Source organism: Hymenobacter amundsenii (genome assembly GCF_002204745.1).
Classification (GTDB): domain Bacteria; phylum Bacteroidota; class Bacteroidia; order Cytophagales; family Hymenobacteraceae; genus Hymenobacter; species Hymenobacter amundsenii.
Map to the genome: position 1 here is coordinate 1 of NZ_NIRR01000034.1, position 41566 is coordinate 41566.

34 protein-coding genes are annotated in these 41566 nt (G+C 61.8%); 20 read left to right on the forward strand and 14 right to left on the reverse strand.

Going from position 1 to position 41566, the window contains the following annotated elements:
* Positions 1 to 132: 132 nt before the first annotated feature.
* The gene (locus CDA63_RS16140) at positions 133 to 579 is read left to right on the forward strand and encodes a type II 3-dehydroquinate dehydratase (protein ID WP_088465494.1); all 447 of its coding nucleotides are present in this window, start codon (positions 133 to 135) and stop codon (positions 577 to 579) included.
* A gap of 113 nt (positions 580 to 692) precedes the next feature.
* Here CDA63_RS16140 and CDA63_RS16145 read toward each other — a convergent pair whose 3' ends face one another.
* Positions 693 to 1094 (reverse strand): carboxypeptidase-like regulatory domain-containing protein, encoded by a 402-nt coding sequence (locus CDA63_RS16145; RefSeq protein WP_088465495.1) that lies wholly within the window; start codon positions 1092 to 1094, stop codon positions 693 to 695.
* A 368-nt stretch (positions 1095 to 1462) separates the two neighbouring features.
* Between CDA63_RS16145 and CDA63_RS16150 the strand changes: the two genes are divergently transcribed.
* Positions 1463 to 2530: an aminotransferase class V-fold PLP-dependent enzyme gene (locus CDA63_RS16150; RefSeq protein ID WP_088465496.1), complete on the forward strand. Its 1068-nt coding sequence runs from the start codon at positions 1463 to 1465 to the stop codon at positions 2528 to 2530.
* Between the two features lie 179 nt (positions 2531 to 2709).
* Complete coding sequence (locus CDA63_RS16155; RefSeq protein ID WP_088465497.1) at positions 2710 to 3270, forward strand: MarC family protein; 561 nt, start codon at positions 2710 to 2712, stop codon at positions 3268 to 3270.
* 128 nt (positions 3271 to 3398) lie between these two features.
* On the opposite strand, the gene CDA63_RS16160 is transcribed toward CDA63_RS16155, so the two are convergent.
* On the reverse strand, positions 3399 to 4586 hold the full coding sequence (locus CDA63_RS16160; protein WP_088465498.1) for a cation:proton antiporter: 1188 nt from the start codon (positions 4584 to 4586) through the stop codon (positions 3399 to 3401).
* Between the two features lie 169 nt (positions 4587 to 4755).
* Between CDA63_RS16160 and CDA63_RS16165 the strand changes: the two genes are divergently transcribed.
* Positions 4756 to 5991 carry a BaiN/RdsA family NAD(P)/FAD-dependent oxidoreductase gene (locus CDA63_RS16165; protein ID WP_088465499.1) on the forward strand — a complete coding sequence of 412 codons (1236 nt, stop codon included), beginning with the start codon at positions 4756 to 4758 and terminating at the stop codon, positions 5989 to 5991.
* 17 nt (positions 5992 to 6008) lie between these two features.
* Here the strand turns inward: CDA63_RS16165 and CDA63_RS16170 are convergent, their stop codons facing one another.
* Complete coding sequence (locus tag CDA63_RS16170) at positions 6009 to 6275, reverse strand: hypothetical protein (RefSeq protein WP_088465500.1); 267 nt, start codon at positions 6273 to 6275, stop codon at positions 6009 to 6011.
* 220 nt (positions 6276 to 6495) lie between these two features.
* On the opposite strand from CDA63_RS16170, the gene CDA63_RS16175 reads away from it, so the two are divergent.
* Positions 6496 to 7950, forward strand: coding sequence for a DNA integrity scanning protein DisA nucleotide-binding domain protein (locus tag CDA63_RS16175; RefSeq protein WP_088465501.1), 1455 nt, complete (start codon positions 6496 to 6498; stop codon positions 7948 to 7950).
* Between the two features lie 169 nt (positions 7951 to 8119).
* On the opposite strand, the gene CDA63_RS16180 is transcribed toward CDA63_RS16175, so the two are convergent.
* The gene (locus CDA63_RS16180; protein ID WP_088465502.1) at positions 8120 to 9109 is read right to left on the reverse strand and encodes an aldo/keto reductase; all 990 of its coding nucleotides are present in this window, start codon (positions 9107 to 9109) and stop codon (positions 8120 to 8122) included.
* Positions 9110 to 9236: 127 nt separating this feature from the next.
* Between CDA63_RS16180 and CDA63_RS16185 the strand changes: the two genes are divergently transcribed.
* From CDA63_RS16185 to CDA63_RS16205, 5 genes are all read left to right on the forward strand, one after another.
* Complete coding sequence (locus CDA63_RS16185) at positions 9237 to 9734, forward strand: DUF4112 domain-containing protein (RefSeq protein WP_088465503.1); 498 nt, start codon at positions 9237 to 9239, stop codon at positions 9732 to 9734.
* A 168-nt stretch (positions 9735 to 9902) separates the two neighbouring features.
* Entirely contained in the window at positions 9903 to 10247 is a 345-nt protein-coding gene (locus CDA63_RS16190; RefSeq protein ID WP_088465504.1) for a hypothetical protein, read from the forward strand.
* Positions 10247 to 10945 carry an SCO family protein gene (locus CDA63_RS16195; RefSeq protein ID WP_088465505.1) on the forward strand — a complete coding sequence of 233 codons (699 nt, stop codon included), beginning with the start codon at positions 10247 to 10249 and terminating at the stop codon, positions 10943 to 10945. Before CDA63_RS16190 ends, CDA63_RS16195 begins: the two co-directional genes overlap by 1 nt.
* A complete protein-coding gene (locus CDA63_RS16200; protein ID WP_242434708.1) occupies positions 10945 to 11370 on the forward strand; it encodes a c-type cytochrome in 426 nt (141 codons plus the stop codon). The genes CDA63_RS16195 and CDA63_RS16200 overlap by 1 nt, the downstream gene beginning before the upstream one ends.
* Before the next feature lie 201 nt (positions 11371 to 11571).
* Positions 11572 to 12567, forward strand: a complete 996-nt coding sequence (locus CDA63_RS16205) for an enhanced serine sensitivity protein SseB (protein WP_088465506.1) — start codon at positions 11572 to 11574, stop codon at positions 12565 to 12567.
* A 151-nt stretch (positions 12568 to 12718) separates the two neighbouring features.
* Here the strand turns inward: CDA63_RS16205 and CDA63_RS16210 are convergent, their stop codons facing one another.
* Positions 12719 to 13231 carry a DUF2062 domain-containing protein gene (locus CDA63_RS16210; protein ID WP_088465507.1) on the reverse strand — a complete coding sequence of 171 codons (513 nt, stop codon included), beginning with the start codon at positions 13229 to 13231 and terminating at the stop codon, positions 12719 to 12721.
* Positions 13232 to 13423: 192 nt separating this feature from the next.
* Here CDA63_RS16210 and CDA63_RS16215 point away from each other — a divergent pair, with 192 nt between their 5' ends.
* The 6 genes from CDA63_RS16215 to CDA63_RS16240 all read left to right on the forward strand — a co-directional run bounded on the left by CDA63_RS16215 (position 13424) and on the right by CDA63_RS16240 (position 23110).
* A complete protein-coding gene (locus CDA63_RS16215) occupies positions 13424 to 14374 on the forward strand; it encodes a YihY/virulence factor BrkB family protein (protein WP_088465508.1) in 951 nt (316 codons plus the stop codon).
* Between the two features lie 225 nt (positions 14375 to 14599).
* Positions 14600 to 15997 carry a DEAD/DEAH box helicase gene (locus tag CDA63_RS16220; RefSeq protein WP_165768343.1) on the forward strand — a complete coding sequence of 466 codons (1398 nt, stop codon included), beginning with the start codon at positions 14600 to 14602 and terminating at the stop codon, positions 15995 to 15997.
* Between the two features lie 463 nt (positions 15998 to 16460).
* The gene (locus tag CDA63_RS16225; RefSeq protein WP_088465510.1) at positions 16461 to 17741 is read left to right on the forward strand and encodes a sugar MFS transporter; all 1281 of its coding nucleotides are present in this window, start codon (positions 16461 to 16463) and stop codon (positions 17739 to 17741) included.
* 108 nt (positions 17742 to 17849) lie between these two features.
* Entirely contained in the window at positions 17850 to 19280 is a 1431-nt protein-coding gene (locus tag CDA63_RS16230; protein WP_088465511.1) for a glycoside hydrolase family 30 protein, read from the forward strand.
* An 85-nt stretch (positions 19281 to 19365) separates the two neighbouring features.
* Positions 19366 to 21501, forward strand: coding sequence for an RICIN domain-containing protein (locus tag CDA63_RS16235; protein ID WP_165768344.1), 2136 nt, complete (start codon positions 19366 to 19368; stop codon positions 21499 to 21501).
* A 145-nt stretch (positions 21502 to 21646) separates the two neighbouring features.
* Positions 21647 to 23110, forward strand: coding sequence for a glycoside hydrolase family 30 protein (locus tag CDA63_RS16240; protein WP_088465513.1), 1464 nt, complete (start codon positions 21647 to 21649; stop codon positions 23108 to 23110).
* A gap of 129 nt (positions 23111 to 23239) precedes the next feature.
* On the opposite strand, the gene bglX is transcribed toward CDA63_RS16240, so the two are convergent.
* The 6 genes from bglX to CDA63_RS16270 all read right to left on the reverse strand — a co-directional run bounded on the left by bglX (position 23240) and on the right by CDA63_RS16270 (position 34283).
* Positions 23240 to 25567 carry a beta-glucosidase BglX gene (gene bglX, locus CDA63_RS16245; protein ID WP_088465514.1) on the reverse strand — a complete coding sequence of 776 codons (2328 nt, stop codon included), beginning with the start codon at positions 25565 to 25567 and terminating at the stop codon, positions 23240 to 23242.
* A gap of 95 nt (positions 25568 to 25662) precedes the next feature.
* Positions 25663 to 27048 (reverse strand): glucoamylase family protein, encoded by a 1386-nt coding sequence (locus CDA63_RS16250; RefSeq protein ID WP_088465515.1) that lies wholly within the window; start codon positions 27046 to 27048, stop codon positions 25663 to 25665.
* A 279-nt stretch (positions 27049 to 27327) separates the two neighbouring features.
* Complete coding sequence (locus CDA63_RS16255) at positions 27328 to 28869, reverse strand: RagB/SusD family nutrient uptake outer membrane protein (RefSeq protein WP_088465516.1); 1542 nt, start codon at positions 28867 to 28869, stop codon at positions 27328 to 27330.
* Between the two features lie 12 nt (positions 28870 to 28881).
* On the reverse strand, positions 28882 to 32166 hold the full coding sequence (locus CDA63_RS16260; RefSeq protein WP_088465517.1) for a SusC/RagA family TonB-linked outer membrane protein: 3285 nt from the start codon (positions 32164 to 32166) through the stop codon (positions 28882 to 28884).
* A 208-nt stretch (positions 32167 to 32374) separates the two neighbouring features.
* Positions 32375 to 33400: a FecR family protein gene (locus CDA63_RS16265; protein WP_088465518.1), complete on the reverse strand. Its 1026-nt coding sequence runs from the start codon at positions 33398 to 33400 to the stop codon at positions 32375 to 32377.
* Positions 33401 to 33668: 268 nt separating this feature from the next.
* Positions 33669 to 34283: an RNA polymerase sigma factor gene (locus CDA63_RS16270; RefSeq protein WP_088465519.1), complete on the reverse strand. Its 615-nt coding sequence runs from the start codon at positions 34281 to 34283 to the stop codon at positions 33669 to 33671.
* A 227-nt stretch (positions 34284 to 34510) separates the two neighbouring features.
* Here CDA63_RS16270 and CDA63_RS16275 point away from each other — a divergent pair, with 227 nt between their 5' ends.
* The 4 genes from CDA63_RS16275 (at position 34511) to CDA63_RS16290 (ending at position 38683) form a co-directional block, all read left to right on the forward strand.
* Positions 34511 to 34867, forward strand: a complete 357-nt coding sequence (locus CDA63_RS16275; RefSeq protein ID WP_088465520.1) for a low molecular weight protein tyrosine phosphatase family protein — start codon at positions 34511 to 34513, stop codon at positions 34865 to 34867.
* A 29-nt stretch (positions 34868 to 34896) separates the two neighbouring features.
* Entirely contained in the window at positions 34897 to 35841 is a 945-nt protein-coding gene (locus tag CDA63_RS16280; protein WP_088465521.1) for a M90 family metallopeptidase, read from the forward strand.
* Positions 35842 to 35915: 74 nt separating this feature from the next.
* Positions 35916 to 37760 carry a M2 family metallopeptidase gene (locus CDA63_RS16285; RefSeq protein WP_088465522.1) on the forward strand — a complete coding sequence of 615 codons (1845 nt, stop codon included), beginning with the start codon at positions 35916 to 35918 and terminating at the stop codon, positions 37758 to 37760.
* A 41-nt stretch (positions 37761 to 37801) separates the two neighbouring features.
* Entirely contained in the window at positions 37802 to 38683 is an 882-nt protein-coding gene (locus CDA63_RS16290; protein WP_242434709.1) for an alpha/beta hydrolase, read from the forward strand.
* Positions 38684 to 38822: 139 nt separating this feature from the next.
* Here CDA63_RS16290 and CDA63_RS16295 read toward each other — a convergent pair whose 3' ends face one another.
* From CDA63_RS16295 to CDA63_RS16305, 3 genes are all read right to left on the reverse strand, one after another.
* Positions 38823 to 39542 carry a GAF domain-containing protein gene (locus tag CDA63_RS16295; protein WP_088465524.1) on the reverse strand — a complete coding sequence of 240 codons (720 nt, stop codon included), beginning with the start codon at positions 39540 to 39542 and terminating at the stop codon, positions 38823 to 38825.
* Between the two features lie 9 nt (positions 39543 to 39551).
* Entirely contained in the window at positions 39552 to 40271 is a 720-nt protein-coding gene (locus CDA63_RS16300) for a pirin family protein (RefSeq protein ID WP_088465525.1), read from the reverse strand.
* A 220-nt stretch (positions 40272 to 40491) separates the two neighbouring features.
* Entirely contained in the window at positions 40492 to 41304 is an 813-nt protein-coding gene (locus tag CDA63_RS16305; protein ID WP_088465526.1) for a helix-turn-helix domain-containing protein, read from the reverse strand.
* Positions 41305 to 41566 lie beyond the last annotated feature (262 nt).

Consider the following 41566-nt stretch of genomic DNA (forward strand, 5'->3'; position numbering starts at 1 on the left):
AGGGCGAGTAGCAGCGTAACTTTTTTCATGTTGGATAGCGAATGAAATGGTTGTTGAATCGAGGGCGCAAGTAGTGAATAATCCTATTGCTCCCCAAATCCCCCCTCAACCAAGCTTCCACTCCCCTACCCCATGAAAATCCTTATCCTTAATGGCCCCAACCTGAACCTGCTGGGGCGGCGCGAGCCGGGCATCTATGGCACCCGCTCGTTCGACGACTACCTGCCCGAGCTGGTGGAGGCCTTTCCGCAGTTCGAGCTGGAGTATTTTCAGAGCAACCACGAGGGCGTCCTCCTCGATAAGCTCCACGAAGTAGGCTTTAGCTACCACGGCATCGTGCTCAACGCCGGCGGCTTCACCCATACCAGCGTGGCGCTGGCCGACGCCGTGGCCGCCATTGGGGCGCCCGTGGTGGAGGTACACCTGAGCAACCTGCATGCCCGCGAGGAGTTTCGCCAGCGCAGCCTGCTGGGCCGCAACTGCGTGGGCAGCATCAGCGGCTTCAAACTCGACAGCTACAAGCTGGCCCTGCACTACTTCGACGGCCAGCGCCCCAAGCGCATGGGCTTCCGGGTATGAGAAAGTGAGGTGAACCCATTTCAGACCGTGCGAATAACTGGCTGGAAGTAACGTCAATCAGAGTATTCCGCGCATCAAGCGGTAGCTGGTCCCCCAAACGAGTTTCTGTTGCTCTAGGGCGTGAGGTTGCCGAGGCTGCGGTTGAGCGTGGGCACGCTCTGGATGGCCTCGCGGCCCAGGTAAAAGGCCTGCCCGTTTTTGTCGGCCGAAAACGGGTCGCTCTGGTTGCCCACCACGGTTACTTCGCCCAAGGCCGTAGCGGCGGCTACCAGCCTAAAGGTCTGGCGGGCCACTTTGCCCAGGTTCGGGTACAGCCCTGCCTGGGTTTGGGTAGTGTAGCCTACAAACCTCATCTGCAAGGCGTAAGGACCGATGGGGCGCAGCTTGTTGAGCAGAAACTTACCGCTGGCATCGGTCTGGGTACCGGTGGGCACGCGGGTAAGCACGATAATGGTGCCCGAAATAGCTGACCCGGCCGGATCGGCCACGAAGCCCTCGAATGCGCTGGTGGTCATCCGGGCCTGCTCAGCTAAAAACAACAGGCAGAGCCATAGTAGTAAGTAGTGTTTAAAGATACACGATTAGGCAAGCAGGTTATACCTGCTGGTAGGAGGGAACGTATAAGTGGGAGGAACAGCATGGCGTAAGCTGCCCGAAACGCAACAAACGGCCGACGTACGGACTGTAAAATCAGCCGGATTTAGCGGCGGATCAATTCCCCGAATCTGTCACCGGGGGTGTCTTCATCGCATGGGCGCCGCTAAGGTAGGCGGCAGACCAGATACGTGGTGCATTCCGGCTTTCAGGCCAAGGAAAACCGGCCCGCCAGCCTTCCCATTCCCCATTTCCTACCTTTGTAGCTCCACCCCTAATCTTTCTATTGATGTATACTTTCAATCCCGGACCATCGCAGGTGTACCCCCAGGTACGTCAATATTTGCAGGACGCTTTTGACGAGGGCTGGCTCTCGGCGCCTCACCGTGGCGAGCGGTTTGTACAGCTTGTGCGCCAGACCGTGCAGGAGCTTAAAACCAAGCTCAACATTCCGCAGGACTATACCGTGTTCTTCATGAGCTCGGCCACCGAGAGCTGGGAAGTGCTGGCCCAGAGCCTAACACCCACCAAGAGCTTCCACCTCTACAACGGCGCCTTTGGCCAGAAGTGGTACGAGGCTGCTAAGTCCCTGCGCCCGGCCTCCGTGGGCCATAAGTTCGGCATCGATGAGGTGCCCGACGTGGATAAGCTGCCCGGCCTCGACGACCAGACCGACTTGGTCTGCATCACCCAAAACGAAACCGGCACCACCACCCAGCTGCGCGACGGTGTGGTGCTCAACATGTATAACCGCTTGCCCAGCCGGGCCTTGCTGGCCGTCGATGCCACGTCCTCGATGGCTGGCATCCAGCTCAAATTCATTAAGGGCGACATCTGGTTTTCGTCGGTGCAGAAGTGCTTCGGGCTGCCCGCGGGCCTCTCGGTAATGGTGCTCTCGCCGAGGGCCGTGGAGCGGCTGCGCAAAATCAATGAGCGCAGCCACTACAACTCGCTGCCCGACCAGTACGACAAGATGCTCAACTTCCAGACCACCCACACGCCCAACGTGCTGGGCATCTACCTGCTGAGCCGCTCCATCCACGACAACCCACCGATCAAAACCACCCACCAGCACGTAGTCGAGCGGGCTACCAAGCTCTACGATTACTTCGACCAGGCCACCCAGCTCCGGCCGCTGGTAACCAACCCCGAGACTCGCTCGCACACCGTAATTGGCCTGAAAGGCACACCCGCCCTCATCGATGAAGTGAAGCGCCGGGCCCTGGCTCAAGATCTGTTTATCGGCAGTGGCTACGGCGACCTGAAGCCCACCAGCGTGCGCATCGCCAACTTCCCCGCCATCCCCGATGCCGCCTTCGAACAGCTCGTGCAGTTCTTCGCCCGCGAGTTCTCCTAAATCACAGATGTTGCTGATGTTGCTGATGGCACAGATTCGTTCTAGTAGCGGATTCGTTCTGGCGGCGGATCTGTTCAATCGGCCCCATCACCCACTCATCAGAACGAATCCACCACCCGAACGGATCTGCCGCCAGAACGGATCTGCGCTATCAGCAACATCAGCAACATTTGTGATTCATGTTTAGCCTCAAAGAAATAGCCTCCGTCACGCTTACGCTGTTTGCCATCATCGATATTCTGGGCTCAGTGCCCATTATTATTCAGATTCGGCAGCGGGAAGGGGGCGTGAATGCCGAGAAAGCTACGCTGGTGGCCGGCATCCTCATGGTGAGCTTTTTGTTCGTGGGCCAGAGCATTCTCTCGCTCTTTGGAGTTGATTTCCAATCTTTTGCCCTAGCCGGCGCCATTATCATCTTCCTCATCGGCATGGAGATGATTCTGGGCATCGAGCTGTTCCGCCACGACCCGGCGGCCGGCACGGGCTCCATCGTGCCGCTAGCCTTCCCGCTTATCGTGGGGGCCGGCACCATGACCACCCTGCTTTCGTTGCGGGCCGCTTACGAGCTGCCCAACGTGCTGGCCGGTGTGCTCGTGAACCTGGTGTTCGTGTACCTGGTCATCAAAAGCTCGGCCTGGATCGAGCGCAAGCTTGGCAAGGCCGGCGAAGACATCCTGCGCCGCGTGTTCGGCGTCATCCTGCTGGCCATCGCCATCAAGCTGTTCAAAACGAATTTTTAGAAGTGAGATAAGTGAGATAGTAGAAGTGAGAGGGGAGACTTTCATGCTGACGCCCAATTCATTTAGGCTGGCAGCACGAAGGTCTCCCCTCTCACTTCTACTATCTCACTTATCTCACTTCTAAAAACTCAGTATTCCCCTATTTCCGGCTCCTCGCGGCTCATGAGCAGGCCAACCATCATGAGTACGCCGGTGAGCAGGATAACCAGGAAAAGGATATTTTCGGAGACTTCGCCGATGAGGTGTTTTTGCGGAATACTATAGAAAAGCAATACCGTAATCAGGCCTTTGGGGGCGATAAACAGCTCGGGGATGAGGTCGGTTTTGGCGATGTAGCGCAGGTAGAAGTAGCGGATGGCCGTGAGGGCTGACACAATGAGCACACCCTGAATCAGGAGCTGGGGGCTGAGCAACTTGCCCAGCGTGATGCTGAAACCGAACAGCAGAAAGAAAAACGTGCGAATCAGGAAGGCCGACTCGGCCGTGATGCTGCGCAACTGGTGCAGCTCCTCGGTGAGGCGTTCGGGGTTGAACCACCGTTTCAGGGGCCCCACCATGAACTGATCGGCATTATTGACGGCCAGCCCGAACACGAGCACCAGAATCAGGGAGGAGAGGTGCAGGTTTTTGGCCACGCTGTAAAGCAGAATCAAGAAGGCCAGGATCAGGAAGAACTTGACGTGCAGCCGAATCCGGTCGAGCAGAAACACCAGGGCCGCCGTGCTGACCACGGCCACCAGCAACACCGATACCACATCGACCCCGAAGGTAACGACTGACATGCCCTGGGCGAAGTTGTCCTGGAGGGCGAAGTTGAAGAGCATGATGCCCAGAATGTCGGAAAATGTACTCTCGTAGATGATGAATTCCTGCTTTTCGCCCGTCAGGCCGGCCACGCTCGGGATGGCAATGGCCGAACTGATAACGGCCAGCGGAATAGCATTGACGAGGCAACTCTGAAAGTTAACGTGCAGCCAGAAGTGCAGAATCAGGGCAATAACCACCGACTGCACCACTAGCATGAGCACCGCCGCAAAGAAGGAACGCCGGATAAGGGGAGCTTTTTCGCGGGTTATCTTGAGGTCGAGTGCCCCTTCCAACACAATCATAATCAGACCAATAATACCGAATATTTCCAGTATTACTTTGGGTGTAGTGAAGGTAAAGTCGAAGTAGTCGGCCCCCTGACGCAAGGCAATGCCTGAGAGTAGCAACATCAGCACCGACGGCACTTTGGTGGCGCGGGCAATCAGGTCGAAGAGGTAAGACAGAATCACGGCCAGGCTCAGGCCGATGAGGATGGAATAAGAACCCATAGAAACAGTAGAAGGTAGCCCGGTTGTGGCCTCGGCTATACGCGCCGCAACGGCGGATAGCTGAGACCCGGGGAAGGCGAAGATACAGTTTCGGCGGGCTTGGAGCGGAATTAGGGCAGCTTTGGCGGAAAAACTGGGGCTGGCCGGTGCGGGGCCGTACCTTTGCCCGATGCATAATTCGTTGGGTTTTGAGGTGGCCGTGGTGGGCGGCGGGCCAGCCGGGCTACTGGCTGCCCAGCGTCTGGCCGAAGCCGGCTGCCGGGTGCGCCTCTACGAGGCCCAGGCCACGGTGGGCCGCAAGTTTCTGGTGGCCGGGCACGGGGGCTTCAACCTAAGCAACGCCGAAGACGCGGCCCCTTTTGCGGCCCGATACGCCGCCCGCCAGCCCGAATTCGCCCGCTACCTGGCCCACTTCTCCCCCACCGAGCTGCGGACTTGGGCCACCGACCTGGGCATTGGCACCTTCGTGGGTACCAGCGGCCGGGTGTTTCCTGAGCCCCAGCACAAACCCGCCGAACTGCTCCGGGCCTGGGTGGCCCGGCTGCGGGCGCTAGGCGTAGAGCTGCACCTGCGCCACCGTTGGCTGGGCTTTGCCGCCAACGGTGGCCTGCGCCTGCGCGACGAAGCCACCGGCCAGGAAATGAGCACCCGGCCCGCCGCCACGCTGCTGGCGTTGGGCGGGGCCAGCTGGGCCAAAACCGGCTCCGACGGCCGCTGGCTGCCCGAGTTGGTGCGGGCGGGCGTACCCGTTGAGCCCTTCGCACCCAGCAACTGCGGGGCCGAGGTGGCATGGTCGTCGTTTTTCCGCGAGAAAGTGGGCCGGCAGCCGCTCAAGAATGTGGCCTTGAGCTGCGGCCCGGTTACGGTGCGGGGCGAAATCATGCTCACCGATTACGGCCTCGAAGGCACGCCCGTGTATGCCCTCACGCCCCAGCTGCGGGAAGCGCTGGCCAGCGGCGGCCCGGCCCTGCTCCACCTCCACCTCAAGCCCGACCTCAGCCCCAGCCAGCTGCTGGCCAAGCTCGGGCGCCGCCGCCCGGGCAAATCGGTGGCCTCGTTTCTGGCGGACGCCCTGCGCCTAACGGCCCCGGTGCCTACGCTGCTTCGGGAGCTGCCCCCCCTCAGTTTTCCAGTCGAACCAGCCGCCGCAGTAGCCCTGCTTAGTGCCCTGCCCATTCCCGTTAGCGGTCTGCGGCCTCTCGACGAAGCCATCAGTACGGCCGGTGGGGTGGCTTGGGCGGGCCTCGATGAGCACCTGATGCTACGCGCCCACCCCGGCACGTTCGTGGCCGGCGAAATGCTCGATTGGGAAGCGCCTACCGGCGGCTACCTGCTGCAAGGCTGCCTGAGCACCGGCGCCTGGGCCGCCCACGGGATGTTGCAATGGCTGTCCGCAAAAAGGTGAGCGAGTGGATGGTTCACTCACTCACCGAGTCGCTCATTCACGGCCCGTTCGGCGGCTTCGGCTTCGGCGAGCAGGGTTTTGGCCTCGTTGAGCAGGCGCTGGCCATGGTCGAGCTGCTGGCGCAGGATGAGGGCAAACAGGATGAAGTAAGAAACAATGGGCAGCAGGAAGCCCAGCGCGAACCAAAGCCAGAACGAGCGGCCATAGCTATAAGCGCAGTAACCCGTCGTGAACGGCAGCAGCGAAATGGCAAACAGGCCAGCTATAACTAAATCGACGAACATGACGCGGGGGCTGAACGGAAATCTTGCGGAAGATACACCAGCGGGGGCGGGTGCGCAAATGTGAGGGACTGGGGACTGCTGCTTATAACCCCTGGCCCGGCCCAAGGTTGGCCCCGAGGCGCATTATGTGCCCGGGGGCTTCGCCTTTCGGCGAAGTTTTTGCGTACCTCTCCCTTTCCGCCCTCCTCATCCTGCCCTCCACGCTCTGCCTGCCGCCCCTATGTGGGAAAACCAAAGCCTGTTCCGCGTATCCGTCCAGCTTTTTGCTGATGGCGTTTTTAACCTGCTCGACCGGGCCTTAAAACCGGAAGTATTCCTGTTGGGCGTGGCCTCGGCCCGCGAAACCGACGAACCCGAGGCCGTGGTCGTGGAGCCCCAGTCGCACCGTTACGGGCCCGCCGATTTTGCGGCCGTTAAGATGCATGCTGCCGCCCTCGAACCCGATGGCCCCCGCGAAGTGGTGTACCACCTTCACCCGCTCGACCACGACCGTTACGAAAAGCAGCATTGGTACGAGCTGTTGCGCCGGGCCACCGAACAGACGTTGCAGGAATTGGTCAGCCAGCGCCAGGAAGACCGCGTGAGCTTCTGCTCCCTGCCCATCGGCACGGGCGGTTACCAGGTTATCGTGGTGCTTCAGCTTTGTGGCGAGGCTTACCAGAACTACTATGCCCTGCCCGGCGCCGACGAGCCTAACCGGCCGCCCTCGCTACTGGCCGCCACCGTGCAGGAGTTCCTGCAGGATGCTGCCCGGGCTCTGCGCGAATCGGACCACGACGACGACGACCGGCTGGTGCTCAACCGCGACTATAACGAGGTGCTGCGTGCCGCTGGCCGCCGCTTCATGTTGCGGGCCGCCGCCGGAACCCACGGCCTCTACGATGCCTGCAACGGCGTGGCCGCCCTGCGCCACGAGGGCGACGAGGGCGTGGGCACGATGCTGGTTTCGCGCCGCCACCACCCGGCCGTAGTACCTGTCCTCACCCTCGAATCGCCGATTCCGTTGCGCGACCACCGCCGCGTCCGGAAGTTGCTGGAGCTGAGTGAGGGCCGCAACGCCCTTATAACGGATGCCACCGACGTATTTGGATTGGGCTACCTCGTGGAGCCCGACAATGCCCAGTACGAGCCCGTATTCACGGTGCATTTCACCAAGCACTACAGCTGGGAGCTGAGCCACGACGCGCATCTGATGATGAAAGTGGTATCGAACACGCCGCGCCTGCCCCAGGGCACCATCGACGAGGACAACTTCACGCGGGCTGTGAATCGAGTGTTTCCGGCCGTTGATGGTGCCGGAGTGGCCTACCTCTGGGAGCTTACGCTCAAGGCCACCAAACAAACCCACGGCACTATTCTGGTTATTTCGGAAGGCGCGGCCCAGGAAGCAGCCCGCCTCACCCGGCAGTGTTTCCGGGTGGCCCCGCGCCTGATGACGCCCTCCGTGCTCCGCTTGGTCACGAACATCGACGGGGCCGTGCTCATCGACCCGGCCGGCGTCTGCCACGCCATCGGAGCCATCCTCGACGGTTTGGCTACCGAAAAAGGCGATTCCAGCCGCGGCTCGCGCTACAACTCGGCCCTGCGTTACGTGGAAAGCAGCCGCTACCCCGTGCTGGCCATCGTCGTCAGCGAAGACGGCTGGATTGATTTGCTCCCGCCGGTACGGCGGTAGGTTAGTGAGGTTTTTCAGGTTTTAAGACTGCGTAAAAAAGAAACGTCATGCTGAGCCGGAGTCGAAGCATCGCTACCGCAATAGTAATCCTGACGTTGGATTTACCATTGCGGTAGCGATGCTTCGATTCCGGCTCAGCATGACGTTCTTTCCCTAATTTCCCTAAAACCTACCCATTCACGCTCTTCATCATGGCTTCGGGGTAGCGTGAGCCGGCGGCGGCGTGCCGGGGGGCTATTTCGTCGATGCGGGCCAAGTCCTGGGGCGTGAGGAGGAGGTCGGCGGCGGCCACGTTTTCTTCGAGGTAGCTTACGCGCTTGGTGCCAGGAATGGGCACGATATCGTCGCCCTGAGCCAGTACCCAGGCCAGGGCCAGCTGGCCGGGGGTGCAGTCTTTCTCAGTGGCTATTTCCTTGATGCGGGCTACCAAATCGAGGTTTTTCTGGAAGTTCCCGCCTTGGAAACGGGGCGTATGGCGGCGGTAGTCGTCGGCGTCGAGATCTTCGAATTTCTTGATCTGCCCCGTGAGGAAGCCCCGGCCCAGGGGCGAGTAGGGCACGAAGCCAATGCCCAGCTCGCGGCAGGTAGGCAGAATTTCGTCTTCGGGCTCGCGGCTCCAAAGCGAGTACTCAGTTTGCAACGCCGTAATCGGGTGGACCTCGCAGGCCCGGCGCAAGGTATCGGGGGCGGCTTCGCTCAGGCCCAGGAAACGCACCTTGCCTTCTTCCACCAGCCGGCTCATGGCCCCCACCGTTTCCTCAATGGGCGTACTAGGGTCGACGCGATGTTGGTAGTACAGGTCGATGTGGTCGGTGCCAAGGCGCTTAAGGCTGGCCTCGCAGGCCGAGCGCACGTACTCGGGCCGGCCATTGATACCGCGCTTCTCGGGATTATCGGGGTCGCGCTGGATGCCGAATTTGGTGGCGATGATGGCCTCCTTACGGCGGCCTTTCAGGGCCCGGCCCAGTAATTCTTCGTTGGTGAAGGGGCCGTACATGTCGGCCGTATCGAAGAACGTAACGCCCAGCTCCAGCGCCCGGTGCAGGGTGCGGATACTCTGCTCGTCGTCGCGCTGACCGTAAAAATCGGACATGCCCATGCAGCCTAAGCCCAGGGCGGAAACGGAAAGGCCGGCGCGGCCTAGTTGGCGAGTTTTCATAGTGCGGTATGGTTTAGGTGAGGGGATGAATAGCCAGAACGGCCCCGGCGGCCAGAAGTTTGCCCGCCGCCCCAACCTCCAGGTTTCCCCTGCGTTTCTTCGCTGAAACCCTTTTCCTGCCTCCCCCATGCCCACTCCAACTCCAACTTTCGACCAAGACAACCGCCTGCTGTGGGTGGAACGCATTTCACGCCTGCTCGACAGCCAGTTCAAAGTACCCGGCACCACCTGGCGCTTCGGCCTCGACCCCATTATGGGCCTGATTCCGGTGGTCGGCGGCCTGCCTTCGCTGGCTATTTCCGGTATCCTGATCATGACCATGTTGCGCCACGGGGCCAGCGGCAGCCTGGTGGTCCGGATGGTGTTCAATGTCGTGCTCGATGCCCTGATCGGGGCTATTCCGATAGTGGGCAGCATCTTCGACTTCGCCTACAAAGCCAACGACCGCAACGTGGCGCTGCTGCGCGCCCACTACGCCGAGGGCAAGTACCAGGGCAGCGGCAAGGGCCTGTTGCTGTTTATCATCCTGACGCTGCTGGTATTCGGTGGCCTACTGGCTTGGGGCACCTGGACGCTGGGCGCATTGCTCTGGCACTGGGCCACGGCCGGGCACAACCCGGGCTGATAAGGGCTGAATAGGCTGGTAACAGCTGCTGGCGGGGGCATCACGGCACGTTAGTCTACACCGGGCGCTCATCTTCCGTGCGTACCTTTGCCCCATGAAAATGCTCCGATTGACGCCGTTGCTACTGCTGCTGGCGGCCTGCCAGGCCCAGCCTGATGCCGAGCACAGGTGGCTACCGCCGAAAAAACCGTGCTGGCCCACCACGACTCGCTCATGGCCCAGATGGACCAGCTGTACGAGTTGCGCCAGCAGCTAACCAAACTACCGGCCGCCGATACCGCCGCCACCGGCCGTAGTCGCCGGGCGCTGCTGGGGGCCGAAAACGGGATGATGTTCTGGATGCACAACTACCGTCGGCCAGCCGACTCGGCCACTGCCGCCCGCCGCCTCGCCTACTATGCCGGCCAACAGGAACGCATCGATTCGGTGAGTCGTTTGTTTCTAAGCAGCCAGGACTCGGCCCGCCAGCTGGTAGGAGCCGCCCCGGCCGCCAATCCATCATCTGCTCAATAATGACGACTTTGTTTTCGAACCGCTTCGGCCATTTGCTGGCTGCTACCGTTACCGGCCTGGGCCTGCTGCTCGGCGGCTGCTCGCCTTCCGCCTCCGATAACGCGGCTACCCAACCCGACCGCCTGCCCGTGCTGGGTTTTAAAACGGCCGAGCCTACTTCCCCCGCCGACACCCTGCCCGACCGCATCCCGGCCTTTCGCCTCACCAACCAGGACAACCAGGTAATTACCAACCAGACGTTTGCCGGCAAGGTCTACGTCACGGATTTCTTCTTCGCCACCTGCCCCAGCATCTGCCCCAAAATGCAGAGCGAGTTGCTGCGGGTGTACAAGGCCTTCGACCAGAACCCCAACGTGCTGTTCCTGAGCCACACCATCGACCCGGCCCACGACTCCATTCCGGTGCTGCGCGACTACGCCGAGCGGCTGGGCATTCAGGATGCCGCGCGCTGGCACTTCGCCACGGCTCCCCACGACACCATTTTCGCCCTGGCCCGAGCCTATATGACCGGGGCCGAAGTCGACCGCACTGTGCAGGGCGGGTTTGCCCACAGCGGCACGTTCGCTCTCGTAGATTCCCAGCGCCGGGTGCGGGGCGTGTACGATGGTATGGTGCCGGCCGAAGTAGACCGCCTCATCCAGGATATTCCGGTGCTGCTGAAGGAAGAAGCGGCCGGCCGCCAAACCGCTACCCGCTAATGCGGGCGGCCAGTATTTTGCGGGCAGCAGCAGTGGGGGCAGCGCTGCTCACGGTGGGCCTGAGCGGGTGCTTTACGGAGCGCCAGAACGAGGGCGCCAAGCTCTACGCCAACCACTGCGCCAGCTGCCACGGCGACCAGGGCCAGGGCCTGGAGCGCCTGATTCCGGGCGTAGCCGCCGCCGACTACGTGGCCCTGCACCGGGCCGAGCTACCCTGCCTTGTACGCAAGGGCATGAAAGGTCCGCTGGTGGTCAACGGCATCGAGTACAACCAAGTGATGCCCGGCCACGAGGACCTGACCGACTCGCAGATTACCAACCTGCTCAACTTCGTGCAAACCACCTGGGGCAACCACAACCAGCCCTACACCATCCGCGAAACCTCGGAGCTGCTCGGCCGCTGCAACGGCTCGGACGGGCAGTAAAGAGGTGAAGGAAGCCGCCGATGTGCGTGATTGAGCCTGCTGGGTGAGCTGCTTATCGGGCGGCCGGGCGGCGGCTATGAGTAGTAACCGGGTCGTTCGCTGACCCATTGGGAAAGCAGGTCCGGAGAGATTGGTCGCATATTTTGGTGTGCATCTTCGCCCAAACCTGCTTAGCTTGCACTTTCATCTCTTTGTTTTGATATGGGTCTGTTTGACTTTCTGAAAAAGAAGCCCGAAGACGGCGCTTCAGCTCCTACCCCCGCTGCTCCCTCCTCCCCTGCCGCCGACTCCGGCGCAGCGGCCCAACCCACTGCCCCGGCCGAGCTTACCGGCCCGCGCTACAAGGGCGCCAACTACACCATGCCGGCCGAAGAAGCACCGGCGCCAATGCCCTTCATTCCGCCTGCCCCGCCCATTCCGATGCCCGGCAACCAGGGCGGGATGATGCCGGAGCAAGTTGATTTCCAACCCCTCAACATTCTGGAGCATCTGCTGATGCAGGCCGCCCAGGACCCGCAGTTCCGGACGCCTTTTTACCAGGCACTGCTAGGCGAAGAAATTGTGGTAGTGATGGCCGCCAAAGAAGGTCAGGAGCCCGGCGAAATCACCCCTAGTGAAGGCATGGAAATTCAGCTCCAGGCCCTGCACGATGGCAAAATCGCCGTGTTCACGGCCGTAGAGCGCCTTTTCGATAACGGAGCCGTACCCGAAGGCAGCGTAACCTATATGCGCCTGCGGGGCCACGACTTCTTCACGATGGTCCAGGACGCCGACTGCGCCCTCAACCCCTTCTCGGCAGTAGGCAAGCTGCTGCCAGCCGACGAAATTAAGGCCCTGATGGCCGGCCAGCTCTTCGAAGCCGCCCCGCCCCAGGACGTGCAGGTTTCGCTGCACCAGCCCGACCCCGAGCCGACTGAGTTGCTGGCCGGGCTGCGCGAGTACTGCGCCACCCAGCCTGCCATCAACAAGGTGTACCTCACGGAGATGCGCATGCAGAACGCTCCCGACCAGTCGCGGCTGCTCGTAGCCTTCGATAGCGAAGAAAAAGATCCGGCTTTCCTGCAGGATCTGGGGCCCGTCATTCAAGGCAAAATCAACGAGGCCCAATTCGTGGACCTGATGTTGATAGACCCCGCTTCCGAAGAACCCCTGAATCAGTACCTGCTCACGACCGAGCCGATTTATAGCCGGGCTTAGGCTCTTAGTGCTTAGAGAAAGGAACGTCATCCCGAGCGAAGGGAAGAATTTGGCGTGCTAATCGTTGAACTAATCCTCAACGACGGCACGCGCTATTCTTCCCTTCGCTTGGGATGACGTTCCTTTTTTCAAGCCCCTAATTGCCGGAGCTTTATTCCTGGCGACTCATCGCCCGCCGCAGCACTGGCCGCAGCGTGAAGTAGAGCACTGGTCCCAATACCAGGAACGCGCCGGCCCAGAGCAGCAGCGCCCCCAGAATAGCATGCCAAAGCAGGCCCAGGGCGGCCAGCCAGTCGTGGCTGAACAGGAAGCGGAGCTTTTCCAGTGTCAGTTCGGGGGTGTAGCCGCCCCAGAGCCGGGCGCCCTGCCGCAGCATGGGAATAATGACCAGCAACTGCACCGGGCTCCAGAGGTGGGCAACGAGCAGAGTAGCCGCCACATTCAGGCGCAGGCGCACTGCCCCGAACGTAGCCAGCAGCGAAGTCACGCCCAGCATCGGAATCAGGCCGCAGGCCGAGCCCAGGGCCACCGTAAGGGCCAGCTGATGCGGCGTGAGGCCCTGCTGCAAAAGGTTCAGCAACGGCTGCAGCACGCGCCGCCGCCACCAGCTGGCGGGCGGGACCGGGGTGGGCGAAGCAGAATCGGGAGCGACAGCGTCGTGCATGAGGGCGGGAGAAAGAAGCGAAGACTTCGCGGCGCGGTAAGGGGCAAAAGCCGCATTCGGTTAAGTGGCCCTGGCCACGAAATTGCGGTAATTTTCCGGGCTACGGAAAAACCACCGGGTTCGGTGGCCGGGTAGTACCTTCGCCCTCCGCAGCCGTGCTGGTTACATTGCCCCGATCCGCCTGTTTTTTCCATGCCCTACGTATCTGCGCTTAGCCGCGCCCGCCGCCCCTTCACCGCCTTTCTGCTGCTGCTGAAACGGGCAGCTCGCGAATTTGGGGCCCAGGACCCGCTGCGGCTGGGGGCGGCCACGGCCTTCTTCACCACGTTTGCGCTGCCGCCCATCGTCATCATCCTCATTCAGGGGCTGGGTTCGCTATATTCGGCCTCGCAGGTGCGGGTGCTGCTGCTCACCAAACTTTCCCACCTGCTGGGCGCCTCGGCGGCCGGGCTGGTCGAGCAGATCCTGCGCAACGTCACCGATATCGAACGCAGCCGGCTCGTGACGTGGCTGGGCTTCGGGTTTCTGCTCTTCATTGCTACCACCCTGTTCGGCGTCATCCAGCACTCGCTCAACCAGATCTGGCAGGTGCGGGTGCGGCGCAGCAACGGCCGGCTGCGCACCGTGCTTAAGGAGCGGGCCCGCTCGCTGGGCCTGCTGCTGGCCACCGGGCTGCTCTCGATGCTGGCTTTTCTCTTCGATGCAGCGCTGGGATTTGTGGCCCACTACGCCGATTTTTTCGACGCTACCATCAGCGCCTTCGTATTGGAAACGAGCAATCTGGTGTTTTCGCTGCTGATTCTGGTGGGCTGGTGCGGGGTCACGTTCCGCAACCTGAGCAGCGCTAAAGTGCCCCGCAAAGCGGCCTGGCGCGGGGCTTTGCTGACGGGCGGGCTTATCAGTCTGGGCGAAAATGTGCTGAGCCTGCTGCTAGTACCGCGCAACCTGGGCCCCATTTATGGGCCGGCTTCGAGCATCGTGTTGGTGCTACTGTTCGTATTCTACTCGGCCATGATTTTCTACTTCGGGGCCTGCTTCACCAAAGTCTACGCCCACCACGTGGGCCTCGATATCCGGCCCAAGAAATCGGCCGTGCGCTACCGGCTGGTTGATGTGGTGGAGCAGGAAGTTGAGGAGAGGTGAGAAAGGGTAGGGGAACCGAACGCAGACAGAACGTCATTCTGAGCGAAGCCGGAGGCGTAGTCGAAGAATCTCTACCGCTTCGTTGAACTGCTAAGCCAACGAAGCAGCAGAGATTCTTCGACTACGCCTCCGGCTTCGCTCAGAATGACGTTCCCCTTTCTCACTTATAATCTTTCCCTGTTCCCCTTCAACAAAGCGTTACCTTTGCGGATTGAACCCGCGTTTATGACTCCGACTACCCCGTCTACTTTCGCCGACCTCGGCCTTGCTCCCGAACTGCTCCAAGCCCTGGAAGAACTTCAGTTCTCTGTTCCCACCCCCGTGCAGGAGCAAGTGGTGCCCATGGCCCTGGCTGGCCAGGACGTAGCCGGGCAAGCGCCCACCGGCTCGGGTAAAACTGCTGCTTATGGCCTATCAGTGCTGCAACTGCTCGATCTGAAGCAGGACGCCGTGCAGGTGATTGTGCTGGTGCCGGCCCGCGAGCTGGCCCTGCAGGTGCGCGACGCGCTCAAGAAGCTAGGCAAGTACCTGCCCAACCTACGGGTAGCGGCCTTCTACGGCGGCCATGCCTTCCGCGAAGAAACCGCCTCCCTCACCCAGGCGCCCCACATCGTGGTGGCCACCCCCGGCCGCCTGCTCGACCACTTTGAGCGGCGCAGCATTATCCCGAATCAGCTCAAAACCCTGATTCTCGACGAGGCCGACAAGCTGCTGGAACTGGGTTTTCAGGACGAGCTGGTGGAGATTATCAAGCGCCTGCCCCGCCGCCGCCAGACCTTGCTGTTCTCGGCCACGATGTCGGACAAGGTGCTGGACCTGATCCGCAAGAACCTGACACGCCCCCGGGTGGTGAATGCCGGCGGCGACACCGACGAGCTGCCCGAGAGCCTGACATTGCTCGGCCACTTCGGCCCCGTTGAGAAAAAGCCGGCCGCCCTGCTGCACCTGTTGCAGCAGCCCGAAACCGGCCGCGCCCTCATCTTCTGCAACACCCGCGACCGGTGCATGGAGCTGACCCGCTTCCTGGTAGGCCGGGGCGTGGCGGCCGAGGTGCTCCACGGCAAAATGCCCCAGCCCGAGCGCGACAAAGCCCTGCTCAAGCTCCGCAACGGCTCCAGCCAAGTGCTGGTAGCCACCGACGTAGCCGCCCGCGGCATCGACGTGACCCAACTCGATACGGTGGTGCAGTACGACGCCCCCGACAAGGCCGACGGCTTCCAGCACCGGGCCGGCCGCACGGCCCGGGCCGGGGCCGAGGGTACGGCCCACATTCTGGCCACCGAGAAGGAGCAGGCCCACGTGCAGAAGTGGCCGGTGGCGGCCTCCATCCAATGGAAGCCCATGCACGCGCCCAAGCTCCCCCCCGCCGCGCCCAAGGCTCCCCGCCCCGAGAACATCACCCTGCACGTATCGGCCGGTAAGAAGGACAAAGTGAGCGCCCACGACCTAGTGGGAGCCTTCGTGAACGTGGGCGGCGTGGCCCGCGACGAAGTAGGCCACATTGAGGTATTCGATTACTACAGCTACGTGGCCGTACCTCGCGAGCAGGCCCAGCAGGTCGCCGACCGTTTGGCTGGCACCAAGGTAAAGGGTCGCAAAGTGCGCGTTTCCATCGTGGCGTAACCACTGCCGCGCCATGTTTTGGCGCGGAGCCTGATAAGGACAACCGTTTTCATTCCCGGGATTGGCTTCGCACTGCGCGGCCAATCCCGGGTTTTTTCGTTGTTTCTTATCCGGCCGACTGGTCGGGAGCGGCTTCGCGTCAACCGAATCAGGGGCTGAGAGCGAAAGGTATAGGGTGTGCGGTAAGCGTATAGGCGGCAATTAACCCCGCCTAGGACCTTGTCAAGCATCTTTTTTTCCGTCGGGCAGGAGTCTATATTTGATTGTCTGAACCAGTCGGTAGCGGGCCGAGAACGGTGTGAGCGGGATTATAGCCGGTGCTGGCTTAGCCAAAACAACGGTTGGCCGATGCTGCAAAACCACCTAAGGCAACCATCCGGTCAGAATCGATTACTTTGGTTGGAAGAGCCGGTTTACCGGCCGCCCTTCACCCTACCAATTATCCTCCCTCCTTACTCTCATCATGGCCGCTCCCATTTCTGCCACCCCCCTCCGTGCTGCTCCCACTGCCCCCGGCGCGGAAACCCCCAACTACACGCCCGCCCTGGCCTCGCTTACGGTATTGTTCTTTATGATGGGTTTCATCACCTGCCTGAACGACATCCTGATTCCGTACCTGAAAGCCATTTTCAGCCTCAGTTACACCCAGGCCAACCTCATTAACCTGTGCTTTTTCGGGGCCTACTTCGTGATGGGCATTCCGGCCGGGCGGCTGGTGCAGCGCATTGGCTACAAGGGCGGCATGCTGACCGGCTTCCTGATTGCGGCCCTCGGCGCGTTCCTGTTCTACCCGGCCGCCGACAGCCGCAGCTACGGCCTGTTTCTGGGGGCGTTGTTCGTGCTGGCTACCGGCGTGGTGCTGTTGCAGGTGGCAGGCAACCCCTACGTAGCTATTCTCGGCCCGCCCCAGTCGGCCCCGGCCCGCCTCACGCTCACCCAGGCCTTCAACTCGCTGGGTACCACCGTGGCCCCGCTGCTGGGCTCGGCCCTCATCCTCAAGAACCTGCCCGACCTCGACACCGCCGCCTCGGCCGCCGCTATCGACGTGAAGGCCGTCCAGACGCCCTACCTAGCCATCGGGGTCGTGCTCATCATCATCAGCGGCCTGCTGGCGATGCTGAAGCTGCCCAAAATCGCGCACGTTGAGTCGGAGAACGAAGACCTGACCCGCCGCGCCTACCACTACCGCCACTTAGTGTTCGGAGTGCTGGGCATTTTTGCCTACGTAGGCGGCGAGGTGGCTATTGGCTCACACATCGTGAGCTACCTCCACCTGCCCGATGTGATGAGCCTGACGCCCAAAGTAGCCGGCGACAAAGTGGCCTGGTACTGGGGTGGCGCCATGGTGGGCCGCTTTTTGGGCGCTTACCTGCTCAACAAGTTCAACCCCGGCCGTTTGCTGGCCTTCAACGCTTTGGGTGCCGTTATTCTGGTGCTGATTTCGGTAAGCTCGACCGGGGAAGTGGCCATGTGGAGCTTGCTGGCCGTGGGCCTGATGAACTCCATCATGTTCGCCACCATTTTCACGCTGGCCGTGCGCGACCTGGGCCGCAACACCGAGGAAGCCTCGGGCTTGTTGAACGTGGGCATTGTGGGCGGGGCCATCATTCCGTTGCTGTTCGGTTTCATTGCCGATGCCAGCTCCCTGCGCTGGGCCTTCATTCTGCCTGTGCTCTGCTACGCCTACATCATGTGGTACGGCCTGAAAGGCCACCGGCCCGTTGCGGCCACGGCGGCCGCCTAATCGACCGCCGGTTTCGGCCACGCCTTTTCTACTCTGCTAAATCAGCCGTTTTCACAGTCCGAGAGCCCGGATTGCCGGCTACTGCCTTGCCTTTTCGCCCGCCCACTTATGCCTTTTTCTGCCCGTTTATTCCGGCCTGTAGTCCTGCTCCTGACGCTTGGTTGGAGCGCGGGCTGCCAGCGCCCGGCGGCGGAGCAGGCAGGCGCAGCAGCCGTGCAGTTCTGGCTCACCAACCCCGATAAATCGGCCCTGTTCCAGCCCCAGCCAGCCCCAGTATGGACCGCGGGGGCAGCTCCCGCCGATGCTGATGAGCCGGTGCTGGAAGTCGACGACCGGCAGACGTTCCAGACCATGGACGGGTTCGGGTACTGCCTGACGGGCGGTAGCGCCGCGTTGCTGCACGCCATGAGCCCGGCGGCCCGGGCGGCGCTACTGCGGGAGCTGTTCAGCCCCGAGGGCGCGGGCATTGGGGTGAGCTACCTGCGCCTGAGCATCGGGGCCTCCGACCTCGATGCGGCCGTGTTCAGCTACGACGACCTGCCCGCGGGCCAGACCGACCCGGAGTTAGCTCACTTCAGTCTGGCCCCCGACCGCGTGCACTTGCTGCCGGTGCTGCGCGAAATTCTGGCCATCAACCCCGATATCAAGCTGATGGCCTCGCCCTGGTCGCCGCCGCCCTGGATGAAAACCAACGGCAGCTCCAAGGGCGGCTCGCTGCGGCCCGAGTTCTACCCCGTTTACGCGCAGTACTTCGTGAAGTACGTGCAGCAGATGCGGGCCGAGGGCGTGCGGATTGACGCCGTGACGGTCCAGAATGAGCCCCTACACCCCGGCAACAACCCCAGCCTGCTCATGCCGGCCCCCGAGCAGGCCGCATTTGTGCGCCACCTCGGACCCGCTTTTGAAAAGGCTGGGCTCGCCACCAAAATCATCATCTACGACCACAACGCCGACCGGCCCGACTACCCACTGACCGTGCTGCAGGATTCCGTGGCCCGTCGATACATCGATGGCACCGCATTTCACCTCTACGCCGGCCTTATTGAGGCCCTGAGCCAGGTCCACGATGCTTACCCCGACAAAAACGTGTACTTCACCGAGCAGTGGGTGGGTTCGAAGAGCGCCTTTGCCGGCAACCTGCCCTGGCACGTGCGCACGCTCCTGATCGGGGCCACCCGCAATTGGGCCCGCACCGTGCTGGAGTGGAATCTGGCCGCCGACCCCCAGCAGAACCCACACACGCCCGGCGGCTGCACCGAGTGCCGCGGCGCCCTCACCCTGGCCGGCGACACCGTAACCCGCGAAGACGCCTACTACATTATCGCCCACGCCAGCAAGTTCGTGCGCCCCGGCTCGGTCCGAATTGCCTCCACGGCCTCGGCCACGCTGCCCAACGTAGCCTTCCGTACGCCAACGGGCCAGCGGGTGGTCATCGTGCAGAACAACTCGCCCACCGTGCGGGCCTTTGCTCTGCGCTACCAGGGCCGGGCGTTCCGCTCCACGCTGCCGGCCGGGGCGGCCGCCACCTATGTGTGGTAGGCCGGCCGGAGTGGCGGCGAATAGCCGGGCAGCCTGTACGGGTCGCCGGAACTTGGTGCCTTTTCACCGTCTGCTCCCCACCGCTATGAAAACGACTACTACCATGCTCTTCCCTTCTTCGACTCAGCGTTGGGGTGGATTGCTGCTGCTGGTGCTGCTGCTATCAGGGTTTAGTCCGGCGGCAGTGGGGCAAAGTATGCTGCGGGCCCGGGGGCCCAAAATCGTGAATGCCAGCGGGCAAGAAGTGGTGCTGAACGGGGTGAACCTGGGCGGCTGGCTCCTGCAGGAAGGCTACATCATCAAGCCGGGCTGGCCGGGCATCGACGGCAAGCAGACCCAGGGCACCGTCAAGAAAACCCTCTACAACGCCGGCCTCTCCGATGCCCAGGTGGAGGCGTTTTACCAGAACTACCGCGACAATTTCATCACCCGGCCCGACATCGACTACCTGGCTTCCCTGGGGTTCAACTGCCTGCGCCTGCCCCTGCACTACGACCTGTTCCTGACCCCGGCCCAGCGGGCGGTGCGCAACGGCGTCATCCGGGGCACGGTGCCGTATGCATCCTACCTGACGTCGCTGCAAAGCTGGTACGACGCCGACGAGCTGTTCCGCGACCCGGCCCGGCTGGAGGCAGTCCGGCTCATTGACAGCACCCTGACCTGGGCGGCGGCCAACAAGATGTACGTGGTGTTCGACCTGCACGCCGCCCCCGGCTCCCAGGGCACCGACGCCAACATTGCTGACGCGTTGCAGCCCCTCGATTTCTGGTACCAGCCCATCTACCAGGACATGACCGTGCGGCTGTGGGCCACCCTGGCCCGGCGCTACAAGAACGACGCCCGGGTGGCCATGTACGACCTGCTCAACGAGCCCAACCACGTTCCCACCAACCAGCAGATTCACGCCGTCATGCAGCGGCTCATCAGCGCCGTGCGGGCCGAGGGCGACAATCACCTGCTGCTGCTAGAGGGCAACGGCTACGGCAACGACTTCAACTACCTGGAGCCGTTTACCTTCACCGATGCTAGCAACCTGGTTTACAACTCCCACCGCTACAGTGGTACCGGTTACCTGCTCGATAACGGGGTGAACTCCACTGAGCCGGGGGCCAACAACCTGCGCTTCATTGGCAACCTGCGCAACTTCCGCACCCGCTACAGCGTGCCCATCTGGGTGGGCGAAACCGGCGAAAACACCGACGCCTGGATGGGCGAGGCCGGCCGCAACCTCAACTCCGTAGGCATCGGCTGGTGCCACTGGACCTACAAGCGCTTCGAGGACGGCAACAACGCGGCCCTGCTTCGCATCCCGTCGCCCTACATCGTGGATGGGCCGGGCGGGCTGCCCCAGGTGCTGGAAAACATCCGCTTCCGCCGGGGCGTGTCCAACACTGCGGTCGGGGCCATTTCGCCCAACAAAAACGGCATCATCAACTACCCCGGCGGCGGCAACTACGACGGCCTGGTAACGCCCTACGCCGGCCCACCGGCCGGGCGACGCTACCAGATTACGGCCCGGCACAGCGGTAAGGTGCTGGGCATTCAGGGCGCTTCGCTCGACAACGCCGGCCGCCTGCAGCAGCAGATGCCCACCACTGCCGCCGCCCATCAGCAGTGGGAGCTACGCCTGACCGCCGACGGCGGTTTCGTGCGCCTGATTAACGTGAACAGCCGCCGCAACCTTGATATCGTGGGGCCTTCGGTGGAAAACGGAGTGCTGGTGTACCAGTACGAGCTGCTGAACCAGGACAGCCAGTACTGGCAGGTGCTGTCCAATTTTGATGGTACCTACCGCATCGTAAATAAGTACAGCCTAAAGGCCCTCGACGTGCTCGACCAGTCCACCGCCGACGGGGCCCTGATTCAGCAGTACGCCTTCGGGGGCGGCACCAACCAGCGCTGGCAGTTCACCGACCTGGGTCCGGCCAGCGGCCCCCTAGCCACGGCCAATGCCGCCACCGAAGCCCGTTTGCAGGTTTACCCCACCGTGGCCGATGCCGAGCTCCGCCTCTACTACACCGCCCCCGCCTCCCAGCACCTCACGCTCAGCCTCCTCGACCTCACCGGCCGGGTGGTGGCTCGCCAGCCAGACCTGATGGTTCGGCCCGGCGAAAACCCGCTGACGCTGCCTGTGGCTGCTGTACGCTCCGGCGTGTATCTGCTGCGTTTGGCAACGCCCACCGGCACCCTGCTGCGCCGCGTGGTCGTCGCCCATGAATGACTTAACCCGCCCGGGCCTGCGCCGGGACGTCTTTTGCCGGGCGCGTGGAACGCTATTGCCGCGTTCCGGCTTGACGCAGGACCGCGACCCTGCTTTGTAACCTCTTCTTCCTCATCCCACCCCGCCTACCTATCAACTGACCATTATGCAGAAGTTTCTCTTTGCCGGGCTGCTCACCCTGGGCCTCAGTTCGGCCGGGCTGGCGCAGAAAGCTGCCCAACCTGCCCCTTACTCGGCGGCCGGCCGCAAGGTGACGGTGTACACCACGGCCCAGGGCACCAAGCAGCGGCTAACCGCCAGCCCTACCGCCCTTACGTTTCAGGCCCAGGCCCAGCCCCTGGAAACCCAGCCCACCGTCTTCGTTGACCCCACCCATGCCTTCCAGACGATGATAGGCATTGGCGGGGCCATGACGGATGCCGCCGCCGAAACCTTCGCCAAGATGCCCAAAGCGCAGCAGCAAGAGTTTCTGAAGGCCTACTTCAGCCCCACCGACGGCATTGGCTACACCCTGGCCCGCACCACCATCCACAGCTCCGACTTCTCCACCGGCTCCTACACCTACATCACCGACGGGGACAGTAAGCTGAAGAGCTTCAGCATCGACCACGACCGGAAGTACCGCCTGCCCTTCATCAAGCAGTGCCTGGCCGCGGCCGGGGGCCAGCTCACGATGCACGTGAGCCCCTGGAGCCCGCCGGCCTGGATGAAAACCAACAACTCGATGCTGCAAGGCGGCCAGCTCAAGCCCGAGTTCCGCCAGCCCTGGGCCGATTACTACGTCAAGTTCATTCAGGCCTATGAGCAGGAAGGCGTGCCCATCTGGGGCCTCACCACTCAGAACGAACCGATGGCCAAGCAGAAGTGGGAATCCTGCCTCTACACGGCCGAGGACGAGCGCGACTTCGTGAAGAACTTCCTCGGCCCGACCCTGAAAAAGGCCGGAATGGGCGACAAAAAGCTCATCGGCTGGGACCACAACCGCGACCTGGCCTTCCAGCGCGCCACCACCCTCTTCGACGACCCCGAGGCCAGTAAATACTTCTGGGGTCTGGGCTTTCACTGGTACGAAACCTGGACCGGCAGCACCATGCAGTTCGACAACATCCGCCGGGTGAAGGAAACCTACCCCGACAAGCACCTGATTTTCACCGAAGGCTGCGTGGAGAACTTCCAGTTCTCGGGCATCAACGACTGGCGGCTGGGCGAGCGGTACGGCTACTCGATGATCAACGATTTCAACGCCGGCACCGAAGCCTGGACCGACTGGAACATCCTGCTCGATGAAACCGGCGGACCCAACCACGTGGGCAACTTCTGCTACGCCCCCATCCACGGCGACACCCGCTCGGGCCAGCTGCTCTACACCAACAGCTACTACTACATCGGCCACTTCTCCAAGTTCATCCGCCCCGGCGCGAAGCGCGTGGCCACCGCCAGCAGCCGCGACATCCTGCAAACCACCGCCTTCCAGAACCCCGATGGTTCCGTGGCCGTGGTAGTAATGAACACGACCGCCAAACCCCTGGATTTCCAGCTATGGGTGCAAGGACAGGCCGCCCCCACCACCAGCCCCGCCCACTCCATCATGACCATGATTGTTAAGTAAGGGCCAGGCAGACAGTCCGCTCATCGGCCCACGCCCTCACACCAAAAGAGGCGACGCAGCTCCTGCAGCGTCGCCTCTTTCATTTTCGGCTCCTGTAATGGACCTACGGTTCCCAAAACCGCTGTAGATTTAGTTAGCGGCCAGTTTAAACGAAGCCGTTTGCACGTCGCGGGAATTACCGCCCACGAATACCTGGAAGTCGCCGGGTTCGGCTACGAACTTGAGGTCGTTGTTGTAGAACTTGAGGTCTTCGGGGGTGAGGCGGAAGGTGAGCGTGCGGGATTCCCCCTTTTTCAGCATCACTTTCTGGAAGCCTTTCAGCTCCTTAACGGGGCGGGAGATGGAGCCGACCATGTCGCGGATATAGAGCTGGGCCACTTCCTCGCCGTCGTAATTACCGGTGTTCTGTACCGTTACCTTCACTTCCAGTGTGCCGTTCATGGCCAGGCTGGTGGTGCTCAGCTCGGGCTTGCCGTACTGGAAAGTGGTGTAGCTCAGGCCGAAACCAAACGGGTAGAGTGGGTCGTTGCTGACGTCCATGTAGCGCGACTTGTACTTGTCGAGCGCCACGCCCTGGTAAGGCCGGCCGGTCATTTTGTGGTTATAGTACAACGGAATCTGGCCCACCGACTGCGGGAAGGTGGCCGTGAGCTTGCCCGAGGGGTTGTAGCTACCGAAGAGCACGTCGGCAATGGCATTGCCGGCCTGGGAGCCCGCGAACCAGGTTTCGAGGATGGCATCGGCGTTCTGGTCTTCCCAAGGCAGCGTGAGCGGCCGGCCGTTCATGAGCACGAGTACCAGCGGCTTGCCGGTAGCCTTGAGGGCCTTGAGCAGCTCCAGCTGCCGGCCGGGCAACCCGATATCGGCGCGGCTGGCCGCCTCCCCCGTCATGCCCTGCGACTCGCCCACGGCGGCCACAATCACATCGGCACTCTGGGCCACCTGCACGGCTTCCCGAATCATTTCCTCCGCGCTGCGCGGGTCCACGTTCAGCTCGCCGCCGTGCTCGTTGAGGCGGGCAATCATCTGGGCGTCGTCGGTGAAATTAGCGCCCTGGGCCGTCACGATTTTCACGCTATTGCCCACGGCGTTCTTGATGCCCTGCTCCAGCGAAACGGCCTGTTTCCAGTCGCCGGCCCCGCTCCAGGAGCCAATCATGTCGCGCTGGCGGGTGGCCAGCGGGCCGATGAGGGCGATGGTGCCGGTTTTTTTGAGCGGCAGCGCGTTGTTGCTGTTTTTGAGCAGCACTAGGCTTTTGCGGGCGATGGCGCGGGCGTCAACCACGAACTCGGGCTTCATCATCGTCTGTTTGGCCCGCTTCTCGTTGGTGTAGCGGTAGGGGTCCTGGAACAAACCCAGCTTCCACTTGGCCTCCAGAATTCGGCGGCAGGCCACGTCAATCTGCTCCTGCGTAACGGTGCCGTCCTTGAGGTTCTGGGCCAGGTTCTTGAGGAAAATTTCTCCCACCATGTCTTGGTCGATGCCCGCGTTCAGGGCCAGGGCCGACACCTTGGCGTCGTCGCCCATGCCGTGGGCGGTCATTTCGTTGATGGCTGTGTAGTCAGTGGCCACGAAGCCCGTGAAGCCCCACTGGTTGCGCAACAAGTCGGTCATGAGCCACTTATTGCCGGTAGCGGGCACCCCGTTGATGTCGTTGAACGAGGACATCATGGAGCCCGCGCCGGCATCGATGGCGGCCTTGTAGGGCGGCAGGTACTCGTTGTACATGCGCACCAGGCTCATGTCGGTGGTGTTGTAGTCGCGGCCGGCCTCGGCGGCTCCGTAGAGGGCGAAGTGCTTCACGCAGGCCATCACGGTGTTGTTTTTCATCAGGTCGTCGCCCTGGTAGCCGCGCACCATCACGCGGGCAATCTGCGAGCCCAGGTAAGGGTCTTCGCCCGCCCCTTCCGAGATGCGACCCCAGCGCGGGTCGCGGGCAATATCCACCATCGGCGAGTACACCCAGTTAATACCGTCGGCCGACGATTCCTCGGCCGCAATGCGGGCGCTGCGCTCTATGGCGGCCAAATCCCAGCTCGCCGAGAGCCCCAGGGCAATCGGAAAAATGGTGCGGTGGCCGTGAATAACGTCGTAGCCAAAGATGAGCGGAATTTTGAGGCGGGTCTGCTTCACGGCCAGCTCCTGGAGCTTGCGGGCGGCCTGGGGCGTGAAGGTATTGAGCACCGCCCCCACCGCGCCGCGCTTGATGCTGGCGTCCACGTCCTTGCTCACGACGGGGCCGGTCACGTCGAAGCCCACGGTAATCAGATTCAGCTGGCCGATTTTTTCGTCCAGGTTCATCTTCTGCATCAGCTCAGAAATAAACTTGTCCATCCGGTCCTTATCATCGGCAGGAGCCGACACGGGAGCCGGGGCAGCAGTTGATTTTGGGGTTTCGAGCAGGGGCGCGAGCAGGCCCAGGCCCAGCAGCAGGGCATTGCGGAACGGATGTTTCATAGGGAGAAATTGGAGGTAAGGTAAAAGACCAGACAGCCGGGCAGCTATAACAGCCAGGACCGGTATCCAGACTGGCCAGCCGGCTAAAGGTCTTATTATTTCTTTAGCTGTGGGCTTTCAAACCCAAGCTTGGTGAGGCCGCGCTGCACGTCGGGGCTGCTCATGAACAGCTTCCAGAGCAGGCCGGTGCGGTGGTTCTCAATCATACCCACGATGGGGCCCTGGTCGATGGCCAGGTAGGATTTGGCCTGCCAGTTATGCTCCTCACTGAAGGCGTCCACGAAGCCGTATTCGCCCCAGATGTTGTCGCCCAGGTCGTTGTAAAAGTGGCGCAGGGCCTGCATCGAAAACTCCGGGGCGTAGGGCATGGCCGAGAGGGCGGCGGTGGGCGAAATCACGCCCAGGTCCTCGGTGGGCGAATGCGCGGCGTAGCCTTTGTAGCTGTCGGAGGCGGTGAGGCCCCAGGTGTCGGCCCCGTAACCCTTGTAGTGCTTGGGGTTGTCGATGCAGTAGGCGCGGTTGATGAGCGTGTGGGCCTGGTTTTGCTGCATGTAGTCGGCGTACTGGTCTTTGAGGCCGCGCGGATCGATGCCTAGAAACGAGTAGTGCGAGAAGAACAACGGCCCGCCGTAGTCGAAGCCCAGCGGGAGCTTGGTTTTGTAGAACTCCTTGCCATTTTTAAAGTAGTTGCCGGTGGCCCAGCCCTGGTCGTACACGGCCTTGTCGATGGCGTACTTGGGCGACGATGCGGCCAGCACGTAGGTCACCAAGCACTCGTTCCAGCCATGAATCTGGTGGTTCATACTCCAGCCGTTGTTAGGGCTCCAGTGCCAATAGAGCACGTTCTGGCCGCCCTGCTGGTGCCAGTTCCACTCCACGCCTTCCCACATCCAGAGAATTTTGTTGCGCAGGGCGCTTTCGGCGGGTGTGTCGCGCGTGTAGTACTGGCGGGCGCAAATCAGGCCCTCGAACAGGAAGGAGGTTTCTACCAGGTCGCCGCCGTCGTCTTTGGGGCTGAAGCGGATGGTTTTGCCGGTGGCCCCGTTGAGCCAGTGCGGAAACACGCCGTGGTACATATCGGCCTTCCAAAGGAAGTTCACGATTTTGAGTGTCCGCTCGGCCGCCTGCTCGCGGGTGATCCAGCCACGCTCGGCGGCCACAATTATGGCCATGAGCCCGAAACCGGTGCCGCCGGTAGTCACCACCTCGTCGCCGTAATCGAAGCTCACGTTGCTCCTCTCCCGGGCCATGCCCGAGACGGGGTGGCCGAAGTCCCAGAAGTAGCGAAACGTCTGGCGCTGCACCAGGTCCAGAAGCTGCTCGTCGGAGAGGTTGCGGGGGCGCTTAGGGCCGCTGCCGGCGGGCGTCAGGCCCACGGCTGTCGGGGCAGCGGCGGGCTTTTTGACCGGGACTTTCTGCTGGGCTCCGGCCAGGCCGGGAAATAGTAGGGCGAGTGATAGAAGAAGAAAACTTTGTTTCATAAATACAGGCATCTCATCCCCTGCCCGCTGCCTGAGCGGGCTTTCTGCTTAAGATAAGCAGCATGGGGAGTGGTGGGAAGATGAGAGAACAGTTTTGAAAGACCGTCATGCTGAGCGCAGCCGGAGGCAGAGTCGAAGCATCTCTACCGCTTCGTAGCAATGAGCAATCAACTTCAAGAAGCAAGAGGCTTCGTGGCCTCAGCATGACAATAGCATTGCAGTAGAGATGCTTCGACTCCGCCTCCGGCTGCGCTCAGCATGACGGTCTTTTATACACCCCTAGTACCCCGGGTTCTGGGTCAGGGCGCCGGCGCTCAGGTCAATCTGCTGCTGCGGGATGGGGAACAGCTCGTTTTTGCCCTTGGTGAACGTTTTGCCCTGGGCGGCAAACAGCGGCACGATGCGGCCGGGCTGGATACTTTCCTGGCGCACCAGGTCGAAGAACCGGTCATGTTCCAACGCCAGCTCCACCCGGCGCTCCTGCCAGATCTGGGCCAGCGTGAGGCCAGTTCGTGGGGCTAGGCCGGCGCGGGCCCTGACGAGGTTGATGGCCGTGGTAGCGCCCGCCACGTTGCCCAGCTGAAAGGCCGCCTCGGCGTTGATCAGCAGCACCTCGGCATAGCGCAACACCCGGATATTCTTGGGCAGGTAGTCGTTGTTGCCGCAGCTTGTCTCCTTGGTGCGGCTGTGGTAGGCCTTGTAGCTGTAGCGGAAGTTTTCCACCGAATCCTTGCTCGGAATCCGGAACCCGTCCCAGAGCACGGTACCGGTTTTGGCTGTTGTGATGAAGATGATGCTGGCCGCCCGGCGCTTGTCGCCGGCTTCGTAGGCGTCGGCCAGCTGCTGGGTGGGGTTATTGAAGCCGAAGCCTAGGTCGGCCCAGCCGCCCTTGCCGCCGGCCCGCGGCCCCTGGCTGACCACATACAGGTTCACGGCCGAGTTGTTGCAGGCCGCATTAATGCCCGTCTGCACCTCAAACACCGATTCCTCGCTGTTGGCCCCCACTTCGCGCCAGATGTTCTCATAGCTCGGAGCCAGCCCGTAATTGCCCGACTTGCCCGTGATGATTTCGTTGGTCAGGTCGAAGGCCTTCTGGTAGTTTTTCTGGTAGAGGTACACCTTGGCCAGCATTCCCTGGGCAGCGGCCTTGGTGGCGCGCCCGGTTTCGGTAGCACCCTTCAGCGGTAGGTTATCTACCCCAAACTGCAGGTCGCTGATGATGAGGTCATAAATTTCCTGAGCCGTGGCACGCTTCTGCAGGTTCGGGTCGTTGATTTCCGAGGCCAGCGGTACCCGATCCAGCTTAGGTACGCCCCCAAAAAAGCGCACCATATTAAAGTAGAAGTAGCCGCGCAGAAAGCGCACCTCCCCGATAAGGCGGTTGCGGGTGGCTTCCGGGGCCGGGCTCAGCGGAATCTTATCCAAGGCCTGGTTGGCCCGGTTGATGCCCTGGAAGTAGCCCTGCCAGGTGTTATTAACGATGCCGTTGGTGGAGTTGAGCGTGAAGTTATCGACCTCCAGGGCCGGGCCGTAGTCCTGGGGCGAGCTGCCCTTATCGGCGTCGTCGGAGGCCACGTCCGTCAGCATCACGTACTGCAGGCCGTGGATGTCGGCCCCGAAGCCGCCGAGGTACATCACGTTGTACACGCCATCGACCAGCTTTTGGGCAGCCGAGGGGTCGGTTTTGATCTGATCTTCGGTGAGCAGCCCCTGCGGAGCTACATCGAGAAAGTCTTTGCAGCTCACCGCGCCGGCCGTGAGCACGAGCCCGAGGGCAGCTAGGCGGAGGGGGCGGGAAATATGAGTAAGGTGGGTTTTCATGGGTGGGGCAGACTAAAAGTTGACGTTCAGACCCAGCGCGAGCGTGCGGCTGGTGGGGTACGTGGTGGCTTCGATACCCGAATCAAGCGGACCACCCGGCAGCTCGGGCGTGAAGCCCGAGTAGTTGGTAATCGTGAACAGGTTCTGGGCCGTGGCGAACACCCGCAGCGACGAGAGGTGCGCCCGCTCGATCAGGCCGGTGGGAATAGTGTAGCCGAGCACCAGGTTGTTGAGCCGGATGTAGCTGCCCGACTCAATGAAATAGGTGGAGTTGGGCGTGTTGTTGCGGATAGCAAACGGGTTGGTCGTCGAGGGGTTGGTAACCGTCCAGCGGTTGGCGGCGAAATCGGCCTCCACGTTGTCAGTCACCTGCCCGGTTGCCTGCTTTTTGCGGTTGTACACATCGTTATTCACGTTGCCGCTGAACACGAACGAGAGGTCGACGCCGCTGAAAGTGAGCCCGCCGTTGATACCGAAGTACATGGGTGGCTGGTAGGAGCCGGCATTCACCCGGTCGCGCAAATCAATGGTGCCGTCGCCATTGGTGTCGGCGTACTTCAGGTCGCCGGGCTGGGGCGTGAAGAAGGTGTACTTGGGGTAGGCGTCGATTTCGGCCTGGTTCTGGAACACGCCCACGGCCTTGAGCACGTAGAACGAGCCGGCCGCTACGCCGTTGTCGGAACGCGTGACGTTGTTGGCGCCCCCGAACAACGCCTGGCCGCCGTTGAGCTTCTCGATGCGGTTTTTGTTGAAGGTGGCATTCACGCCGAAGTTGTAGCTGAACCGCTCCCCCACATTGGCCCGCCAGTTCAAGGCCGCTTCCACGCCCCGGTTGCTGATGTCGGCGGCGTTGGTGATGTACTGGTTGTCGGGGTCGCCGAACAGGGCCGGAATGTTCACCGGAATCAGCGCGTCGGTGGTGCGCTTGTCGTAGTAGGTCAGCTCGCCGGTCAGCTTGTTGTCGAGCACCCCAAATTCAACGGCCGCATCGTACTCGCGGGTTACTTCCCAGCGCACGTTACGGTCCTTTATCTGGCTGATAACGGCCCCGAGCACCGGCTGGTTGTTGAACACGTACGGGATGTTGATGTCGGCCGTCGTGATATAGGAGTTGGGGTCGATCTGGTCGTTACCCAATTGGCCGTAGCTGGCCCGCAGCTTGAGGAAGCTCAGCACGTTCTGGTCCTTAAGGAAGCCCTCCTCGGTCACGATCCAGCCCAAACCTACCGATGGAAACAGGCCCCAGCGCTGGCTGGAGTTGAATTTTGAGGTACCGTCGTAGCGCAGGCTGCTAGTGAACAGATATTTGCCGGCGTAGGCGTAGTTGATTCGGCCCAGTCCCGAGAGGCGGCGGTCTTTACCCAGCACTGGCGAGCTGTTGACAGCCGTATTGGGGTCACCGGTATTCAGGTACCACTGGTTGGGGTCGGCGGGCACGTTAAAGCGCGACCCGGCCAGCGAATTACTCTGGCCTTCCTCCGTCACAGTGCCCAGCAACAGCGTTAGGTTGTGCAGTTCGCCGAGCTGGCGCTGGTAGGTGGCCGTGTTTTCCCACAGGTAGCGGGTGCTGTTGATTTGCGTCACGTTCAGGGCGCTCCGGTTGTTGCGCTGGTTGCCGCCGGCCGTCAGAAACGTAACCTCGTCGTTGAGGTACTGGTAATCGTAGACCCGGCGGTTGTTGTAGTTCAGGTCTACGTTGAAGGCCGAGCGCAACGTGAGGCCCTCAATGGGCGTCAGGTTGAGGGCGACGTTGCCCTGCAAACGGTTTTCGAGCGACTTATTATCGTTCTTCTCGATGTCGAGCACCGGGTTGCCCACGTTGCCGAAAGCCGACGTGTTACCGTAACGCCCGTCGCGCTTGGCCGCGATGGTGGGGGCGGCGCGGTAGGCGTTCTGGAAGGCCGTGCCGAAGTTCACATCCCGGGTATCGGCCCGGCTAAACGAGGCCTGGGAGCTAATGCTCACTTTGGAGGACAGAATGAACTCGGTGTTCGAGCGCACCGTCAGGCGGCTGAAGCGGTTGGTAATGGCCAGCCCGTCGTCTTGGAGCAGGTTGCCACTGAAGTAGTAGCGCACGCTCTCGTTGGCGCCCGACACGGCCAGATTATGGTTCTGGTAGGTGGCGGTGCGCAGAATCTGGTCGTACCAGTCGGTGCTGCCCGAGTAGTCGGGCACCGTAATATCGGGGGCCGTATCCTTTAGGTAGCGCACATACTGGCCGGCATCGGCCATTTTCACCAGGTGGGCAGCCTGCTTGAAGCCTACGGTGGCATTGTAGCTGAGTACGGGCTTACCGAACTTGCCCTTCTTGGTGGTCACGATAATCACGCCGTTAGCCCCGCGCACGCCGTAAATAGCGGCCGCCGAAGCATCCTTGAGCACGTCAATCGTCTCGATGTCGGAGTTGCTCAGGTTGCGGATATCGGTCGTCTGCACCCCATCAACCACGTAAAGCGGGTTGGCGCCGGCCAGCAGCGTGCCCGTTCCCCGGATGCGCACCGTGGGCTGGGCGTTGGGCGTGCCGTCGGTGATAATCTGGACGCCGGCCACTTTGCCTTGCAAGGCCTGCGTAGGCGTCTGCACCGGCTGATTCACGATTTCCTTGGCCTCTACCCGGGCCACGGCCCCGGTCAGGTCGCGCTTCTGCTGGGTGCCATAGCCCACCACAACCACCTCGCTCAGGGCTTGGTTATCGGGGGCCAGGCTGATATCGACGGTAGTGCGGCCGTTGAGCACGGCTTCCTGATTGGTGTAGCCCACGAAGGAGAAGAGCAGCGTAGCGTTGTCGGGCACGTTGGGCAGCGTATAGCGGCCATCGGCGTCGGTCTGGGTGCCGATGCTGGTGCCTTTCACCACCACGTTCACCCCGGGCAGCCCCCCACCCTTTTCATCTACCACCCGGCCGGTCACGCTCACATCGGGCGCGGCGGCGGTAGGCCGCAGAATAATACCGCTGCTAATGGGCTCGTAGGCCACGTGCAACGGGTCGAGGAGCAGGTGCAGCACCTCGGCCAACGGCTGGCCGGTCGCCTGAATCGACACCCGCCGACCTGCTCCAATCAGCTGGCGGCTGTACTGGAAGTGGATGTTGGCCTGCAGTTCGAGCTTGGTCAACACCGCGTGCATGGTCTCATCCTGGACCTGGAGCGTGATGGGCCGCGCCAGGAACTCCTGGGCGGCGGCGGGCCGGGCGGCGGCGGTGGCTACGCTGCTGCTGAGCAAGGCCACGCACAACGGCTGCCACAGCGCACTCCCGCGCCAAGACAGGGCGGGCAAAATGGGTAGGGAAATTCTCATACAATGGTGGGAAATGATGGAAAGACGGGAGCGAAAAAGAGTCTCATTACCTGCCCAAGGCGCAGCAAACCGGCCACCGGGGCCGGGAGGGAGTTGCCGCTGTCAGGCAGCATGGTTGAGCAGAATCGAAGGTTATCGTTACATAGGCAAAGACGGTGTGGCAGTTCGGTCAAGTAGTTAAGAAAGATGCAATTAAAGTGGATCGAAATCAGCGCGTCCCGCAGCCGGGGCCGTGGAACAGAATTTGGTCGGCAGTTTTTTCGTAGCGGGCGCCCAGCGTTTTGCAGAGTACATCCAGCTTGGCATACAGGGAGGTTTCGCGCAGACTGAGCGTTACGGTGCAGCCCGCCACGGCAGCGGCCTCGTAGCCGATGCGCACCCCGTAGGCCTTTTCCAGGGCCGCCAGCACTTCGGCCACCGGCCGGTCGTCGAACTCGAACGACTGGGCCGCCACCTGCATGGGTTCGGCCACCAGCTCGCGGGCCAGCACCTGCTGCTCAGGCCGATATACAGCCTGCTGGTTGGGCAATACTACCATGGTTTGCGGCGCGGGGGTAGCCGCCGGGTCCACCACGCGGGCCTGCACCAGCACCCGGCCCGTCCGCACCTTCACTACCACCGGGCCACCATGCGCGGGCGCGCGCACCAGAAAACTGGTGCCCAGCACCGTGGTTACCACGCGCGGCGTGTACACCCGAAATGGGTGCGCTTTGTCGGGCGCGACGGAGAAGAAGGCTTGCCCGCGCAGGTACACGGTGCGGTTCGCGCGGGCGAACCGGCGCGGATATTTCAGCTCCCCGCCCGGGGCCACGTCTACGCGGCTACCATCTGGCAGCCGCACGGTATAAGGCGCGGCCGTTGTATTGGCGTAGGTTTGCCAGCCCGAAGCCGAACGAGGCATTGGCGAAGCAGTGCCCCCTGGTGCAACGGGCCAGTAATGCCAGCCCAGCCCCAACCCGAGGGCCACTGCCGCCGCCGCCGCCCAGTGCCCCGCCCCGCCCGCATACCAGGGCCTCCCGGCCGGCGGACTCAGGTCTTCGGCATACAGCGTACGGTCGGCAATGCGTTGCCAGAGTCCGGCTTGCATTGCCTCCTGTTCGGAAGGTGTCAAGTCGAGTGGGGGCCGGTCGTGGCCCAGCAAGTCGTACCATTGTTCCAGGAGCCGACCTTCCGCGGGCGTGCATTCGCCCCGCTGGTAGCGCGTCAACAGATTATGAAACTCAGTCTGGTTCATGGCCGGGGCCCCGGAAAGGAAAGTGGGCTAAACCTATAGTCGAACGAGTGGGCCGTAACCCTAGCCCCGGGTGAAAAAAAATCACAAAAAAACCTGATTCCCCGCCGGGCATCAGGCAACGCCCTTCCCTGAATTTGCGCGTTAATGGCCGGAGCGCGAAGCTGGATCTTCGCGTATAGCCGCTGACTATCAGCCGGTTTTGTTCTACGATATGCGAAGCTGGAGCTTCGCGCTACAGCCTAAGAGCGGGCCTCAAGTGCAGGATTCATCAACCAGTCAGCCACAGCAACAGTCCGGTTACCAGAAAATCGCGCAGGCTGAGGCGCAATGCCTTGAGGGCACGGGTGAGGTGGTATTCCACCGTTTTGCGCGAAACGTTCAGTTGGGCCGCAATTTCGGGCACCGTCTGATGCTCCAGGCGGCTCAGGCGGAACACTTCCCGGGTATGTTCGGGCAACTGCCGCAAGCTGCGCAGCAAGGCCAGGGCCAGGTCGTCGGCCGCCACGGCTTCCTCCGTATTGTAGTCCTGGTGGGCGGCATGATGACGGGCATGGGTCAGGTAGTTTTCCTCAGGCTGGCGGGCCCTGAACACATCGAGCACGCGGTAGCGCACCGCGGTCTGCAGGTAGGCCGGCAGGTGTTCGATAACCGGGCCGTGGCGTTTCTGCCAAAGCACCACGAAAATGTCCTGGACTACTTCCTCGGCTCCTTCGCGGGAACCCAGCTTCCGGTAGGCGGCCGCGTACAGCTCCTGCCAGTACCGGTCGTAGAGCTCGGCGAAGGCCAGTGCGTCATCGGCGCGCAGCCGCTCCAATAGGACTGCATCGGGCCGGGCAGCATAAAGCTGGTGCTGGGCGGCGGACGGGGAACTGGGACGGGACATAGAACGCGGCGAAACGGCTGACTTATGCTTCTGGCTTGCCACCTGCAATACCGACCAGCCGCTGAAAAGTTAGCGCCAACGGGGCTGGGCATTACTACTGTCCGCCGGGGGCGGGAATAGCTGTTTCCTTAAACGGAGAATTTGGGAAGGATGCCTATTTTTAGCTGATTTCGACTTCCCCCTCGCGTGAAGGGCCGGAGTCATTCGTGCTATCTGTTCGCTTTCCCGTGCCCGATTCCACTCCCCGTAAGCTCCTGTTCGTCTGCAGTCAGAACCGCTGGCGTAGCCTCACGGCCGAGCGCCTGTTTGATAACCACCCGCGCTACCAGGTCCGCTCGGCTGGCACCGAACCCGGCGCCCGGGTGCGCGTAACGGCCGGCCACCTGGGCTGGGCCGAGGTGGTGTTCGTAATGGAGCGTCGGCACGCCGATATACTGCGCCAGAAGTTTGGGGAGGAGCTGGCCGGCAAACGCATCATCAACCTGCGCATTCCCGATAAATTTCAGTTCATGGATCATATCCTGCAAGACCTGTTGCGGGAACGGCTGCGGGAGCAGTTGGGCGAGGACGTGGACGCGCTGTAACCCCCGGCCCAGCCGGCCGTTTAGGCGCTATGCCCTACTTTGTGTTTTTCGCGCTGCTAGCCTTGGTGGCTTTCTTTTTCTACCGCTACCTCACCCAGGATTCCCGCCTTAGAGCGGCGGCACTGGCCCAGGATTTCCCGGCCGCTTGGCGACAGGTGCTCAGCGAACGGGTGGCCTTCTACCTCTCGCTCTCCGACTTGGATAAAACCCGCTTCGAGCAGCGGGTACAGCTATTTCTGGCCCAAACCCGCGTAACGGGTGTTCAGACGGAGCTCGACGATGCCACCCGGCTGCTGGTGGCGGCCTCGGCCGTTATTCCGGTGTTTGGCTTCCCGGACTGGGAGTACAGCAACCTGAGCGAGGTGCTGGTGGTGCCCGATGCCTGGACCCAGCAGCGTGACCCCAACAAGGAATACGTGGGCCTCGAAGGCACGCTGCTCGGTAGCGTGCAGGGCTTCCAGACCTCCCACTACATGCGCCTTTCTAAAAGCTCGTTGGAGCGCGGCTTCCAGGATGCGCTGGACAAGCAGAACGTGGGCATCCACGAATTTGCCCACCTGCTCGATGAGGCCGACGGCGTAATTGACGGGGTGCCCGGTTTGGCATTGCCCGCCGCACTACGCCCCGAGTGGGAAGCCGTGATGGCTCGGGAAATTGCGGCCATCCGGGCCGGCAATTCCGAAATCAACGATTACGCGGGCACCAACGAGGCCGAGTTCTTTGCTGTGGTTACGGAGTATTTCTTCGAGAAGCCCGAAAAGCTTCAGCAACACCACCCCGAGCTGTATGGGCTGCTGCTACTGGCCTTCCGCCAGAACCCTAAGAGCCGGTTCCTGGGCCTGGCCACTGACCCGCGCGAGTGGCTCAAAACCATCCGCAGCCGCCGCAAATTCGGCCGCAACTCACCCTGCCCCTGCGGCAGCGGCAAAAAGTACAAGGATTGTCATTTGCTGCAGGAAGAAGCGGCGGCGTAGCCAGTGACTGTATACTGGACCGGGCTATTGATGGGTATTGCCGTATTTTAGCAACTCATTGACCCCGCCCCTTCATGCATAAATCCCTCCTCCCCGTCCTCACCGCCGCTGCCCTGCTTACGGCCTGCGTGCCTACTGCCAAGGCTCCGGTAACCGCCGCACCGCCCGCCGCCCAACCCGCTCCGGCCGCGCCCAGTTGGCCCCAGCAAGCCGAGGCCTTTCTCACCGACTATTCGGCCCAGTACCAGCGCCTCTACACCGCCTCGGCCGAAGCGGAGTGGCGCTCCAACACCCACATTGTGGCCGGCGACACGGCCAATTCGGGGGCCACTGCCCGGGCCAATGAGCGCATGGCGGCTTTCACCGGCTCCATGGCCAACATTGCCCGCCTACGAGAACTGCTGGCCCACAAGGCCGAGCTGCCCGAGATTCAGGTCAAGCAGCTCGAAACGGCCCTCTACAACGCGGCCAACTCACCCCAGACCATTGCCGACGTAGTGTCAGCCCGCATCAAGGCCGAAACCCAGCAGACCGAAAAGCTCTATGGCTTCGATTATAAGTACCAGGGCAAATCGGTGACCACCAACGACCTCGATGAGCTGCTGCGTAAGGAGAAGAACCCGGCCAAGCGCGAGCAGATCTGGGCGGCCAGCAAGGAAATCGGCCCCACCCTCAAGCCCGGCCTGCTGAAGCTGCGCGACTTGCGCAACCAGACCGTGCAGGCCCTGGGCTACCCCGACTACTTCACTTACCAGGCCTCCGACTACGGCCTGAGCCGGCAGGAGATGATGACGCTGGTGCGCAAGCTCAACACCGAGCTGCGCCCCCTCTACCGCGAGCTGCACACCTACGCCCGCTACGAGCTGGCTAAGCAGTACGGCGTGAAGCAGGTGCCCGACTACTTGCCCGCCTCCTGGCTGCCCAACCGTTGGGGCCAGGACTGGAGCGCGATGGTGGACGTAAAAGGCCTCGACCTCGACCCCGTGCTGGCCAAAAAAGGGGCCGAGTGGCAGGTGCAGCAGGCCGAGCGCTTCTACCAGAGCCTGGGCTTCCCGGCTTTGCCGCCTTCGTTTTACACCAAATCCAGCCTGTACCCATTGCCCAAGGGGGCTGATTACAAGAAGAACAACCACGCCTCGGCCTGGCACCTCGACCTAGACCACGACGTGCGGAGCCTGATGAGCGTGGAGCCCAACACCGAGTGGTATGAAACCACCCACCACGAGCTGGGCCACATCTATTACTACCTCACCTACACCAACCCCGAGGTGCCGGTGCTGCTGCGGGGCGGGGCTAACCGCGCCTACCACGAAGCTATGGGCTCGCTCATGGGCCTGGCCGCCCGCCAAAAGCCCTTCCTGGCCGGCTTGGGCCTGATTGACCCGAAAGTAAAGACCGACGAAATGCAGTCGTTGCTGAAGGAGGCACTGGGTTCGGTGGTATTCATCCCGTTTGCCTCGGGCGTGATGAGCGAGTGGGAAAACAGCTTCTATGCCGACAACCTCGCCCCCGACCAGCTCAATGCCCGCTGGTGGGAGCTGGCCAAGCAGTACCAGGGCATCGTGCCCGCTGCCCCGCGCGGGGAGCAGTTCCTCGACCCGGCCACCAAAACCCACATCAACGACGACCCGGCCCAGTACTACGACTATGCGCTGAGCTACATTATCCTGTTCCAACTCCACGACCACATCGCCAAAAACATCCTCAAGCAGGACCCACACGCTACCAACTATTACGGCAACAAGGAAGTCGGCGCGTTCCTGGCCGACATCATGCGGCCCGGGGCCAGCAAGGACTGGCGTACGGTGCTCAAGGATAAAACCGGCGAAGACCTCTCGGCCCGCGCCATGGTGGAGTACTTCCAGCCCCTGATGGCCTACCTGAAGGAGAAGAACAAGGGCCGTAAGTACACGATGTAAACCCAATTGCCCAGATGCGCCGGGCTTTTTGCCTTGCCTGATTGCCCACTCCTGCCATGACGACCCTGCCCTCAACTTTCCGCGCAGCCTTGCTGCTGGTGTTGCTGATTCTGCTGCTGGGTCCGCCGCGCGGCGCGGTGGCCCAGCAAACTGCCGCCACCGCCACGCCCCTCACCATCGGCCAGACTTTTACGCTGGTGTCGCGGGTGCTGGGCGAAACCCGGCGCATCAATGTATATATACCCCCGGGTTTCCCGGATTCGGCCAATATGGCCTTGCCCGTGCTGTACATGCCCGACGGGGGCATGGCCGAGGATTTCCTGCACGTGGCCGGGCTGGTGCAGGTATCGGTAGGCAACGGCACCATGCGGCCCTTCCTGCTGGTGGGCATCGAGAACACGGAGCGCCGCCGCGACCTGACTGGCCCCACCACCGACCCCGAGGACCGCAAAATAGCGCCCCGGGTTGGTGGTTCGGCCGCCTTTCGCCGGTTTTTGCGCCAGGAACTGATGCCCGAAATCAGTCGGCGCTACCGCGTAACGGGCGAAAAGGCCATTATTGGCGAGTCGCTGGCCGGGTTGTTCGTGTTGGAAACTTTGTTCCTGGAGCCCGACCTGTTTGATACTTACCTCGCCTTCGACCCCAGTTTGTGGTGGAACAAGGAGCACCTGCTTGGCCAGGTGCCCGCGTTTCTGCGCAGCTATCAAGGTCCACCTAAGCACCTGTTCGTGGCTGCCAGCAGTCAGCCCGATATTGCCCGCGAAACCCGGCGGCTGGACACCTTATTTCAGCAAGCGGCCAACCAGCGGCTGGTGGCTTCCTTCGTTGCGTTGCCCCAGGAAACCCACGGTACCATTTACCACCCAGCCGCGCTGCTGGCTATCCGGGCCGCACTGGCCCCAGAACCAATCAGGAAAAAATAACAGCAACTGTGCCTACGCTCGGGTAGCCTGCAATCATCGAAAGCTCAGAGCCAAAATGCATACGCCATTAAAGAAAAGAAGCGTCGGCCCAACTACTGGGCCGACGCTTCTTTTAGAACTGGCTGGTGGCCAATCCGGCCTAAGCTCCTGCGGGTACTTCGCGCATCCGCCGGTCCAGTACTTTGGCTACGCCGGCCAGGCGGCGCATTATCAGATCCTGAACTTCGGTGTCGTCGAGGTTGAGGCCATCGTTGCGGGTGGCGAGGTAACGGGTGAGGGCAGCGTTGTCGTCGAGGGTGGCGGCGAGTTCCTGCTGGGCCGCATCCCAGTCGTGGGGACGGCGGGCATTCAGGTACTGAAAGCGCAGTTCAATGGTCCGGCTAACGAGGTCGGCCAGTTGGGTGAGCACAATTTCCTCATCGGCCGACAGCGTGCGGTACTCACGCCCGATAACGGCCATCATCCCGACGCGGGCCCCGTCGGGCATGCGCAGAGCCGAGCCAGCGTAGAAGTTCAGGCCCAGCGCCTGGGCCACGTCGGGCTTGATCAGGGCGCAGCTTTCGGCCTTGTAGTCGGAGGTGATAACGGACGCATCCGGCAGAATGGCCGCCGAGCACATACTCTCCGTACGGGGAAGAACCGATACTCCTTCTACTCCCACCACAGCTTTGAAGTGGACCTGGTCTTCATCGACAAAAGAAATAAGGCCGATGGGCGTGCTAAATAACTGCGCCGCCCAGCCCACATAGTCGTCAAAGATTTTTTCGGGCGCAGTGCCAGCAATCTGGTACAAGTGCAATGTGCGCAACCGGGCAGCTTCATCAGCCGGAATCAGGTTAGCCGGAAAGGAAATACTCATTCAGAGAGGTTAGTAATTAGCTTCGGCTGACGGCAGGTCGATCAGAACAAACCGAGCATCCTGCGTGGCCTGAATTTCAAGCACATGCTCGTTGGTAGAACGAAGCTGGTCGTTGGGTCCCATATCGAGGCCGTTGACGAAAACCTGGCCTTCCATCACGTAGATGAAAGTACAGCGGATGGGAAAAGTCTTAAACCGAACGGTTTCCTCGTTGTCAAGATTACACCAGTAAATGGTGCTGTTGGAATTGATGAAGAGCAGGTCTTCGAGCACTTTCTGGCCCGAGGCCACTGGCACCAGCTGGTTGCTGGTCCCAAACAGGTCCACATCCTTCTGCTCGTAGCTGGGGGCCAGGGCTGCCTGGCCGGGCATCAGCCAGATCTGGTAGATGTGGGTGGGGGTGTCGGTGGCGTTCATTTCGGCGTGGGCTATACCGGTGCCGGCCGTTAGGCGCTGGGCATCGCCCTTCGTTACGGTGCCGTGGTTGCCCATCGTGTCTTCGTGCACCAGCTCGCCGGCCAGCACCAGCGTCACGATTTCCATTTCCGAGCGCGGCTGTTGGGGGTAACCACCCTTGCCCTGCACAGTTGCGTCGTTGAATGCCCGCAGAGGACCGAAATTGGTGTTATCGGGCTCGTTGTAATCAGCGAAGCTGAACAGATAGTAAGAACTCAGCCAGTTGGTGGGCGTGGCATGGTAACGGTCGGTGGAGGGAATCAGCTTCATCATAGGGGAAAGTCGAAGAGAGGTGATGACTACCCGGATTTACGCAGCCCAGCCCCGGAAGTTAGGATCGGGCCCGGCAAGCGCCGGCCCCGCTGCCAGCAGAGGCAACAGGGCCGGGATACTTGAATGTGGCCCGGACTTGAATGCGGAGCCCGTCAAAATCAACGTTAAGCCAGCAGCAACCAGTTTCGAGAACTATTAGGCGAAAGCCCGTGCCCCATTTCTACACCTTTTTCATGGTGCTCACTTGCTGCTGCAGATCGAGCACGATGCTGGCCAGACGGGTCAGGGAAAGGTCGGCAATCGGGAACGTGCTGCTGATGTACGCTTTGGCCTCCCAGATTTCCACCACGTCTTCCACATCAATCTGGTAAGGCGAGTAGAGCGGGTTGTCGGAATGCAGGGCCAGCATGGCGCTGTCTTTAAGGCGGTTGAAAACCCGCTTGAACACAATACCTTCCTTGCTGCTGACGATGATGCAGGGCGTGCCGTCCTTGAGGTTAAGCCAGTCGTCGACGTAGCGGCCCACGATAACGGTGCCGCTGGCAATGGGCAGCATGGAGTCGCCGGCAATTTCGAAGGCCCGGAACGTGCCCGAGCTGCCGAGCATGGGCAGCCGGAATTTGGGCAGCTCCTCCAAGTACTCGGGGTCGGCGTAGCCATTGAGGTAGCCGGCGGCGGCTTTCTGAGGAACCAGCTCGATGTTCTCGTTCTGCTCGCGGTCGACGGTGAGGGCCAGGATGCGCAGGTTGCCGCCGGGGCGGCTGTTGCTGGTATCGGCCGCCATCTGGGCATTTTGGGCCTGAAGCTGGGCGGCGGCTTTGGCGTTCTTCTTTTTGCTAAAGTCGGTGGTTACCAGCGCATCGAGCGTGATACCGAACAGGCGGGCCATATTGACGAGGGTAGCCAGCTTGGGTTCGGCCCGGCCCTCCTCATAAGCGCCCACCAAGGAGCGTTTGATACCCAATTTTTCGGCCATCTGCGCCTGCGTGAGGCTCAGTTCGCGCCGCCAGAATTTGAGGTTCGTGTTGATCATAACGCAGGGGAGCCGGGGAATAAGGCTGCAACGGCAAGCAAGTACCGGCTCACGAAGATAGGAACTCCGTTACGAGAATACTAATTCAATTAGCTGAAAAATTTACTAATATTTTTGCGATTCGCTATCAGCCGACAGCTTGACTTAACTGGGTGATAGCACCCTAGTTGTATAGTCCCAGCGTGAGGTGGGTCGGGTCATGGGTAAAGTTAACGGGGTTTTTCTGCCACTGGGCACACACAAATTCATGTGGCGTGAGGCC

Coding starts and splice junctions, on each gene's coding strand:
- CDA63_RS16200 (WP_242434708.1), top strand. CDS start 10,945: ATGCGGGCGGCCAGTATTTTGCGGGCAGCAGCAGTGGGGGCAGCGCTG.
- CDA63_RS16300 (WP_088465525.1), bottom strand. CDS start 40,271: ATGATGAAGCTGATTCCCTCCACCGACCGTTACCATGCCACGCCCACC.
- CDA63_RS16295 (WP_088465524.1), bottom strand. CDS start 39,542: ATGAGTATTTCCTTTCCGGCTAACCTGATTCCGGCTGATGAAGCTGCC.
- CDA63_RS16165 (WP_088465499.1), top strand. CDS start 4,756: ATGCATAATTCGTTGGGTTTTGAGGTGGCCGTGGTGGGCGGCGGGCCA.
- CDA63_RS16140 (WP_088465494.1), top strand. CDS start 133: ATGAAAATCCTTATCCTTAATGGCCCCAACCTGAACCTGCTGGGGCGG.
- CDA63_RS16270 (WP_088465519.1), bottom strand. CDS start 34,283: ATGTCCCGTCCCAGTTCCCCGTCCGCCGCCCAGCACCAGCTTTATGCT.
- CDA63_RS16220 (WP_165768343.1), top strand. CDS start 14,600: ATGACTCCGACTACCCCGTCTACTTTCGCCGACCTCGGCCTTGCTCCC.
- CDA63_RS16210 (WP_088465507.1), bottom strand. CDS start 13,231: ATGCACGACGCTGTCGCTCCCGATTCTGCTTCGCCCACCCCGGTCCCG.
- CDA63_RS16255 (WP_088465516.1), bottom strand. CDS start 28,869: ATGAAAACCCACCTTACTCATATTTCCCGCCCCCTCCGCCTAGCTGCC.
- CDA63_RS16285 (WP_088465522.1), top strand. CDS start 35,916: ATGCATAAATCCCTCCTCCCCGTCCTCACCGCCGCTGCCCTGCTTACG.
- CDA63_RS16215 (WP_088465508.1), top strand. CDS start 13,424: ATGCCCTACGTATCTGCGCTTAGCCGCGCCCGCCGCCCCTTCACCGCC.
- CDA63_RS16155 (WP_088465497.1), top strand. CDS start 2,710: ATGTTTAGCCTCAAAGAAATAGCCTCCGTCACGCTTACGCTGTTTGCC.
- CDA63_RS16305 (WP_088465526.1), bottom strand. CDS start 41,304: ATGATCAACACGAACCTCAAATTCTGGCGGCGCGAACTGAGCCTCACG.
- bglX (WP_088465514.1), bottom strand. CDS start 25,567: ATGAAACATCCGTTCCGCAATGCCCTGCTGCTGGGCCTGGGCCTGCTC.
- CDA63_RS16180 (WP_088465502.1), bottom strand. CDS start 9,109: ATGAAAACTCGCCAACTAGGCCGCGCCGGCCTTTCCGTTTCCGCCCTG.
- CDA63_RS16260 (WP_088465517.1), bottom strand. CDS start 32,166: ATGAGAATTTCCCTACCCATTTTGCCCGCCCTGTCTTGGCGCGGGAGT.
- CDA63_RS16265 (WP_088465518.1), bottom strand. CDS start 33,400: ATGAACCAGACTGAGTTTCATAATCTGTTGACGCGCTACCAGCGGGGC.
- CDA63_RS16250 (WP_088465515.1), bottom strand. CDS start 27,048: ATGAAACAAAGTTTTCTTCTTCTATCACTCGCCCTACTATTTCCCGGC.
- CDA63_RS16230 (WP_088465511.1), top strand. CDS start 17,850: ATGCCTTTTTCTGCCCGTTTATTCCGGCCTGTAGTCCTGCTCCTGACG.
- CDA63_RS16195 (WP_088465505.1), top strand. CDS start 10,247: ATGACGACTTTGTTTTCGAACCGCTTCGGCCATTTGCTGGCTGCTACC.
- CDA63_RS16225 (WP_088465510.1), top strand. CDS start 16,461: ATGGCCGCTCCCATTTCTGCCACCCCCCTCCGTGCTGCTCCCACTGCC.
- CDA63_RS16205 (WP_088465506.1), top strand. CDS start 11,572: ATGGGTCTGTTTGACTTTCTGAAAAAGAAGCCCGAAGACGGCGCTTCA.
- CDA63_RS16150 (WP_088465496.1), top strand. CDS start 1,463: ATGTATACTTTCAATCCCGGACCATCGCAGGTGTACCCCCAGGTACGT.
- CDA63_RS16175 (WP_088465501.1), top strand. CDS start 6,496: ATGTGGGAAAACCAAAGCCTGTTCCGCGTATCCGTCCAGCTTTTTGCT.
- CDA63_RS16240 (WP_088465513.1), top strand. CDS start 21,647: ATGCAGAAGTTTCTCTTTGCCGGGCTGCTCACCCTGGGCCTCAGTTCG.
- CDA63_RS16160 (WP_088465498.1), bottom strand. CDS start 4,586: ATGGGTTCTTATTCCATCCTCATCGGCCTGAGCCTGGCCGTGATTCTG.
- CDA63_RS16170 (WP_088465500.1), bottom strand. CDS start 6,275: ATGTTCGTCGATTTAGTTATAGCTGGCCTGTTTGCCATTTCGCTGCTG.
- CDA63_RS16235 (WP_165768344.1), top strand. CDS start 19,366: ATGAAAACGACTACTACCATGCTCTTCCCTTCTTCGACTCAGCGTTGG.
- CDA63_RS16145 (WP_088465495.1), bottom strand. CDS start 1,094: ATGACCACCAGCGCATTCGAGGGCTTCGTGGCCGATCCGGCCGGGTCA.
- CDA63_RS16185 (WP_088465503.1), top strand. CDS start 9,237: ATGCCCACTCCAACTCCAACTTTCGACCAAGACAACCGCCTGCTGTGG.
- CDA63_RS16280 (WP_088465521.1), top strand. CDS start 34,897: ATGCCCTACTTTGTGTTTTTCGCGCTGCTAGCCTTGGTGGCTTTCTTT.